This is a genomic window from Streptomyces lydicus (assembly GCF_000717345.1).
Classification (GTDB): Bacteria; Actinomycetota; Actinomycetes; order Streptomycetales; family Streptomycetaceae; genus Streptomyces; species Streptomyces lydicus.
The window spans coordinates 1-56,428 of sequence record NZ_JNZA01000026.1; the positions used below are offsets into that span (position 1 = coordinate 1).

Here is a 56,428-nt window from a genome sequence, read left to right on the forward strand (position 1 = left end):
CCCGGCCCCCGCCCCCTCCTCGGCCCCCACTCTGCTCCCGCCCCGCACCCCGGCGCTGCCGCCGCTCCCCACTCCGCCCCGGCGGCTGTTCGTCGCCCGGGCCGTGGCGGCCGGCGCGTCCCTGGCCGCCACCGCCGCCGTCGGGTACGGCACCGCGACGACCCTCCGCGGCCCCGTCGTCAAGCGCGTCACCGTCCCGCTGGCCAAGCTGCCGCGCTCCGCCCACGGTTTCCGCATCGCCGTCGTCAGCGACATCCACCTCGGCCCGATCCTGGGCCGCGCCCACACCCGCCGGGTGGTCGACACGATCAACCGGACCTCGCCCGATCTGATCGCCGTCGTCGGCGACCTGGTCGACGGCAGCGTCGCCGACCTCGCCCCGGCCGCCGAACCCCTGCGTGCGCTGCGCTCCCGGCACGGCGCGTACTTCGTGACGGGCAATCACGAGTACTACTCCGGCGCGGCCCCCTGGGTGGACCACGTAAGGGAGTTGGGGATCCAACCCCTGGAGAACGCGCGCACCGAACTGCCCGGCTTCGACCTCGCGGGGATCAACGACCTCGCCGGTGCGACCGAACACGCTGGTCCCGACTACGACTTGGCGCTGGGCGACCGCGACCCGGCCCGCGCCGTCGTCCTCATGGCGCATCAGCCGGTCACCATCCACGACACCGTGCGGTACGGGGTGGACCTCCAGCTCTCCGGGCACACCCACGGCGGCCAGATGTGGCCCTTCACCTACGTCGCCGCCGCGACCAACCCCACCGTCGCGGGCCTGGCGCGCTACGGCGACACGCAGTTGTACGTCACGCGCGGCGCGGGCGCCTGGGGTCCGCCGGTCCGGCTGGGCGCGCCCCCGGACGTAACGGTGGTCGAACTGGCGTCACTGCGGGCGTAATCGGGCCGCGAAGAGGGATCGCCGAACTGATGGCGACCATCCTGCGGACAGGTTGCGCCGGTGAGGTAACAACCCCTCTACAAACTGCGGTGCCATCCTGCGTTAAATCGGACAGATCACGACTTTCGATCTTGCAGTGAAGGGGGTCAACTCCCTAGTATTTTCTTTACTTTATGTTGCCCTTACCGTGACGGCTTCACGGGCGGTGCGAGGGGGACGAGCGGGGCACGCGGGGAACGGGGAGAGCAGTAATGAGCGAGCGCTTCAAGGTCGATCTCGACGAACTGGACAGCGTCGTACGCCAGCTCAGGCATCTTCGCGCGGATATGGACGAACCCAGCCAGAAGGTGAAATACAGCACGACGATTCCGAAATCGGCGTTCGGCGTGAATTTCCTCGAGGCCGGCAAGCTCGCCGAGGCGCATGACGACATGCAGTCCTACATGTCGCAGGTCATCAACGCGCTCCAGGACCTCATCCACAAGTTCGGCGAGAAGACCGAAGCCAGCCGTGGCGCGTACGAGGACCAGGAGCACGAGACCAAGACGTCGATGAACGGCTGAGCGGGACGCGACAGTGGGTGCACGAGAGGCGGAGATGAACGCGAAGGGGGGCCTGCATGGTTGACGCCAGGCAGGAGTACAACAGCGCCAAAGACATGGAGCGGCAGCGCAAGGAGCACGAGCGGGAAGAGCGGCTGAAGTCGTTCAAGGGGCAGCACCTCACGCCCCGGTCTCCTTCCGACTTCCACCACCACGGCATCAACGCGCTCCGGGCGATGATCGAACACGCCAGCCCGGAGACGATCGAGACCTCCGGTCAGCACTGGCGCGCCTCCGCCGACCGGCTGGGCGGGGACGACGGCCGCGGCGGCATCCGGAAATCCTTCATGGATGCCGTCGATCACGCCTCGGCCCATTGGGAAGGCACGGCGGCGCAGGCGTTCCGCAGGGAAGCCGCCAAGGTCCTCGAAAAGATCGACCGGACGTACCAGCACTCCCGGAACGTCGAAGCGGTGTTGATCGGCTCGCGCTCTTCCGGCCCGGAGAGCGGTGTCGCCTACAGCCTCCGTGAAGCCAAGAAGGCCATGTCGAAGATCCACGACCCGGGTGTCGTGGACCGCGCCACCGACGAGAAGGGCGACGACAGCCAGTTCAAGCGGGACATGGCGAATCCCAAGATGGACACCCGCATGGCGCTGGAGCTCAACAGGGACAACTTGTCCCTGACCAAGGAGCGTCAGGTCGAAGCGGTCGTCGTGATGGATGAACTGGCTGCCCACTACGAAGCCAAGGGCGGGTTCCTCAGGGAGAGCACCGACCCGTCCGGCCCCGGTGGCGGCGACTGGCCCAAGCAGCCGCCGACGTACACACCGCCGCCGCCGGTGAACATGCCTGTGACGGGCGGCAGTCATCCGCACGCCTCGTCGCAGATGCCGCACGCGCCGAAGATGCCCAACGGCGCGGGCGGCGGCGCCGTGCCGGCAGGGTTCGACGGACCGAAGATCCATCGGCCCGAGCTGCCCGTGACCACCGGGCTCGACAGCGTGCAGGGTGGCACCCTCACCCCGCCGTCGGTGGGCGGCGGTGGCCTGGGCGGCGGAACGACCGGTGGCGGTCATGGCGTGCCCGGCGGTACGGGTGGCGGCTTCCCGGGTGGCGCTGTTCCGCCCGGCGCCTTCGGCATGCCCGGTGGCGGCATGGGCGCCGGCGGGGCGCGTGGCATGGGCGGTGCCGGTGGGATGCGCGGTGGCGGCATGCCGGGTGCCGGCGCCGGAGCCGGTAAGGCGGGCGGCGCCAAGGGCGCGGCCGGTCGCGGTCCGCAGGCGCGTACCCGCGGCGGACTGGTCGGCAAGCCGGGCGGTCCGGCCGGCGGAGCCAAGCAGGGCGGTTCCGGGCTGCACCGCAGCCGCGGTGGCAAGAACGCCGCCGCCGGAGCCGCGGGTGCGGCCGGCGCGAAGGGCAAGGGCAAGGGGGACAAGGAGCGCACCACCGGACAGCGCCCCGACTACCTCGTCGAGGACGAGGAGACCTGGACCCCGCAACGTAACGTGGCCCCTCGCGTCATCGAGTGAGCCGAAGATAACGTCACCTGCGGCCTATGAGGCACGGCCCCGCACTCCCACGTGTGCGGGGCCTTTCCTCAGGCGGAACGATGCCGCCGGACAGCACAGCAAGAAGGAGCGAAGGATGAGGGTCACCCGAACACTGCGCGCGACGGTGGGTGCTGCGCTGACCGGAGCGCTGCTGCTGGCCTCGGGCGGTACCGCCTCCGCGGACCAGGTGCGGAAGGGCCAGTGGCCGTTGGAGGCGTTCGGGGCCCAGCAGCTCTGGAAGGAGGCCACCGGCAAGGGCGTGACGGTGGCCGTGCTGGACAGCGGCTTCCGTACGACGCATCAGGACCTGAAGGGGCAGTTCCTGCCCGGGCCGGACTTCGGGAAGGCAACGGAAGCCGAGGGCGCGAAGTACCTCAAGCCGAACGAGGACATCCGCGACCACGGCACCGCGATGGCCGGCATCATCGCTGGCCACGGGCACGGCCCTGGCGGAACCGAAGGCGTGAAGGGACTGGCACCCGACGCCAAGATCCTCCCTGTGCCCGAGTACAAGAACAGCGGGCAGGCCACGCGCTGGGCGGTGGAGCACGGCGCGGACGTGATCAACATGTCCTACGGCGGCGACCTGGAGGGCGATATCTGCGAGTCCATCCACTACGCGGTCGAAAAGGGCGTCGTGGTGGTAGCGGCCGTGGGCAACGACGGCTGGTCCAAGAAGACCTATCCGGTGGGGTGCCCAGGAGCCATCGGGGTCGGCTCGGTGGACCAGTACGGTGAGGCGGCCTCGGCCAACAACTACAACTCGGACACGGACCTGCTCGCCCCCGGTGAAAAGGTCTCCGTAGCCATGGGCAAGAGCGACTCCGCCTACCAGACCGAAGCGAACGGCAGCTCCGCCGCCACCGCCTACGTCTCCGCCGCCGCCGCGCTCCTCAAGCAGAAGTTCCCCGACCTCACCCCCGGCCAGATTGCCAACCGGCTGGTGAAGACGGCCGGCCTGGCGCAGGCCGAGAAGGCCAAGCACCTCAAGCTGCCGGACACGCACTACGGCTACGGCTTCATCCAGCCCGGCCCCGCCCTGCGGCGCGACATCGCGGCGGGTCCCGCGCAGGGACCCCTGCCGATGCCCAAGGGCAAGTACTCCGAGGCGAGTGCCGACAAGGGCTCCGACCCCAACCCGCCCATGGGCGGCAAGGAGAAGCTGGCCCTCTTCGGCGGTATCGGACTCGGTGTCCTGGTCGTCATCGGCATCGTCATCGGCGTCGTGGTCTCCGTCCGCCGTCGCAACTCGCGTAATCAGGCGTGGGGCTGAGCCTCCGCCGTACCACCGCCGCGGCCGTTCCGTTCCGGAACGGCCGCGGCGCATGTCTCAACCGTTCATCGCACACGCAGTAAGCCACATCCACGGGGGAATTCCGTCCATGGGAAAGCAATTCGCAACGGACGTCGATCAATTGGGGCAGTTCCTCACCACACTTGAGGGCTGTGTCCGCGAGCTCAACGAAGCGCGCTCGGCCCTGGCCCACGTGCGGGCCGACCAGATCGGAACCGGCCGGCTGGACGAAGCCTGCGACGGATTCCAGGAACGCTGGAAGTACGGGTCCGAGCAGACCAAGAAAATGATTGACGCGATCAGCGAGGGCGTGAAGGCGACCAAGCAGAACTATCAAGAGGTCGAGGACGCCTTGGAGAAGACGCTGACGCAGATAGCCAAGAAGACGTCCGGCGGGGGTGCGAAGTAATGGCGCAGAATCCCTACCCGCATCTCGGCTGGAACCCGGTTCCCGGCGTGCCCGCCGAGGTCGGCGCGCTCCAGCACAAGGTCAGCACCGCGGCGACCGCGCTGCGCAGCTGCCACCAGCAGATCCAGAAGCTCATCGGCGAGAGCAGTTACTGGCAGGGCGACGCGGCGGAAGCGTTCCGTGACGCGCTCGACGGCGAATTGCCGACGTACATCAAGAACGCGGCCCGCTCCCTGGAAAAGGCCGCCGTCCAGTTGAAGAACTGGGACGAGCACCTCACGTCCAACCGCGATCTGGCGCAGAAGTACGACGACGCTGCCGCCGAGAAGAAGACCGCGGTGGAGCACGCCAAGTCGAAGCACGCCCAGGCTGCACAGCACCCGGACCTCAAGCTCGCCGGCCAGGAATACCCCTCCCAGGCCGAGGCCGACGCGGCCACGGAACGGCTCCGGGCGGCGGAACGCGAGCTCAACGCGGCGACCACCGAGCTGAACAAGGCCAACGAGTCGTACAACGACGTCATCACCAAGGCCCAGACGCTGGAGACCACCCACGCGGACCAGGCGGGCACGGTCGCCGGCGAGCTCGACGGCGCCACGGACAAGCTGGCGCCGAAGGAGCCGGGCTGGCTGAGCAAGGCCGTCGACGCGATCTGGAACGGCATCAAGGCGGTCGGCGACTTCCTGTACGAGCACGCGGGCACCATCGGCGCCATCGCCGGCCTGCTGGCGCTGTTCCCGACCCCGCTGACCCCGCTCTTCGCCGGCATCGCGGTGGTGGCGAGCGCGGCGTCCATGACGCATAACCTCTCCGATCCCAAGTTCAGGGACGCCTTGATGTTCAAGGGGAGCGGCATGGAGATCTTCTCGGCGTACGCCTCCATGGCCGGAGACACCGTCGGCATGATCCCGGGTGGCTCGGCACTGGCCGCCGCGGGGCGGGAAGTCGCCGACGGCGTCGGGCTGGCCGGCCGGATCGGTGTCGGGGTGACCGGCGCCGAAAAGGGGGCGGCATTCTGCCGGGAAATCGTCCCGGCCTTCAAATCGAATGCCGTGAGCGAGGTCTCCGAGGCGTGGGACGCGGCTCGTACGACCGCCAGTGGCTCCGCCAAGATGATGGGTGCCATCAGCGCCGGCGGATTGAACGTCGGCGCGAACATGATGTCGTCCATGGAGAGCCTGGGCGTCCTTCCGGAGGAAGGGGCGGGCCACAACGCTGCGGAGAGCACCAAGGCCGCCGCCACCGCCCATGACATCGCCGGCCTGTTCGGCTGGCTGTGAAAAGCGTCGACGCGGCCCCGGAAAGGCGAATGCGGTAGTGACTGACATCTTGACGGAGCGGACGAGCGGCCGCGTACCTGACTACTGGTACGGACTCCCGCACGGATACCTGCCGTTGGACCTCGACCCTCCGGTCGAGAAGCTGACGGCGCTGGTGAACCACCTCCTCGGCCTGCCCGAGGAGGCCAGGAACCAGGCGGAGCGGGTGCTCCGGCTCTATGCCGGCGTGGTGACGGCGCTGAACTCCCACGACGTCCAGGGCTGCGCGATCGGCCTGCACCCCGATGACGAGGGCGGCTTCGCGCAGTCCGTTCTGACGTTCTCCACCGTGCCCGCGTCGGGCGTCAACGCGGCCCTGGCGCTGGCCGATCTGGCGGTGACGGCCGCCGAGGACCCGGAGAAGGATGTGCAGCCTCTGGAGCTGCCGTGCGGTACGGGCTTCCTCGCCGTCGAGACCCGGAGCGTCGTCGCGCCGGGCAGGCCCCCCGAGGAGGACGGCAGTCTTCCCGAGGAGCCGGTCTGGCAGGGCACGATCGCGGTGACCGGTCCGGGAATGTCCGACATCGTGGTGGTGCAGCTGGTCACGCCGGCCCTGGAGCTGGCCGACGACTACCGGGACGTGCTGCTGGGCGTCGGGCATACGGTGTCGTTCATCGACCCGTCGCTCGCCGAAAAGGCGGACGGGGCCGGGGACACGGGCCCGGGCGCCGCGGCGGACACGGCGAAGAACCCGTTCGGCTAGTCGCAGCCGAACCGGAAGGAGAAAGTCATGGCGTACGACGCGCAGACCCCGACACCGCCCGAGGCGCCGGACGTGGCGCAGGTATTGAGGGAAAACTACATTTCCCTGGCCAAATTCGTGGTTCTGCGTCTCCTGATCACCGTGGTCCTTGTGGCGATCCCGGTGGCGGCGGACCGTTTGCTGGGCGTGGACTCGTTCTTCGTCACGCTGTGCATTCCGGCCGGTGTGCTCCTGCTGATCTTCACGTTGTACCGGTTGGTATACGGGATACGCGTGTTCCAGTGCGCCCGAGTACTCCGCACCTATCCACTGGAGTTCCACCCCCGGGTGGTCAAGAAGCGCGAGCGGTGGACCCGATACGGCGACGTCCTCGAGGTCCGCGTCACCACGCGCGGGCAGCACGGGGCGCCGCTGATGCTGGCGGTCAACGCCGCCGGCCGCCGTCGCTGGCCGGAGAGTACGGAAGAGGGAGCATGGTTCGCGGGTGACCTGCCCTTTGGCGGTGTGCTGGTGCTGCCTGGGCAGCGGTCGATGCTGTTCCTGAAGCCGGCGGACTGGGACAAGACCGCACGCCGCCGTGACGAGGCCGACCCCGAGCGCCTCGCGCGCGCACAGCAGGCGAGGCTCACGCACCGGACGAAGCGCGCGGTGATGATGCGGCCGGGGGCCTGAGGGCACCTTCACCGCCGGTCGTTTCCGGGCGGCGCATAAATGGGACGACGCCTCCGCGCCCCCGCTGTTAGTTTCGTGTGCCATGGACCCCGTAGGTGAAAAAGCGATACGTGCCTCCTTCGTGAATTGCTCGAAAGGGGAGGCGAGCCGGATCAATCTGCCCGTGGGGCTGGGTGACCTTCCCTGGGAGGGGCTCGACTTCCTCGGCTGGCGGGATCCGGGTGCGCCGGACCGGGGCTATCTGGTCGCGCCGCGCGGCGACGGGCTCGTCGGGGTGACGCTGCGGGTGCCGCAGGGGGTGCGGCGGAGTTTCACCAAGACGACGGTGTGCTCGGTGTGTGTGACCGGCCACCCGGGATCCGGCGTCAGTCTGCTCGCGGCGCGCCGGGCGGGGGCCGCGGGCCGGCAGGGGAACACCGTCGGCGCGTACTTCTGCGCCGATCTGGCGTGCTCCCTCTACGTGCGGGGGCGCAAGCGCTCGCAACTCGCCGGGCGGCACGAGGAGACGCTGCCGCTGGAGGACCGGGTCGCGCGTCTCGTGCGGCATCTGGACGACTTCCTGGACAAGGTCCTGGACGGCACCCTCGTGGGGGAGCGGTAGCGGTCGGGCGTGCGGGGCTGCGGCGTCGGTGAGGACGCGGGGAGGACGCCGGGTGAGGACGTGGTGGCCCCCGGCCCCGCCGCACCGTCACGGCCGTTGGAAGAGGACCTCGGGGTTGTCCGCCGTCGGCCCGTCCAGGACGGGCTCGGGCCGGCCGCGCAGGTGCCGGTCGAAGAAGGCGCCGACGTAGTCGCGGGTGATCTCCCCGGAGCGCTTGCCGGGGAGCGGGGCGGTGGGGTCGGTGACGCCGAGCTGAGCGCCCAGGACCGGGATGTCGATGAAGGTGAAGTGGCCGGCGTCGCGGACCGTCAGCCAGCGCTTCCAGCCGTCGAGGCGGCGCCAGTCGCGCAGCCAGGTGGTGTCCTCCGCCGTGGGGGCGTGGCCGTCGAGGGAGCCGAGCATCAGGAACGGGCGGCCGTCGAGCCCGCCGGGCGGGACCGGTGCGAAGAAGGTGCCGTCCATGTTGACCCCGGCGCGGATCCGGCGGTCGGCCGCCATGGCGCTCGCCGCGCTGTTGCCGCCGATGGAGTGCCCGGCGACGCCGATCCGCCGCGGGTCGACGAGGCCCGCGTACCGGCGGGCCGGAGTGCCCTGGCCGAGCCCTGCTTCCGTGCTCGCGCCGGCTCCGCGCCCCGTCAGGGTGTCGAGGACGAAGCGGATGTCGGCGGCACGGCCGGTCGCCACCTTCGCCATCAGCTTTCTGGCGGTGCTCTCCGGGGCGCTCTCGACGGCCCGGCACGCCACACACGTCAGGGTGCGGCCCCCGGGGAACGTCGTGCCGAAGGATTCGTAGGCGTGGTCGAGCAGGGCCACGACATAGCCGCGTGAGGTGAGTTCCTCGGCGAGCAGGGACAGCGTGGCGCGGTTCAGCGTGAAGCCGGGGGAGAGCACCACCAGCGGGTGCCTGCCGCCGATCGGCCGGGCGCCGGTACGGGCATGGGTACGGGTGCCGGCGAGCACCTCGGGCGCCACCACGCCGGTGAGCTTGTCGCCCTCCAGGAGGAGCCGGGCCTCCTCGGTCGTCATGTAGGGCGCGCGGGCACCGCCCGTGCCCCGGTGCGCCGGGTAGTACAGCGACACCATCAGCTCACGGGCGCCCGCGGCGGGCACCCAGGGGTCCCGGCGCTGCGGATCGGTGAGGTGCAGGGTGTCGCGTCCGACGGCGTACGGCCCGGTGGGCGCCGGAAGGGTGAGGCGGGTGGCGGTGGCGGACACCGCGGGAGCGACGGACACCGCGGCCGCGGCGGGCGGTGCGGGGGCGGCGACGGCGGTCGCGGCGAGCGGGAGGGGGAGCGCGGCGGCGAGGAGCAATGCGGCGGTTGCACACCGGAGTTGGGATCTCTTCATGGCTCCGAGCGTAGGCAGGCGGCGGGGCCGCCCGGTACTGACGAAGGTCAGGTACGGGCACCGCCCGGCCGGCACCTTCGGCAGATACCGCCGCACCCCTCCCGCCCTCAGAGCCCGTGCTTCGCCAGGAAGGTCTCGATCAGGCCCTGCCACTCCTCCGGGCGCTCGACCATCGGCAGGTGGCCGGTGGCGGTCTCCGCGTATTCGGCGCCGGGGATGTGCTCGGCCAGATAGCGGGAGTGGTCCGGGTGCAGCAGCTCGTCCCGGGTGGTCGCGATGACCAGAGTGGGGACGGAGATGCCGGCGAGGTCGCCGGTGGTGTCCACCCTGCCGACGAGCGCGGCCTGTTCGGCGGCGCCGGCGGGCCGCCGGGCGGGGTCCGGGTCCAGTGCGGCGGCCTGCTCCGCCGGCGACATGGCGTTGAAGTACTCGGGCGAGAAGGCGCTGAGGACGCCGGCCTGGGCGAAGCCGGTGTAGTCGCCGCGGGCCAGCAGCCGCAGCCACAGGTCGAGCCAGACCCGGGTGCGGGCGTCCGCCTTGGCGAGGCCGGCGGTGAGGACCAGGCCCCGTACGCGTGCGGGGTGGCGGGCGGCGGCGCGTACGGCGACGGCGGTGCCCATGGAGTAGCCGACCACGGTGAAGGTCTCCAGGCCGGCCGAGACGGCCTCGGCGACCATGGCGTCGGTCAGCGCGTCCAGCTCCAACGGGCCGGTGGCGCGTGGGGTTTCGCCCGAGCCGGGGTAGTCGGGCGCCACCCCCCGATGGCCGGACGCCGCCAGCGCGGGCAGCAGGGCACCGTAGTTGCTCTCGACGCTGCCGGTGGCCCCGTGGGCCAGCAGCAGGCCGGGGCCCGCCGGATCACCGGCGACCGTGGTGGACAGGGGCGGGAGCGGGGCGGCAACGGGCGCGGGGCCCGCGGGAATCTGCGTCATGGGGAAGAGGTTGCAGCTTGACACCGGTGTGAAGGTCAAACCGGCCCGGGACGCGGGGCCGGGAGAGGGGTGGATGCGGATGCGGATCGGTGAGCTGGCGCGGCGTACGGGGGTCAGTACGCGGGTGTTGCGCTACTACGAGCAGCGGGGCCTGCTGGGGGCGGAGCGGGACGCGAACGGGTACCGGCGGTACGACGGCGAGGCTGCGGTCGAGGTCGTGGCGCGGATCCGGGAGCTGCTCGCCACCGGGCTGAACACCGACGACATCCGCGAGCTGCTGCCCTGCGCCCAGGGCGGGCCGGCCCTGACGCCGTGTGCGCTGTCGAGCGGCATCGTCGAACGGAAAATGGTCCAACTCGACCACGAAATGGCGGAGTTGGCCCGGCGGCGGGCCGCGCTCGGAGCGTATGTGCAGGTCATGCAGGAGCGCCGGACGCAGGACGAGGCGCTGGCGGCACTGGCGCTGCGCGCGGGCTGAGGGGGCAGCGGGCGCGTCGGGGGCGGGCCGGCCGAAAGGCAGGCAAGCTACTCGTGTGTTCCGCTTGCCACAAGCCACCCACCGGACAGATCCTCGTGTGCACGCCTCGGGGGAGGGGCGAGAGGCAGGGGGCTGATGTGCTGAGAGTGCACTTCACGGCGCGGGATCTGACGCGCACTCGGGTCGCCGACGGGGCCGACCCGCTCTGGGAGACGGTGCTGAGCCTGCACAGTCTGCGGGAGTGCCGGGCCGAGCCGGCGCTGGCGTCCTGGCGGCAGCACGCGGTACGGCACGGCCCGGGCCCGCTGCGGACCCTGCTGCCGCTGGTGCCCAAGCACGGCTACTTTCCGGATTTCCTCACCCCGTTCGCGGCGCTGGACGGTGTGGAGCCCGGCCTGGAAGCCGTCATGAGCACCCCGCGCAGCCGGCTCCGGACCGAGCTGACGCTGCTGTCGGGGCACCGGGCGCTGCCGGGCTGGGTGCGCGGGATCGGGGAGGGGGAGCCGGCCGCCCTGCGCCACCTCGCGCGGAGCCTGCGGACGTACCACCATCTGGCCATCGCGCCGAGCTGGCCGCGGATCGCCGGGCGGGTCGGCGCGGACCGGGCGTTGCGGGCGCATGCGCTCGGGCAGTCGGGGGCGGAGGCGATGCTGCGGACGTTCGGCCCGGTGATGCGGTGGCGGCCACCGGTGCTGGAGGTCGACTACCCCGTGGAGCGGGAGCTGTTCCTGCAGGGCCGGGGGCTGGTCCTGGTCCCCTCGTACTTCTGCCGGGACGAACCGGTGGCGCTGGTGGACGACGCGCTGCCGCCGGTACTGGTCTATCCGGCGGCCGGGGCGGGGAGCCCGGCCGCCGGCACGTCCCGCACCGCCACGGCCGAAGGGCCCCGCTTCCGGTTCTCCGGAAGCGAGGCCCTCAGGGACGTACCGTCGCTGATCGGTGCCCGGGCCGCGGCCCGGCCCGCCGGCAGGCGCCGGTGACGGCGGTCAGAAGCGCCGGGTGATCAGCGCTCGCTTGACCTCCTGGATCGCCTTGGTGACCTCGATACCGCGCGGGCAGGCGTCCGTGCAGTTGAACGTGGTCCGGCAGCGCCAGACGCCGTCCTTGTCGTTGAGGATCTCCAGGCGCTGCTCGCCACCCTCGTCACGGCTGTCGAAGATGAAGCGGTGCGCGTTGACGATCGCCGCCGGGCCGAAGTACTGGCCGTCGTTCCAGAACACCGGGCACGAGGACGTGCAGGCGGCGCACAGGATGCACTTGGTGGTGTCGTCGAAGCGCTCGCGGTCCTCGGCGGACTGCAGACGCTCACGGGTGGGCTCGTTGCCGGTCGTGATCAGGAACGGCATCACGTCGCGGTACGCCTGGAAGAAGGGCTCCATGTCGACGACAAGGTCCTTCATCACGGTCAGGCCCTTTATGGCCTCGACGGTGATCGGCTTCTCCGGGTTGATGTCCTTGATCAGCGTCTTGCAGGCAAGCCGGTTGCGGCCGTTGATCCGCATGGCGTCCGAGCCGCAGATGCCGTGGGCGCAGGAGCGGCGGAAGGTCAGCGAACCGTCCAGCTCCCACTTGATCTTGTGGAGGGCGTCCAGGACGCGCTCCTTGGGGTCGATCTCCAGCTGGAAGTCCTGCCAGCTGGCCTCCTCGGAGACCTCCGGGTTGAACCGGCGGATCCGGAAGGTGACCGTGATGTAGGGGGAGTCGGCGAAACCGGGCTCGGGCGCGCCGGCCTCGTCCGCCTTTTCCAGGGTCGGGGTTGCCATCAGTACTTACGCTCCATCGGCTGGTAGCGGGTCTGCACGACCGGCTTGTAGTCGAGACGGATCGACTCGGTGCCGTCTGCGCCCACCTCGCGGTACGCCATGGTGTGCCGCATGAAGTTGACGTCGTCGCGGTTGGGGTAGTCCTCGCGGTAGTGACCGCCGCGGGACTCCTTGCGGGCCAGCGCGGAGACCGCCATGACCTCGGCCAGGTCGAGCAGGTTGCCCAGCTCGATGGCCTCCAGCAGGTCGGTGTTGAACCGCTTGCCCTTGTCCTGGATGGCCACGTTCCGGTAGCGCTCGCGCAGCTCGCCGATCTTCTCGACCGCGGTCTTGATCGTCTGCTCGGTGCGGAACACCATCACGTTGGCGTCCATGCACTCCTGGAGCTCCTTGCGGATCTCGGTGACCCGCTCGCTGCCGGTGGAGTTGCGCAGCCGCTCGACCTGCTCGACGACCTGCTCCGCGGGGTTCTCGGGCAGCTCGACGAAGTCGGCCGTGGAGGAGTACTCCGCCGCCGCGATGCCGGCCCGGCGGCCGAACACGTTGATGTCCAGCAGCGAGTTGGTGCCCAGGCGGTTGGCGCCGTGCACGGAGACGCAGGCGACCTCGCCGGCCGCGTACAGGCCCGGCACGACGGTGGTGTTGTCCGCCAGGACCTCACCCTCGACGTTGGTCGGGATGCCGCCCATGGCGTAGTGCGCGGTCGGCTGGATCGGGATCGGGTCCGTGTAGGGCTCGATACCGAGGTACGTGCGCGCGAACTCGGTGATGTCCGGGAGCTTGGCGTCCAGCTGCTCCGGCGGCAGGTGGGTGAGGTCCAGGTAGACGTGGTCGCCCTCGGGACCGCAGCCGCGGCCCTCGCGGATCTCCGTGTAGATGGAGCGCGAGACGACGTCACGCGAGGCGAGGTCCTTCATGACGGGCGCGTACTTCTCCATGAAGCGCTCGCCGTCCTTGTTGCGGAGGATGCCGCCCTCACCACGGGCGCCCTCCGTCAGCAGGATGCCCATCCGCCAGATGCCGGTCGGGTGGAACTGGAAGAACTCCATGTCCTCCAGCGGCAGCCCGCGGCGGTAGGCGGCGGCCTGGCCGTCACCGGTCAGGGTGTGCGCGTTGGAGGTCACCTTGAAGAACTTGCCGGTGCCGCCGGAGGCAAAGACGATCGACTTCGCCTGGAAGACGTGCACCTCGCCGGTGGCCAGCTCGTACGCGACGACGCCCGCGGACTTCTTGACGCCGTCGACGTCCTGGAGCAGCAGGTCGAGCACGTAGAACTCGTTGAAGAACTCCACGCCCTCCTTGACGCAGTTCTGGTACAGCGTCTGGAGGATCATGTGGCCGGTGCGGTCCGAGGCGTAGCAGGACCGGCGGACCGGGGCCTCACCGTGGTTACGGGAGTGACCGCCGAAGCGGCGCTGGTCGATCTTGCCCTCGGGCGTGCGGTTGAACGGCAGGCCCATCTTCTCCAGGTCGAGGACCGAGTCGATGGCCTCCTTCGCGAGGATCTCGGCGGCGTCCTGGTCGACCAGGTAGTCACCGCCCTTGATCGTGTCGAAGGTGTGCCACTCCCAGTTGTCGTCCTCGACGTTCGCGAGGGCGGCGGCCATACCGCCCTGGGCGGCGCCGGTGTGGGAGCGGGTCGGGTAGAGCTTCGTCAGGACCGCGGTGCGGCTGCGCTTGGTCGACTCGATGGCCGCACGCATGCCCGCGCCGCCGGCGCCGACGATGACGGTGTCGTACTTGTGGATCTTCATGGTTCCAGTCAGCCCCGGCTTCAGGAGATGTTCGGGTCGAAGGTGAAGATCACCAGCGTGCCCAGAAGGACGGTGAACACCGTCGCGGTGTACAGCAGCATCTTCAGCCAGAAGCGGGTGTTGTCCCGCTGCGCGTAGTCGTTGATGACGGTGCGCAGGCCGTTGGCGCCGTGCAGCATGGCCAGCCACAGCATCGCCAGGTCCCAGACCTGCCAGAAGGGCGAGGCCCAGCGGCCGGCGACGAACGCGAAGCCGATCTTGGACACGCCGCCGTCGAGGACCAGCTGGATCAGCAGGTGACCCAGGACCAGGACGACCAGCACGATGCCGGACAGCCGCATGAACAGCCATGCCTGCATCTCGAAGTTGCCACGGGACGCGCGCCCGGACTTCGCGGTGCGCTTGCGCGGGGCCTCGATGACCGGCGCCGGGTTGTCGACGTCGTAGAGCGACACGTGGTCGGTCGCGCCCGTCGCGGTGGCTGCGGGGGTGGTTTCAGCGGACATCTTGCGTCAGCTCCCGAACAGCGTGCGCAGGGTGTGCTGCAGCACGGGGTAGAAGGCACCGGCCATCAGCACGACCCAGACACCGACAACGGTCCACAGCATCTGCTTCTGATACTTCGGGCCCTTCGCCCAGAAGTCCACGGCGACGACCCGCAGGCCGTTGAGCGCGTGGAAGAGGATGGCGGCCACCAGGCCGTACTCCATCACGTTGACGATAGGCGTCTTGTAGGTCGCAACGACGTTGTCGTACGCCTCGGGGGAGACGCGTACGAGAGCGGTGTCGAGGACGTGAACGAACAGGAAGAAGAAGATGAGGACGCCGGTGACTCGATGAGCCACCCAGGACCACATGCCTTCCCGGCCGCGGTACAGCGTTCCAGCCGGCACGGAAGAACCCTCCGGGAGCGGGGACTAGGGCCGCGCCGGCTTCTCTGTCGGTCGGGCCCGGCCGGGTACGGTCCACCGGCCGCTCGTCATCGTATCGACGAGCTGTCGGTTCCTCGCGCGGGGGTCCTTAGGTGTGATCAAACAGCCACCAACGGGCTATCACACGAGGATGAAACGGAACTGTGCGGAGCTATCGGGCAATACGGCCACCGTGCGGCCTTCGGCTCAGGGCCCCGGGGCCAGAAGCCGGGCCAGCCGGCCGCGGGCCAGCCGGCGCAGTTCGTCCGCCGCGACCGCCCGTTCCTCCTCCGGTTCGTTGCCCAGCCGGGTGCGGATGCCGGACAGCACCTGGTCGAGCAGTTCGTCGTCGCGGTAGCCGTCCAGGCAGATGACGAAGACATGGCGGAAGCGCCGCTCGTACTCGGCGTGTGCCGCGCGCAGCGCCGTGTGGGCCGCGAGCGTGGCCGGGCCGCGGGCGCCGGCCAGCGGCAGCGGGGAGAGCGACTCCCCGGCGAGCGCCTCGTCCAGCTCGGCCGCCGTCAGGTCGTAACACGCCTCGTCGGAGGCGGCGAGCAGGGAGTCCGCGTCGGGGTACGGGCGGTGCGCGGCCACCCGCTCCGCCCAGCGGGGGCTGCCGCAGCAAAGGAGGAGTGCGGAGCGCACCTCCTCGTGGCCGAGGGCGTTGAAGCGGACCAGGCCGAGGCCCTCGGGGCGGGGCCCCGGCAGGGCGGCGCCGGGGGCCTGCGAAGGTATGCCGCACCACGGGGGCTGCGGCGGACGCAGCGTCGTCGGCCTGGCGGCCGGAGTGTCACCGGACAGCGTGGGCTCCTCGGACGGATGCGAAGGGATCTTTTCGACGGGTGCGGGACGGGCGGCTGACGGAAGCTGGGGTAAGCGGACCGGACCGGGACGTGTGAGGAAGCGGCGGCGGGTGTGGCGGTGGTGCGAGTGGCACGACGGCCCGGCGGTATCCGGCGGTTCCAGGAGAGCCCTGGGAAAGGGGTGACGTACAGAGACGCCACGCTAACGACGCTTGTCGACCATTGTCCGACGGCTGCGCGAATTTCACCCGGATGAGAGAGCTTTCGCGCGGTCGGTGGACGACCGGATCCGCACACCTGGCAATGCCTTCGCCCCGAAAAGTGAGGATTGCACGATGTCGAACCCGATACGGCAGCCGCGCGCCGCGTTCCCGGCCACGGTGCTCGTCGGTGCCCTGCTGCTCGCCGGCTGCTCCCAGACCGTCGAGACCGAACCGCCCGGCAGTACCAGCGCCAAGGTGAAACCCTCGTCCCAGGCCACCCCGAGCTGGGCACCGGTGACCGGAACGCCGCAGGTCATCCCGGCCGTGCGGGACTTCCGCCGGGCCGAGGGACGCGGCTGGCGCCCGTCCAAGGGAGCCCGGGTGGTCGTTCCGGCCGGCCCGAAGAGCAATGTGGCCGACGAGGCGCAACTCATGGCCCACGATTTGGGCGGCCTGCCCGTCGTCTACGGCGGCGAGACCGTCCAGCCGGGCGACATCGAGGTGAAACTCAGCGGCAAGGGCGGCAGCACCGCCAACAACGTCCCGGTGGAGGGAAGTGCTGACCAGGCGTACACCCTCACCGCGCGCGGCACCCGGCTCACTCTGACGGCCCCCACCGACACCGGAATTTTCTACGGCACCCGCACTGTCAAGCAGGCCGTGCGCGCCGCCGGCGGGCTGCCCGAGGGCACCATCGAGGACCGGCCGGACCGTCCGCAGCGCGGCATGTCGCTGGACAACGCGCGCAAGCCCTTCACCCAGGGGTGGATCGAGGACCGGCTGCGCGAGATCGCCGACCTCAAGCTCAACCAGTTCCAGCTGCACTTCTCCGACGACCAGGGCTTCCGCATCCAGAGCGACACCCACCCCGAGGTGGTCTCCGCCGACCACCTCACCAAGGCGCAGGTCCGCCAGATCATCCAGTTGGCGCAGAGCCTGCACATCTCCGTCGTCCCGGAGCTGGACTCGCCCGGCCACCTCGGCGCCGTGCTGGCCCACCACCAGGACCTGCTGCTGCACCGGGCGTCCGGCTCGGTGGTCCCGGGCGCGATCGACATCTCCAACCCCAAGGCGGCCCCGCTGGTGGACTCGCTGCTCAAGGAGATGAGCGAGCTGTTCACCAACCCCAAGGGCGCTCCCGCCTACTGGCACCTGGGCGGTGACGAGTACCAGGCGCTGATGTCGTCCTCCCCGTCGACCACCTATCCGCAGCTCTCCCGCGCCGCTCGGCAGAAGTACGGGCCGAACGGCACCATCGAGGACCTGGCGACCGGCTGGCTGAACGACCGGCAGAAGACCGTCGAGGCCAAGGGCAAGAACCGCATCGAGGCGTGGAACGACGGCTTCTTCTCCAGCCCCAGGGCCAGCGCCGCCAAGAACCGGATGGTCGACTACTGGACCGGCAAGGAGATCGGCAAGCGCGACCCCGCGGAGTTCCTGCGCGAGGGCCGCAACGTCCTGAACTTCAACGACGAGTTCCTCTACTACGTCCTCGGCGAGCCCAACCAGTTCACCTACCCGACGGGCCAGCGGATCTACCAGAGCTGGACCCCGCAGGTGCTCCGCCACACCCAGCCGGTCGCGGTGCCCGCGAGCATGACCGGCCCGGACCGGATCCCCGGCGCGCGGTTCGCGATCTGGGCCGACCGGTCCCAGGCACAGACACAGGCGCAGGTGGCCGCCGGGATCCGGCTGCCGCTGGCGGCGCTGGCGCAGAAGACCTGGGACTCGCGGAAGCCCGCGCTGTCCTGGACGGACTTCAAGGCGCTGGCCAACCGGGTGGCAGGGCCGCCCCGGTAAGAAACGGGTGAGAGAAGCGAGGACGGCCGGGGCCGCCACCCCCCACAGGAGAGGCCCCGGCCGCCGTTCGCGAAGGGCCGTGACGGCCCCCTAATCCGTACAGCGCCAGACGGCTCGAAAGCGTCACACGCGGTGCGGGCCGGGGTACCGCCAGTGCTCTGGACGCGGGCCCGGCCCGGCCCGTAACGTGCGGATCCGCGCCGGTGGGCGCACTGGTCGCGACCCCACGGCGGCCTGCATCACGACGTTCCTCCCGGGAGTTCCAGATGGATCCGTGCGCGCGCCTCTCCGGTGCGTCGGCCGCGTGGCGCAGCCCGGGTTCCGGCCCCGGCCGGGCGGCCGGGAGCGCCCTCCCGGGTTCGGGGCGGGTGTGTCCACGGGTTACGGTCAGCAGGAACGGCCGGGTTACCGGGAGTTCCCGGTGCGTCCTGACCAGCGGTGACGGGCGCTAGCCCGGACAGCTCCCGGGCGGCAGCCGGCGACGGAGCCGGACAAGGACACAAAGCAGCAAGGACCGGGCGGCGGACATTCCACGTGCGACAGGATGGACCCGTGCGAGGGGACGACATTCAGCCGGACGACCGTCGGCTGACGGTGGCCGTGCAGGCGGCGCAGGACGGCGACGAGGCCGCGTTCCGAACCGTCTACCGCGCCGTACATCCCCGACTTCTGGGGTATGTGCGGACGTTGGTGAGCGAAGCGGACGTTGAGGACGTCACCTCCGAGACCTGGCTCCAGATAACCCGCGACCTCGCGCGCTTCACCGGCGACGCCGACCGCTTCCGCGGCTGGGCCGCCCGCATCGCCCGCAACCGCGCGCTGGACCACATCCGGATGCGCGGCCGCCGCCCGGCGATCGGCGGCGACGAGAGCGAACTGGCCGACACCCCCGCCGCGTCGGACACCGCCGGCGAGGCGCTGGAGGCCCTCGGCACCGGCCGCACCATGCGGCTGATAGCCAGGCTCCCGCAGGACCAGGCCGAGGCGGTGGTGCTGCGGGTGGTGGTGGGGCTGGACGCCAAGTCCACCGCGGAGGTGCTCGGCAAGCGCCCCGGCGCGGTGCGCACCGCCGCACACCGCGGTCTGCGCAAGCTCGCGGAGTTGATCGGAGAGCCGCCCGGCGGCGGCCCGGAGGACGCCGACGACCGCACCGACGAAGCCGACGGCGCCCCCACGGGGCGCCTCGCACCCGGTCCCCGCAAGGGCGGCGGACCGGTGAGCGGCCTGCCGCTCCAGGACCGAAGACGCCGCGACGGCGTGGCGGAATCGTACGTACCAGGTGTGACGGAAACGGCCGCCGGAACGCAGAAGGACATGTGATGGCCGACGACCGGTACAACTGGCTCGACAAGGACACCGCGGAGCGGCTGCTGCGCGGTGAACCGGTCAGTGCCCGGCGCGGCGACGGCGCGCAAGAGCTCGAACAACTGCTGAAGGCCGCCGCCGCGGTCGGCGCCGAGGCTCCCGGCACCGCGCCGCTGCCCGGTGAGGAGACCGCCCTCGCGGCGTTCCGCCAGGCCGCTCGCGCCGGTGCCCGGTCGCGGGCCCGTGGCGCCGACGCGCCGCCGGCCGCCGTCCGCTCCGGTCGCGCCACCGGCCTCACCGAACGCACCCGGCTCGCCCGCCCCTTGCGGCGCGGCTTCGCCGTGGCCCTCGCCGCCTGCGCCATCGGCGGCGTCGCCGTCGCCGCCGGCACCGGCGTCCTGACGGCCCCCTTCCAAGGCGGCGGCGACCCCGACCCGGGCTCCAGCGTGTCCGCAGCCGAGTCCCCCGGGCCGCTGGACACCCGCGAGCCGGGCGCCGAGACGGACGGCACGACGGCCCGGACCCCCGACGCCACACCGGGCGGCGGGACCTCCGCACCCGGCGGCACCCCGACCCCGGGCGCCAGCCCGGGCGCGAGCCGGACCCCCGGCACGCCCGGCGGCACCGCCGGCCGCGACGACCGGCCCGGCGGCGGGAAGGGCGACGGCGGACGCGGCACCAAGAAGCAGTTCCTGCTCGGCCTCTGCCGGAACTACGAATCCGGCAAACGGGACGGGATGGACCGCGACGGGCTGCGCCGCCTCGAAAAGCGGGCCGGCGGTGCGGAGAAGGTGCACGTCTTCTGCCGTGCCTACCTGGCGCGTTACGGCGTCGGCGGCGGCTCCGGTGACAACGATGGCTTCAGCGGTGGCCTGGGCGGCAGCGGGAGCAGCGGCGGCTCGGGGCAGAGCGGTGACCCCGGCGGCGACCAGGAGGGTGGGCCAGCGCCCTCCTCGCCCGGCGCCACCACCCCCGGTACCGCCACCCCGTCCCCTTCCCCGTCCGTGACCAGCACGGACTCCGTCAGCGCGACGCCCGGTGTGACGGTCGGCAGCTAGGTGTGACGTTTTCCGACCCGGTGACGCAGTACTGAGTGAAGCCGACTGGTCATCGGCTGCGCGACGAGCCGGGGTTCCCCCCGTACCTACGGCTCAGCGCACTCGGCGCGGGCGGGGCACGTTCCCCCGGCCCTGCCCGCGCCCCATCTCCTCCGACGCCAGGTGTCAACCGGCGCGCCACCGGCGGTGGTTTCACCGCCCTAGGGCCTGTCCGATGGGTCAGGGTCGGAAAGGCCCTAGTGGTAGACGACCACCTTCGTTCCCTTCCGCACCGCGTCGAACAGCGCGGCGACCTTCGCCTTGTCCCGTACGTTGACGCAGCCGTGCGAGGCGCCGGTGTAGCCGCGGGCGGCGAAGTCCGCCGAGTAGTGCACGGCCTGGCCGCCGCTGAAGAACATCGCGTACGGCATGGCCGTGTGGTACAGCGTCGAGACGTGCCGGCGGCTCTTGAACGTGATGGCGAAGGTGCCCTCGCGGGTCGGGGTGTACTGCGAGCCGAAGCGGACGTCCATCGCCGAGACGATCCGGCCGTCGACGACCCAGGCCAGCGTGTTGCTCCGCTTGCTGATGCAGATCACCCGGCCCGTCAGACAGCGCGGATCGGGCGTGCCGACCGGCCGGGAGGTGGCCGGGTAGAGGTCGGCCCGCGACGGCCGGTGGGTGCGGGCGCGCAGCGCGCTCCACAGGGCCGGCTGCACGGCGCCCGTACGGGGCAGGCCCTGCTGCTTCTGGAAGGCACGGACCGCGGTGGCGGTGACGGCGGCGTAGTAGCCCGTCGGGGCGCGGTCGAACAGACCCAGCTGGGTCAGCCGCGCCTGGAGTTCACGGACCTGCGCGCCGCGGGCACCGGCGGCCATGACCGGCCTGGCGGCCCGCGGGGCGGGGTGGCCGGTGCGGTGCGGGCGCGGTGCGGCGGCGCGTTCGGCCGGGGCGGCCGGCGGTGCGTGCGAGCGGAGCGGCGGCGGGGCCTGCGTCGTGGGGGCGAAGTGGACGCCCTTGCTGTCGGGAGCGCCGGTTCTGGTGACCGTCACCGGACGGCAGCCCACCGCCAGCGCCGCCACCACCAGCACCGCGGCCACCGCCGGGGCCGCCCCTCTTCCGCTGCTCCGCTTCATGCGTCAACCCCCGGATCTCGGCGGCCCGACCGGCCACCGGTGATGCTTCCCAGCGCTGCGGCGTGGCGAACCTGCGGGCATGCTGTGACCAAGGCGTAAAACGGCATAACGGTCACCGCACGGGAGGCGTACGTCCATGGCGCAGGAAGCGGACAGCGTCCGGCACAGCGAGAGCGGCCTGCCGATCGAGCCGGTGTACGGGCCGGAGGCGCTGGACGGCTGGGACCCGGTGAGCCGGCTCGGCGCCCCCGGCGGCTACCCCTTCACCCGGGGCGTGTATCCGTCGATGTACACCGGACGGCCCTGGACGATGCGGCAGTACGCCGGCTTCGGCACCGCCCGGGAGTCCAACGCCCGCTACCGCCGGCTGATCGCCCACGGCACCACGGGCCTGTCCGTCGCCTTCGACCTGCCCACGCAGATGGGCCACGACTCCGACACCCCGATCGCCTCCGGAGAGGTCGGCAAGGTCGGCGTGGCCGTCGACTCCGTCGAGGACATGCGGGTGCTGTTCGGCGGCATCCCGCTGGACCGGGTCTCCACGTCGATGACGATCAACGCCCCGGCCGCGCTGCTGCTGCTCCTCTACCAACTGGTCGGGGAGGAGGAAGGGGTGGCGCCCGGCCGGCTGACCGGCACGATCCAGAACGACGTGCTGAAGGAGTACATCGCGCGCGGCACCTACATCTTCCCGCCGCAGCCCTCGCTCCGGCTGACCGCCGACATCTTCCGCTACTGCCGGACCGAGATCCCCCGCTGGAACACCATCTCCATCTCCGGCTACCACATGGCCGAGGCCGGTGCCTCGCCCGCGCAGGAGATCGCCTTCACCCTCGCCAACGGCATCGAGTACGTCCGCACCGCGCTGGCCGCCGGCATGGACGTCGACGACTTCGCGCCCCGCCTCTCCTTCTTCTTCGTCGCGCGCACGACACTGCTCGAAGAGGTCGCCAAGTTCCGTGCCGCGCGCCGGATGTGGGCCCGCGTCATGCGGGAGGAGTTCGGCGCGCGCGACCCCAGGTCCCAGATGCTGCGGTTCCACACCCAGACGGCGGGGGTGCAGCTCACCGCCCAGCAGCCGGAGGTCAACCTCGCCCGGGTCACCGTCCAGGGGCTGGCCGCGGTCCTCGGCGGCACCCAGTCCCTGCACACCAACTCCTTCGACGAGGCCATCGCGCTGCCCACCGACAAGGCCGCCCGCCTCGCGCTGCGCACCCAGCAGGTCCTCGCCCACGAGACGGACGTGACCGCCACCGTCGACCCGTTCGCCGGTTCCTACGCCGTGGAGTCGATGACGGACGACGTGGAGGAGGAGGCGGTCGCGCTGATGCGGCGGGTCGAGGACCGGGGCGGCGCGGTGGCCGCCATCGAGCAGGGCTTCCAGAAGGACGAGATCGAACGCAACGCGTACCGCATCGCCCAGGAGACGGACAGCGGCGAGCGGGTGGTGGTCGGCCTCAACCGCTTCCGGCTCGACGAGGAGGAACCGTACGAACCGCTGCGCGTCGACCCGGCGATCGAGGCCCAGCAGACCGAACGCCTGGCGGTCCTGCGCGCCCGCCGCAACGGTCGCGCGGTCACCCGGTCCCTCGACGACCTCCGCAAGGCCGCCGAGGGCACGGACAACGTCCTCCCTCCGATGCGGGAGGCGCTCCGCGCCCGGGCCACGGTCGGCGAGGTGTGCGACGCGCTGCGGGGGGTGTGGGGCCAGTACGTGCCGACGGACGCGTTCTGAGGCTGTGCCGGGACGGAGCGGGGCGGCTCGCTCCACCCGGGCCGCGGGCTCGCGCCGCCCGGCCCCGCAGGTTCATTCCACCCGGGCCGCGAACCCGTAGAACAGGTCCTGTCCCGGGACCGGGAGGCCGGGCGGCAGTGGTTCGCCGGGCAGGGCCGGCAGGGCGCAGTCGTCCCAGACCATGCCGGTCTCGCCGAAGTGTCCGGCGAGTTCGATGACGCTCACCGGCTCGCCGTACGCATGGCCGGTGAGGGTCGCCGAGCCGCTCAGGCCGCATCCGTCGGTGAGCCGGAACCACTGGTCGCAGGCCCAGCGCAGTTCGTCGGGACGGGTCGCGACGATCGTGGTGCGGTGCACGACCGATCCGCTCCAGGCGTCGTCCTCCACCACGTAGAAGCTGTAGCCGCCGCCGTCCCGCGGGGGCGCGGAGGCGGCCTCTCCGGCTGGGGCGGGCAGTTCGAGCGCGGCGGCCAGCTCGGACAGGTCGGGGCCGGTGAGGTGCCGCTCCGTGCCGGCCGCGCGTATCCGGGTCAGCAGATCCGCCGCCTCGGCGCGCCGCCGTCCGATCGTGGTCTCGTCCTCCCCGAACTCCTCGGCGGCCGAGGGATGGAGCTCGGTCATGTTCTGCCAGTAGTCGATCTGCTGGGCCAGGCGTCCGGCCAGCAACGTCATCGCGGGGACGTCGCGAGGGCACGTGCGCAGTACGGCGCGCAGCCAGGGCTCCTCCGGCCAGGTCTGCCCCTCCGCCTCGTCCGCCGCGGGGCCGGCCGGACCGGCCACCGTCAGGCACAGCAGCCGGGCCCACCCGAGTGCGGCCCGGGTGTCGCCGGCCGTTGCCGCGGCGCGCAGCTGCGCGAGCGCCTCGTCGTTGATTGCCATGAACGGAGGCTAGCGAGAGGGACCGACAGCCGGTCCGTCAGACTGGTGCCATGTCCTCACCCCGCCGCGCGTGCCCCGTCTGCACCCGAGAGATCGCCGTCGTCGGCGGCCGCTATGCCCGTCATGACCCTCCGGGCCGCCGTACGGGTATCGAGCTGATCTCCTGTCCCGGATCGCGGCGGATGGCGCCGATGATGGCGCCGGCGGAGAAGCTGTTCGACCCGGAGGAGCCACCGATGCCGGGCCAGCAGCCGCTGTTCTGAGGGGTGGTGGGCCGGCCGGCGGGTCCGGCTACCGCACCGGACATCGCAACTACGGTGCCAGCACGTCCAGTTCGGCCATCGCGCCGGCGGTGATTTCCCGCGTCAGCGCTTCCGCCCGTTCCGCGTCGCCGGTGCGTACGGCCTCCGCCACCTGGACGTGGAGGGTGACCGCGGCGGGGTCGGGGTCGGTGAACATCACGTGGTGCTGGGTGCGGCCGGTCAGCACGGCGGCGACCACGTCGCCGAGGCGGGCGAACATCTCGTTGCCGGAGGCGGTCAGCACGATCCGGTGGAAGGCGACGTCGTGGACGAGGTAGGCGTCGAGCTGCTGGCCGCGTGAGGTGGCGACCATGCCCATCGCGTGCTCGGTGAGCGCGGCGCACTGCTCGGGGGTGGCGTGCCGGGCGGCGAGGCCCGCGGCGACCGGTTCGACGGCCGAGCGCAGCACGGTCAGCGAGCGCAGCTGCCGGGGGCGGTCCCGGCCGGCGAGCCGCCAGCCGATCACCCGGGGGTCGTAGACGTTCCACTCCTCGGTGGGGCGGACGGTCACCCCGACCCGGCGGCGGGAGGCGACCAGGCACATGGATTCCAGGACCCGGATCGCCTCGCGGATGACCGTGCGTGAGACGTCGAAGCGCTGCTCCAGCTCGTCCGTGCGCAGGATCGTGCCCGGAGGGTAGTCCCCCGCGGTGATCGCGGGTCCGAGGGACTCCAGCACACGGGCGTGCAGCCCCTTCCCCTCGTTTTCCATGGGCCAAGCCTACGTTCCCGCACTCCGGCCAATTAAGTATGACGTTTGCATCACAGGCTCTTGAATACGTCGTACCTAATGGGTTTCAGTGGGGTGCGCACGAGGTCAAGGAAGACAGCGAGGTACCACGGGATGAGCACCCCCGACGTCATCGTCGTGATGGGCGTGGCCGGCACCGGCAAGACCACGATCGGCCCGCTGGTGGCCGCCGAGCTGGGCGTTCCGTACGCCGAGGGGGACGACTTCCATCCGCCGGCCAACATCGCCAAGATGTCGGCCGGGGTCCCGCTGGACGACGCGGACCGCGGGCCGTGGCTGGACGCCATCGGCGCCTGGGCCCACGGGCGGTCCGGGCGCGGCGGTGTCGTCAGCAGCTCCGCGCTCAAGCGCTCCTACCGGGACCGTCTGCGGGCCGCGGCGCCCGGCGCCGTCTTCCTGCACCTGACCGGTGACCGCGCGCTGATCGAGGCGCGGATGGCCGAGCGCAAGGGCCACTTCATGCCGACCGCGCTGCTGGACTCCCAGTTCGCCACGCTCGAACCCCTCGGGGACGACGAGGCCGGCGTCGCGGTGGACGTCTCCGGCACCCCCCGGGAGATCGCCGCGCGCGCGGTGGCCGCACTCCGTGCGAGGACCGCCCCCACCGGATGACCCGGGGCCGCGCGCCCCGGAACGCACCACCCCCTCTTCCCCCTCCCCTCCAAGCAAGGGAATCGCCGTGACACATCTCAGCGTCGAGATGCTCGCAGCGGATGCGACCGAGCCGATCACCTCGGCCGGTCACGCCCAGCTGGGCATCGCCGTCCTGGCCGGCATAGCCGTCATCGTCCTGCTCATCACCAAGTTCAAGCTGCACGCCTTCCTGTCGCTGATCATCGGCTCGCTGGTGCTCGGCGCGGTGGCCGGTGCGCCGCTCGACAAGGCCATCACCAGCTTCTCGACGGGCCTGGGCACGACGGTCGCGGGCACGGGCGTGCTGATCGCGCTCGGTGCGATCCTCGGCAAGCTGCTCGCCGACTCCGGCGGCGCGGACCAGATCGTCGACACGATCCTGGCGAAGGCGAGCCGCCGGACCATGCCCTGGGCGATGGTGCTGATCGCCGGGATCGTCGGGCTGCCGATCTTCTTCGAGGTCGGGATCGTGCTGCTGATCCCGGTGGTGCTGCTGGTCGCCAAGCGCGGCAACTTCTCGCTGATGCGGATCGGCATCCCGGCGCTGGCCGGCCTGTCCGTCATGCACGGGCTGATCCCGCCGCACCCGGGGCCGCTGGTGGCGATCGACGCGGTCGGCGCGAACCTCGGGGTGACCCTCGCGCTCGGTGTGGTCGTCGCGATCCCGACGGCGATCATCGCCGGCCCGCTCTTCTCCCGCTACGCGGCCCGGTGGGTGGACATCCGCCCGCCGGAGAAGATGGTGCCGGAGCGCGCCTCGGACGACCTGGAGAAGCGGCCCGGCTTCGGGATCACCGTGGCCACCGTGCTGCTGCCGGTCGTGATGATGCTGGCCAAGGCGCTGGTGGACGTCGTGATCGACGATCCCGCGGCCGGCGCGCAGCGGGTCTTCGACGTCGTCGGCTCGCCGCTGATCGCGCTGCTGACCGCCGTCGTCGTCGCGATGTTCACGCTCGGCCGGGCGGCCGGCTTCACCCGCGGCCGGATCGCCGTCACCGTCGAGAAGTCGCTCGCCCCGATCGCCGGGGTGCTGCTGATCGTCGGCGCGGGCGGCGGCTTCAAGCAGACGCTGGTGGACGCCGGCGTCGGCCAGATGATCCTGGACGTCTCCAAGGGCTGGCATCTGTCCACCCTGCTGCTGGCCTGGCTGATCGCGGTCACCATCCGGCTCGCGACCGGCTCCGCGACGGTGGCCACCATCTCCGCCGCCGGGCTCGTCGCCCCGCTGGCCGCAGACATGAGCACCACGCACGGCGCGCTGCTGGTGCTGGCCATCGGCTGTGGCTCGCTGTTCTTCAGCCATGTCAACGACGCCGGGTTCTGGCTGGTCAAGGAGTACTTCGGGATGAGCGTCGGCCAGACGCTGAAGACCTGGTCGGTGATGGAGACGCTGATCTCGGTCGTCGGCATCATCTGCGTGCTGCTGCTCTCCCTGGTCCTCTGACGGACCGTCAGCGACCTTCCGGGCGGCACCGGCCGCCCCGGGCGCCGCACCCCCCTCAGGCGCCCGTTCCCGGCACGAGGCCGTACCCGCGGAATCCCGCGGGTGCGGCCTCGTGCGCATCGGATCAGCGGGTCTGCGCGGCCGGTTCACCGAGGTAGGTGGCCAGGGCGGCGCGGACCTGCTCGGTGGCGTCCTCGGCCGGTGCGGCGAGCGCGAGGTAGCCGTCGGGGCGGATGAGCAGGGCGGCGGGGCCGGCGCCGTAGGCGTCGCGGACGTGGCTGTCGGTGTCGATCAGGTCGGGCGCCGGGCCGCCGACGCGGACGACCCGCAGCAGCGCCGGGTCGGCGGGCAGCGCGGCCTCGTCCACCGCGGCACCGCCGAGGGCGAGCAGGGTGAAGTGCGGGCCCCGGTACGAGTCGAAGAGCCGGACCGGCTTGCCGTCGGGGGTGTGGCAGGGCGCGTCGGGCGCCCGGTCGCCGGCCCGCAGCGCGCCCTCGGGCAGGTCCGTCCGCAGCTCCCGGGTCAGCGGGCTGTCGGGGTAGCCGATGTCGAGCTGGTGCAGATCCCGGCCGCGGCGCAGGGAGCGGTTGGTGTGCAGCCGGGTGCTGGTCTCCAGGATGCGGGCGGCGATCGGGCGGCGCTCGGCCTCGTAGGTGTCGAGCAGGGCGTCGGGCGCGCCGTGCCGCAGCACCTGGCCGAGCTTCCAGCCGAGGTTGTAGGCGTCCTGGACGCTGGTGTTCAGGCCCTGGCCGCCGGCCGGGGAGTGGACGTGCGCGGCGTCGCCGGCCAGGAAGACCCGTCCGGTGCGGAAGGTGTCGGCCATGCCGGCGCGGGGCCGGTAGACCGAGGACCACAGGACCTCGCCGAGCTGCTCGGCGGACAGGTGGGTGTGCCGGGCGAGCGCGGCGCGGACCACCTCGGGCGTCGCGTCCGGTACGTCGGTGAACGCGACGACGAAGGTCTGGAAGTAGTCGGTGCCGGCGAGCGGGAGGGCCATCACGAAGCCGCCGTTCGGCAGCATCCAGCGGTGCCAGTGGTCGCGGTCGAGGCCCTCGATCCGGAGGTCCGCGAGCAGCGCGGCGCCCTCCGGCAGCGACGGGCCGCTCATCTTGGTGCCCAGGGCGCGGCGCACGGTGCTGCGCCCGCCGTCGGCGGCGACGAGGTAGCCGGCGCGAACGGTGTGCAGCGTGCCGCCGGGGAGCCGGAGCCGGGCGGTCACACCGTCCGCGTCCTGGCCGAACTCGGTGAGTTCGGTGCCGAGCAGCACGCTGCCGCCGAGCTGGCAGAGCCGCTCGTGCAGCAGCTGCACGGTGCGGAACTGCGGCACCATCAGGGTGTCCGACCAGGGCGCGGCGGGCGTCGGGTCGACCCGCTCGACCATGGTGTGGGTCTCGGTGATCCGCCCGTCCTTCCAGAGGGCCACCTGCGGGTAGGGCTCGCCGACCGCCCGTATGGCGTCCAGCAGGCCGAGGTCGTCGTAGACCTCCTGGGTGCGCGGCTGGAGTCCGGTGCCGCGGGCGCCGGGGGAGAGGCGGTCCTGCCGCTCGACGAGCAGGGCGCGCACGCCGCGCCGGGCGAGGTCGATGCCGAGGGCGAGGCCGGTCGGGCCCGCGCCGGCGATCAGTACGTCGACATCCGTGGGGAGAGAGCCGGTAACGCCGTCCCGCACATCCATGCCGTCCTTAACGCTGTTAAGTTCCATGGTTCAGAGAATGGCCTTAACGGTGTTAAGTTGTCAACATGGTTGCGCGCATCGATCGGAAACAGGTGGTGGACACCGCCCTGCGGCTGCTGAACGAGGTGGGTCTCGACGGGCTCGCCCTGCGCCGCATCGCCAAGGAGCTCAACGTCCAGGCCCCCGCGCTGTACTGGCACTTCAAGAACAAGCAGGAACTGCTGGACGAGATGGCCACCGAGATCTTCCGGCGGATGACGGAAACCCTGGTGCGCCCGGACTCGGTGACCCTCGGCGACACCTGGCAGGACGTCCTGTGCACCAGCTGCCGGACGCTGCGCACCGCGCTGCTCGGCTACCGCGACGGCGGCAAGGTCTTCAGCGGCACACGGATGACGGACGAGAGTTACGCGGCGCCGCTCGACCACCTGCTGAACCGGTTCGTCGCGGACGGATTCACGCTCGGCGAGGCGGCGCGGGCGTGGTGGACCGCGTACAACTTCACCATCGGCCAGGTGATCGAGGAGCAGTCCGTCCACCCGGACCCGGGCGCGCCCGGGTTCCGCGACCCGGCCTACGACCTGGAGGGCCGCGAGCAGCGGCTCGGCGAACGCTATCCGCTCGCGGCGCTGGCGGGCCGGGAGATGTTCGGCGACCTCGGGCGGAACTTCGAGGCCGGGCTGCGGACCCTCGTCGCCGGGATCGAGGCCACCGGGTCCGGCGCCGCGCCGCGCGGCGGCCGCGAGCGCGACTGAGGGCCGGTCAATCCGGGCCGTAGGACGGTGAGTTGGCGGGCGTGGCGGCGAAAATCCTTTGCCGCCCGCGATCACCCCGTCGTACGGTCCGCGCATGCTGCCGCGTGTGGAGACCGACGACGAGTGGGACGCGGTCGTCCCGGACGAAGCGGTGATGCGGCCGGGCGCCGCCGCACTGTGCGAACGGCTGGGCCTCGGCGCCGTCGCCCTCACCCGCTACCCGGCCGGCTCCCGGCCCGTCTACGCCGTCGGCACCCGCTACGTCCTCAAACTCTTCCCCGCCGCCGGCGCCGAGGACGGCATCGCCGAGGCCCGGGTGCTGGCCCACCTCCAGGGCCGGCTGCCCGTCCCCACCCCGTACGTGCACGACGCAGGGGAGTACGGGAACGGCTGGCGCTACGTCCTGATGTCGCAGCTGCGCGGCACCGACCTGGCCCTGGCCTGGCCCCGCGTCCCGCGCGCCGACCAGGAGCGGATCGCCACCGAAGCCGGCGAGGTGCTGGCCGCCCTGCACGCCCTGGACCCGGCCCCGCTCGCCGACGTCCTGGGCCCCGGTGACTGGGGCGGCTTCCTCGGCCGGCAGCGCGGGACGGCCGTCGGCCGGCAGCGGGCCCACCGGCTCCCCGAGCCCTGGCTGGAGCAGATCCCCGACTTCCTGGCGTCCGTGCCGCTGCCCGCCCGGCCGCCCGGCGTCCTGCTGCACACCGAGTTCATGCGCCAGCACCTGACCGTCGACCCGTCGGACGACTGGCGGCTGACCGGGCTCCTCGACTTCGAACCCGCCATGATCGGCCCGCGCGCCTACGACTTCGTCGCCGTCGGCCTCTTCGTCTCCCGCGGCGACCCCCGGCTGCTGTCCCGCGTCCTCGCCGCCTACGGCGAGACCTTCGCACCGCGGGAACTGCTCGCCCTCACGCTGCTGCACAGGTGCAGCAACCTGCCGTGGTACCTCCGCGAGCTGCCCGCCCCACCCGAACCGACCCTGGAGTCACTCGCGGAGACCTGGTTCGGGGTGGGATGAGCCCGCAGCGACCGGCGCCCGCGCGGGCCGCGGGTCGATCGCCTGCCTCAGCCTCGGTGTCACCGGCCGCTCCACGAAGCGGTGCAGCAGCCACGCCAGCAGCAGCATCAGGCCCACGGTCAGCGGCAGCGTCGCGTACGAGGGCAGGCCGATGCCGTGGTGCAGGGCGCGGACGACGACCCAGCCCAGGTGCTCGTGGACGAGGTAGAAGGGGTACGTCAGGGCCCCGGCGACGGTCAGCCAGCGCCAGTTCGCCCACCGCAGCTTGCCCAGCGCGACCGCCGCGACCAGTGCGAAGCCGACCGTGACGACGGCGATGATGCCGGCCGTCGAGCGGTAGGAGAAGGCGGTGGCCGAGGGCGCGTGCCACAGTCCGGCGACCGCGTAGTGCTGCCCGATCAGCCAGCTGACCAGCACTATCACCCAGGCGATCGGATCGCGGGCGCCGTAGCGGTGCAGCAGGTACAGCCCGATGCCGCCGATGAAGAACGGGGCGTACTCCGGCATCAGCACGGTGTCGAGGAACGGCTCGTGCGCCGCCTGCGCGAGCGCGGCGGCCAGCGTCCAGCCCGCGCAGAACAGCACGACCCGGCCGCGGGTGGCGCCCGGCAGGACGACGCACAGCGCGAACAGCGCGTAGAACCGCATCTCGGCCCAGAGGGTCCAGCAGACACCGAGCACGCGGTGCACGCCGAGCGGCTGCTGAAGCATGGTGAGGTTCGTCAGCACCTCGCTGGGCGGCAGCGCCTTGTAGGCGACCCAGGGGAGCGCGAAGACCGCGGTGATCAGCAGGATCGCGGCCCAGTACGCCGGATAGAGGCGGGAGACGCGGCTGGCGACGAAGGCCCGCAGCGTCCGGCCCCAGCCGCTGAGGCAGATGACGAAACCGCTGATCACGAAGAAGATCTGGACGCCCAGGCAGCCGTAGGCGAACAGCGGGGCCGCCGTGGGGAACTGGTGGGCCGGGGAGTCGCCCCAGGCCCGGGCTATCTCGCCGCCGCGCCCCCCGTAGTGGTACGCGGCGACCATCAGGGCGGCGAGCAGCCGCAGCCCGTCGAGGGCGCGCAGCCGGGAGGACGCTCCACGGCTGCGCCCCACTATGACGGGCCCGCGGGCCGGGGGGACGCGATCCGGCGCGACGGAGGGCGCGCCGGTCGTCAGCGGCGAGGCGGTCATCCGAACACGGCCCGCTTCTTCAGCCGCCGCTGCACCGCCCGCGCCTGGCGCGCGACCCGGCGGACCGTGGCGTTGCGCGGGATGAACGACAGCTGGGACGGGATCGCGCCGGGCAGCGCCAGCGCGGTCAGCCGGCGGCGCTTGAAGTAGCGCCAGGTGTACGTGTCGAGGTGCGCCGCCAGATAGCGCTCGGCGGCCGGGCGGAGCTGCGGGCAGATCTGGTGCTGCATCGCGTAGCCCACCGCCGCGACCAGGCCCTCGACGCTCTCCGGGGAGGCGAGGGCACGCGGCTGCCCGGTGGTGTCGCCCAGGTCGGGGACCAGCGCGTCCACGAGCGTGACCGGGATGCGGTTGCTGTTCTGATACGGCGTCAGGCGCTCCAGCAGCAGCCCGGTGCCGGTGCGGGCGGTCGGCAGGCCGTAGAAGGTGGACGCGGTCAGCAGTGCGGTGGAGAAGCAGCCGACGACCAGCGCGGGCCGCATCCGCTGATAGAGCACCTCGGCGAGCACCGGGGTGTCCAGCACGGTCAGTGCGAGGTCCAGCTTCTCGGCCTCCCGCTCCAGCAGCCGCGACCAGCGGGCCGGCGCGGACGGATGCGGCTTGAAGACGATCTCGCGGTGGCCGCGCTCGACGGCGCCGCGCACCATCCGCACATGCAGCTCCTCTTCCTCCTCGGGGGTGAGGATGCCGAGCGCGGAGAGGTACTGGCCGAGCAGCAGCGCGCCGCCCTCGGGGACGTCCAACGGGCCGCTCACGTCCGCGAGTTCGGCGAGCACCGCGGTGAAGGCGTCGGTCGGCACCGTCTGCGTCGCGACGTCGAACTCGGTGAGCAGCAGCGGCTCCAGGCCCGGGACCAGGTCCAGGTGCAGCAGCCGGTTGATGCGGGTGCCGATGAGCGGGTCGAGCTTGTTGCGGGTGGGGCCGTAGCTCATCAGGCCGTCGGCGTAGACGTCGATCGGCGCGTCGGGGAAGAGCTGGGCGATCGCCAGGGCCGGGTTGACCTGGATGGACTCCAGGACCAGTTCGACGTGGTCGTCGCCCAGGCCCCACAGCAGCCGCAGGTGCCGCTCCCACAGCGGGGCGTCGCCCGAGCGCGGTGACCAGCCGCCGGGGTGGAACGGGCTGATCGTCTCGTTCCAGGACAGCACCCGGTCGAAGCGGCCGCGCAGCCGGTCGAAGCCGGGCATGGTGTCCAGCGACGCGGTGGTCTCCGGGGTCGTGGCGTTGTTGCTGAGCAGCAGCAGCCGGCGGTCAGCCGGTGCGAAGCAGTCGGCGTCCAGCGCGGCGGCGAGCGTCGCCGCGCCGTAGAGCGTGGACGCCACGAAGATCTGGGTACGCGGGCGGGTGGGCATCAGGCGGCGACCTCCGCCGGGGACGGGCGGCGGCGCAGTCGCCGCAGCCGGGACGCGCGCTGCACATCCATCGAATCGAGGGCTTCCTTCAGTACGTCCTGCGGCATGCGTTTCATGGCCCCCGCACTCATCGCGCGCAATTTACGGGCGACCTGCGGTTCGAAGCGTTCGATCGAACTCAGGTGGTGGGAAATGATCGCGCAATAGGTGCGCACCGCCTTGGGCAGCAACAATGCCGCATCCTGGTCCTGTGCGGTTTCCTCGATCACCTGATCGAAGGCGCGAATGAAATCCAATTGCCGGACATCGCCGATCTGCGTCAGCGACGACGCCACTCCGCGCCGGTAGAAAACACCGAGCAGCCCGACCACCGCCATGGACCGCGCCTCGCGGTGCAGCCGCCAGATCCACGGCCGGTCCTCCGCGGTGCGCAGCCCGTCCTTGAAGCGCAGCACCCCGTCGTCCAGCAGCCGGCGGTGGTACATGCCCGCCCAGGCGTAGGCGTAGTCGACGGAGGTGGAGCGGTCGGCGGGCAGGATGACCTCGCGCGGGTTCAGCACCACCCCGCGGCGGCCGTGCGGCACCCGGTGCACGGTGCGCGCCCGTGCGGTGCACTGCACATGATCGGTGCGCACGAAGTCGCACCCCAACTCCTCGATGGAGGACAGCAGTTCGCGGTAGTAGCCGGGGGCGAGCCAGTCGTCGCCGTCCAGGAAGGTGAGGTACTCGCCGCGGGCCGCGTCCAGGCCGGTGTTGCGCGCGGTGGCCAGACCGCCGTTCTTTTCGTGCCGCAGCACTCTGGCGCCCGGCAGCTCGCGTTCGGCCCGCGCGAGGATCTCCGGGGTCTCGTCGCGCGAACAGTCGTCGACGAGCAGGAATTCAAAGTCCTCGCGGGCGTTTGCCGCCAGGCTTTTCAGGGTGTCGGGCGCGTATGTCTGCACGTTGTAGAACGGCACGATGACGGAGAGCTTAACCACCCGGGTGACGTTAGGGGCGGAGCCGGCATTCGTCTTTACGCGATGCGGGCGCCGAGGTGAACGAAGAATGGCGGGATGGTTAACCAGGCCGGTTATCGGGCCGGTTCGCCATTCGTCGACCCGCTGTTAACCCTTTGTTGCGGCCCAGTTGGCCCGCCAAACGGAATGCCTTCCTAGCGTCTTCGACGTGCCATCACGTACCACTTCCTCGCCGCGGGTCGCCGTACTCGCCGACTCGGATACCCGGTGGAAATGGGGCGCTTTGACAGCGTACCGAATCCAACCGGACATCCGCCTCGACGGGTATCTGCTCCGCGGCCGCGCCACGCCCACGGTCCGCCAGCTCGACGAGGTCGGCGCCCGTGCGGACGCGCTGCGCGAAATCAGGGGCGTCGACTTCGTCCGGTCGATCGACCGCACGCGGTACGACGTCGTCGTGCTGGCCTGTGTCGGCGGCGCGGTGCAGGCGATGCTGCACGGCCTCGCCCACGCCTGGAGCACCGGGGCCGCCGCGGGCGGCCGCCGCCCCGTCGTCGTCACCGGCTACGTCGGCGTGGTCTACGAGAAGCTCGCCGACGGGCTGCTGCTGCGGCACGGCGCCGACGTCGTCCTCGCCAACTCCCGGCACGACGCGGACCGCTTCCGCGCCGTCTACCGGGGCGTCGGCGCCGACGGCGACAGCGTCGTCGAATGCGCCCTGCCGTTCCTCGGCGGCGCCCCGTACCAGGGCGGGAACGACCCCTGCACCGTGGTGTTCGCCGCCCAGCCCTCCGTCCCGGAGAGCCGCGCGGACCGGATGTACCTGCTCCGGCGCGCGGTCGAGCACGCCCGCAAGCACCCCGACCGCGAGGTGCTGATCAAGCTCCGCAGCAAGCCGGGCGAGCACACCACGCACATCGAGGAACTGCCCTACCAGAAGCTCGCCACCAAGATCCCCGGCGGACTGCCCGCCAACTGCCGTGCCGTGTACGGCAACATGGGCGAGGTCCTGGACCGCACCGACCTGCTGGTGACGGTCAGCTCGACCGCCGCCCTGGAGTCGCTGCACCGCGGCATCCCCACCGCCGTCCTCACCGACCTCGGCGTCCGCGAAACCCTGGGCAACCACCACTTCCTCGGCTCCGGCTGCCTGGCCTCCTGGGACGAGCTGGACGCCGGACACCGCCCGGACCCCGACCCGGACTGGCTCGCCCGGCAGGGCGTCGCCGCCGAAGGGGACTACGAGCGGGCCTTCGACGCGGCCCGCGACCGGGTCACCGCGCTGCGCGAGGCCCCGGCCCTGCCGCCGCTCACCCCCTACTACACACCCCGCACCGCCCCCGGCTACCTCCCCGGCATCCTCGCCCGGCACGGCCTGGACCCGCAGGGCGAGCCGCTGCCCGGCCACGCCGACGCCCCCGAGGAGACCGGCGGACTGCGCCGGATCGCCCGGGAGACCGTCCGCGAGGCCGCCCGCGGCGCCTACCGGCACGGCGTCCAGCGCGTCGCCCCCGCCATCCGCCGCTGGGGCCAGCTGTGACCCCGCCCGTTCCCGCTGCCCCCGGCCCGACGAAGGAGCCCGCTATGCCACCCACCGTTGTGGCCGTCATCCCCGCCCGCGGCGGATCCAAGGGCGTGCCCGCCAAGAACCTCGCCGCCGTCGGGGGCGTACCCCTGGTGGCCCGCGCGGTCCGTGAGTGCCGCGCCGCCCGCCTCGTCACCGACGTGGTGGTCTCCACCGACGACGCCGGGATCGCGGCCGCCGCCCGCGGCGCCGGAGCCGTCGTGGTCCGCCGCCCCGGTGACATCGCCGGCGACACCGCCACCAGCGAGGCCGCCGTCCTGCACGCCATGGACGCCTACGAGGCCCAGCAGGGCACCCCCGTCGACGCGGTGCTGCTGGTCCAGTGCACCAGCCCGTTCCTCACCTCCGAGGACATCGACGGGGTGGCCGCCGCGGTCGTCGAGGACGGCGCCGACAGCGCGCTGACCGTGGCCCCCTTCCACGGCTTCGTCTGGCGAGACGCCGACACGGCCGTCACCGACACGGCCACCGCCGCGGACGACGGCGGCTACGGCGTCAACCACGACAAGTCCTTCCGGCCGCGCCGCCAGGACCGCCCCCAGGACCTGCTGGAGACCGGCGCCGCCTACGCCATGGACGCGGCCGGCTTCCGCACCAACGGCCACCGCTTCTTCGGCCGCACCGAACTCGTCCGCACCGACCCGGCCCGGGTGCTGGAGATCGACGACCCGCACGATCTCGCCCGCGCCCGTGCCCTCGCGCCGCTGCTGGACGCCACCCGCCCCGGCGCGCTGCCCACCCGCGACGACATCGACGCGGTGGTGCTCGACTTCGACGGCACCCAGACCGACGACCGGGTGCTGGTCGACTCCGACGGACGGGAGATCGTCGCGGTGCACCGCGGCGACGGCCTCGGCATCGCCGCGCTGCGCAAGGCGGAGCTGAAGCTGCTGATCCTCTCCACGGAGACCAACCCGGTCGTCGCCGCACGGGCCCGCAAGCTGCGGGTGCCCGTCCTGCACGGCATCGACCGCAAGGACCTCGCCCTCAAGCAGTGGTGCGAGGAAGCGGGCATCGCGCCCGAGCGCGTGCTCTACGTCGGCAACGACGTCAACGACCTGCCGTGCTTCGACCTCGTCGGCTGGCCCGTGGCGGTCGCCGGGGCGCACGACGTGGTGCGCGGCGCGGCCCGCGCGGTCACCGCGACACCCGGAGGCAGCGGCGCGATCCGCGAGATCGCGGCCTGGCTCCTGGGCCCGTCCCTGTAACCCCCACCCGCCCGTCCCTGTAACGCCCACCCCGAATCCCCCCCGCACACCCCTTGTCAACACGAAGGAACCTCCCCATGAGCAGCAACTTCCGTCTCCGCAAGCTCGGCGACCGCGAGGCCGGCCCCGGCCGCCCCGTCTACGTCACCGGTGAGATCGGCATCAACCACAACGGTGACCTGGAGAACGCCTTCGCGCTGATCGACGCCGCCGCCGACGCCGGCTGCGACGCGGTGAAGTTCCAGAAGCGGACCCCGGAGATCTGCACCCCGCGCGACCAGTGGGACATCGAGCGCGACACCCCCTGGGGCCGGATGACCTACATCGACTACCGCCACCGCGTGGAGTTCGACGAGGACGGCTACCGCGCCATCGACGAGTACTGCAAGAAGCGCGGCATCGCGTGGTTCGCCTCCCCCTGGGACGTCGAGTCCGTCGCCTTCCTGGAGAAGTTCGACGTGCCCTGCTACAAGGTCGCCTCCGCCTCGCTCACCGACGACGAGCTGCTGCGTGCGATGCGCGCCACCGGCCGCACCGTCATCCTCTCCACCGGCATGTCGACGCCGAAGCAGATCCGCCACGCGGTCGAGGTCCTGGGCAGCGAGAACATCCTGCTGTGCCACGCGACCAGCACCTACCCGGCCAAGGCCGAGGAGCTCAACCTGCGCATGATCAACACCCTGCAGGACGAGTACCCGAACGTCCCGATCGGCTACAGCGGCCACGAGACCGGCCTGCAGACCACCCTCGCCGCGGTCGCCCTCGGCGCCACCTTCATCGAGCGCCACATCACCCTCGACCGCGCCATGTGGGGCTCCGACCAGGCCGCCTCCGTCGAGCCCGGCGGCCTGTCCCGCCTGGTCCGCGACATCCGCACCATCGAGGAGTCCCTCGGTGACGGCGTCAAGAAGGTCTACGAGTCCGAGCTCGGCCCGATGAAGAAGCTCCGCCGGGTCGCCGGTGTGGTCGCCGAGGCCGAGGCCACGGGCGCCGAGCCGGCCACCGTCTGAGACCGGCCCACGAGCCGACGGGAGCCAAGGTGAGCTCACCCGAGGGGACCCGCGCCGAGCCCGTCACGCCCGGCGCCGGGGTCCCGCCCCAGGAGACGACGGGTACTCCCGCCCGTCGTCTCCTGGGGGTGCCGCGGCAGCGCAACCGCACCGCACCCGCCGGGGGCCGGCCCGCCGCCCCGGGCACCGGCACCCTCGCCTTCGTCGAGAGCCCGGTGCAGCTGCTGAACGTCCTGGAATGGGCGCACTCGGCGGACCTGGGCCACGGCCCCGAGTCCGCCGGCCGCGGCGAACCGGCACCCAGCTCGCTCACCGTCGTCGTGCTCTCCCCGCACGACCCGATGACCCGCGGCCAGTTGCGCCGGATGGCGGAACTCGCCCGCGACGAGGGCCACACGGTGCGCTGGGAGGAGGCCCGGGGCGGCCCGACCGCCCCGATGCGCACCGTCGGCGGCCTCACCCCGCTGCTGCGCCGGGCCCGCCGGATCGTCATCGGCGACCCGTTCTCCCGCTACGTCCAGCTGCTGCTGACCCTCACCCGGGCGCGCGACCTGGTCGTGGTCGACGACGGCACCGCCACCATGGAGTTCATCTCCCAACTCGCCCGCGGGGAGCGGCTGGTGCGCTGGCACCGGCACGGCAGCGGGCGCGGCGCCCGGGACCTGGTCTTCGCACCGTTCTCGGCCACCGCCCGCCGCCGGCTCACCCCCGCGCCCGAAGGCGGCCGGCGCACCGTCGGGCTGTTCAGCTCGATGCCCGTCGACGCCCCGCCGGGCGTACGGGTCACCACCAACGACTTCGCGTGGACCCGGACCCGCTTCGGTCCGCCCCGCGTGATGGGCGCCGCCGACATCGTCGGCACCTCGCTGGTCGAGACCGGCGTGGTGGACCCCGACCGCTACCTGGACGCGGTCCTCGCCCTGGCCCGTACGCACGGCGCCACCCGCTACTTCGCGCACCGCCGGGAGAGCACCGAGAAGCTGCACCGGCTCGCCGCGGAGACCGGCCTGGAGATCGTCCGGCCCGACCTGCCGCTCGAACTGATCGCCCGGCGCGGCCCGATCGGCCGGCTGATCGTCAGCTTCCCCTCCACCGTCGTGCACACCCTGCCGCTCGCCCTGCTGGGTACAGGGGTGAGGGTCGCGGTCTGTGACATCGATCCGCAGTGGCTGACGGCCCATGCCTCCCCGCGCGCCCAGGGCTTCCTCGACGGGGTCACCGGCACCGCCCGTGACGTGCAACGACTGCCGTTCACCCAGCGGATGGCGGCCGGTTGACCGCTGCGCAAAGCTCTACTTCATACCCCTCCCATAAACCGTCCATGCGCCGAGCGGCCTAGATGTTCTTCCCCTAACGGGCTGAACTTTTGTTGATCGAGGGACAGTTGCCCCTTCGGTGGCCGTAACCTTCAACAGGTGAACCAACTGATGTCCCGCGATACCGGCGCCGCTCGCACCCCCGCCGGGGACCAGCTCCCCGGCACGCTCCCCGAGGCGCTGCGCGCCGAACTCAGCCTCTTCCGGCGCGACTTGCACATGCACCCCGAGCTGGGCAACCAGGAGTTCCGGACCACCGCGGCGCTCAAGGAACGGCTGGAGCAGGCGGGTCTGCACCCGCGCGTACTGTCCACCGGCACGGGCCTGATGTGCGACATCGGTACGGACGACGCGGCGACCGGCGGCCCGGGCGTCGCCCTCGACCCCACCCGCCCGCTGCTGGCGCTGCGCGCGGACATCGACGGCCTGCCCATCCCGGACACCAAGACCGTCCCCTACCGCTCCCAGGTCCCCGGCCGCGCCCACGCCTGCGGCCACGACGTGCACACCACCGTCGTCCTCGGCGCCGGCCTGGTCCTCGCCGAGCTGGCCCGCGCCGGCGCCCTGCCCGGCCCGGTGCGGCTGCTCTTCCAGCCCGCCGAGGAGGTCCTGCCCGGCGGCGCCGCCGACGCGATCGAGTCGGGCGTCCTGGAGGGCGTCGGCCGGATCCTCGCGGTGCACTGCGACCCGCGGGTCGACGCCGGCCGGATCGGGCTGCGTACCGGAGCGATCACCTCCGCCTGCGACCGGCTGGAGGTCGGCCTGGACGGGGCCGGCGGCCACACCGCGCGCCCGCACCTGACCACCGACATGGTCACCGCCGCCTCCCGGGTCGCCCTGGACGTCCCGGCGCTGCTGTCCCGCCGGGTCGACGCCCGGGCCGGCCTCGCCGTCACCTGGGGCCGGCTGGAGACCGGCCACGCCTGCAACGTCATCCCGCAGCACGCCGAGCTGTCCGGCACCGTCCGCTGCCTCGACATCGCCGCCTGGCGCCAGGCCCCCGACCTGGTGCACGCCGCGATCGACGAGATCGCCACCCTGCACGGCGCCAAGTCGCAGATCAACTACGTCCGCGGGGTGCCCCCGGTGGTCAACGAGGCGGGCTCGGTCCAGCTCCTGCACTCCGCGATGGCCGCCCGCCGCGGCGAGGGCGCCGTCGAGAGCACCGAACAGTCCCTCGGCGGCGAGGACTTTTCCTGGTACCTGGAACACGTCCCCGGCGCCATGGCCCGCCTCGGCGTCCACCCGCCCGCCGACCCGGTCCGCCGCGACCTGCACCGCGGCGACTTCGACGTCGACGAGCAGGCGATCAAGGTCGGCGTCGAACTCTTCACCGCGGCGGCGCTGCTCTCCGGAGACCTTCTCCCGTAGGGGCACGCGGGGCCCGGGCCCCGCGGGCGGCCCGACCCCGGCGCGCGAGCGCCGGCGAGCTTCCCGGGTGCCGCGATTTCCGGCCACGTACCCGGCTGCCGGCTCACCGCCGGAGCCGCCGGGTGCCGTCTCACCGGCCGCCCGGGCCTCCTCGGTGCGATCTTGAACGTCGCACCGGAGGCCGGGGCGCCGGCCGCATCACGATCAAGGCCCTGAGAGACAAATCGATAACGTCCACACAGTGGAGGGTTTTCCGCCAGGTCTACGCGCGTTAATCTCCGACAAGTCAGCGCCAAAGGTGGCGCTACGAGTCGAAGGGGCCCTCGTGCACCGGGTATCCAAGATCGTTGCCGCGGGCATTGCCACCGCGGCCCTCACACTCTCCCTGAGCGCCTGTGGCGAGTCGTCCACCGAGTCCGGCGGCAAGGACAAGGGCGTCGGCCTCGCCTTTGACGTCGGCGGCCGGGACGACCACTCGTTCAACGAGGCGGCGGCTCGTGGCGTGGACAAGGCCCAGAAGGACTTCGGTGTGAAGTCCAAGATGATGACCGCCAAGAACGGCGAGACCGAGGCGGACCGCGAGCAGCGCCTGTCCTCGCTGGCCGAGGCGGGATACAACCCCGTCATCGGTGTCGGCTTCAACTACGGCAAGTCCGTCAACAAGGTCGCCAAGCAGTTCCCGAAGACCACCTTCGGCGTCGTTGACTCCCCCTCCCAGGCCAAGAACGTCTACGGCATGGTCTTCGCCGAGAACGAGGCTTCCTACCTCGCCGGTGTCGCCGCCACGCTGAAGAGCAAGACCCACAAGGTCGGCTTCATCGGCGGTGTGAACAACGCGCTGATCCAGAAGTTCCAGGCCGGCTTCGAGCAGGGCGTCAAGGACACCGACCCGAAGACGAAGGTCACCTCCGAGTACCTCTACGCCAACGACGACAAGGGCTTCAACGACCCGGCCGCCGCGAAGGGCAAGGCCAAGGGCATGCTCGACGCCGGCATCGACGTGATCTACACCGCGGCCGGCCAGTCCGGCAACGGCTCGATCGAGACCGTCGCCGGCAAGAAGGGCACCTGGGCGATCGGCGTCGACTCCGACCAGTACCTGCAGCCGGGCCTGGCCCAGTACAAGAACTCGATCCTCACGTCGGTCATGAAGAACGTCGACGTGGCGGTGTACGACCTGGTCAAGAGCGTGCACGACAAGAAGCCGCTGACCGGCAACAAGAGCTACACGCTCAAGGACGACGGTGTGCGGCTGTCCACGTCGGGCGGCTTCATCAAGGACATCCAGGCCAAGATCGACGCGGCCAAGAAGAAGATCGCGTCGGGCCAGGTGAAGGTCAGCGACACCCCCGCCAAGCAGTAGGGTCTCCCCAGCCCGGCGCGACGGCCACCCGCCGCCGCGCCGGGCCGTTCGCCGGATCGCCCCGGCAGGTTTTCGGCTTTTTTCGGCGTCAACACTACGCGCGTAGCGCGGAGTTGGCGCGATATCTTCACCTCCCCGCTCCTTCGTACCACTCCCTGTCCCCCGAGGAGAGTGCGCCATCAAAGCGTCCAGCAGCCCCCAGGCAGACAGCGCCCCCGCCGCGGCACCGGCGGTGGAACTCCGCGGGATCACCAAGCGGTTCCCGGGAGTCGTCGCCAACCACGACATCGACATCACCATCCACCGCGGCACCGTGCACGCGCTGGTCGGCGAGAACGGCGCGGGCAAGTCCACGCTGATGAAGATCCTCTACGGCATGCAGAAGCCGGACGAGGGCACCATCGGCATCGACGGCGACCAGGTCAGCTTCCACAGCCCGGCCGACGCCATCGCCCGCGGCATCGGCATGGTGCACCAGCACTTCATGCTCGCCGAGAACCTCACCGTCCTGGAGAACGTCGTTCTCGGCGGTGAGAAACTGCACGGCATCGGCGCCAAGGCCCGCGCCGAGATCCTCAAGATCTCCGACCGCTACGGCCTCGGTGTCCGCCCCGACGTCCTCGTCGAGGACCTCGGCGTCGCCGACCGCCAGCGCGTGGAGATCCTCAAGGTCCTCTACCGCGGCGCCCGCACGCTCATCCTCGACGAGCCGACCGCGGTGCTGGTCCCGCAGGAGGTCGACGCGCTCTTCGACAACCTGCGCGAACTCAAGGCCGAGGGCCTGACCGTCATCTTCATCTCCCACAAGCTGGGCGAGGTGCTCTCGGTCGCCGACGACATCACCGTCATCCGGCGCGGCACCACCGTGGCCTCCGTCGTTCCCGGCGAGACCACGCCCAAGCAGCTCGCCGAGCTGATGGTCGGCAGCGAGCTGCCGTCGCCGCAGACCCGCGAGTCCACCGTCACGGACGTGGAGATGCTGAAGGTCGAAGGGCTGAGGCTGACCACCGCCGATGCGGAGGGGGTGGAGCGCACCGTCCTGGAGGACGTGTCGCTGACCATCCACAAGGGCGAGGTCCTGGGCATCGCGGGGGTGGAGGGCAACGGCCAGGCCGAACTGGTCGAGGCGATCATGGGGATGCGCGACCCCGACAGCGGCATCATCACGCTGGACGGCACCGACATCAGCCACCTGCCCACCCGCACCCGGCGCGAGGACGGCATCGGCTACATCCCCGAGGACCGCCACCGGCACGGCCTGCTGCTGGAGGCCCCCCTGTGGGAGAACCGCATCCTGGGCCACGTCACCCAGAAGCCCAACGCCAAGGGCCGGCTGCTCGACCTGAAGGCCGCCCGCGCGGACACCGAGCGGATCGTCGCCGAGTACGACGTCCGCACCCCCGGCATCGAGGTCACCGCGGCCTCGCTCTCCGGCGGCAACCAGCAGAAGCTGATCTTCGGCCGTGAGATGAGCCACCACCCCAAACTGCTGATCGCCGCGCACCCCACCCGGGGCGTGGACGTCGGCGCCCAGGCGCAGATCTGGGACCAGATCCGTACCGCCCGCCACGAGGGTCTCGCCGTACTGCTGATCTCCGCCGACCTGGACGAGCTGATCGGCCTGTCCGATTGCCTGCGGGTGATGTACCGCGGCCGGCTCGTCGCGGACGCGGACCCCGCCACCATCACCCCTGAGGAGCTGGGCTCGGCCATGACCGGCGCCGCCAGCGGCCATCTCACGCATTCCGACAACGACTCCGCCGCGGAGCAGGAGCCGCGCTCGTCCCAGGAGGGGGAGTCCGAGTGAAGAAGATCGACAAGAACAAGCTGATCCTGGGCATCGCCGCGCCCGTCCTGGCGATCGTCGCGGCGCTGGCCATCACCTCGGTGATCATCCTGGCCACCGGCAAGGACCCGATCCACGCCTACCTGGTGATGGCCGACTTCGGCTCCAAGAGCGACAGCCAGGTCTGGATCATCAACAAGGCGGTCCCCTACTACCTGTCCGCGCTGGCCGTCGCCATCGGCTTCCGGATGAACCTCTTCAACATCGGCGTCGACGGCCAGTACCGCATCGCGGCGTTCTTCGCCGCGGTGGTCGGCGGTGCGCTGACCCTCCCCGGCTTCCTCCAGATCCCGGTCATCATCATCGTCGCGATGCTGGTCGGCTCGGTCTGGGCAGGCATCGCGGGTCTGCTGAAGACCACCCGCGGCGTCAGCGAGGTGATCACCACGATCATGCTGAACGCCATCGCGGCCGCGGTCATCGGCTACTTCCTCCAGGACGGCCGGCTCGCGGTCAAGGACGGCAACCTCTTCCACACGCCGAACCTCCCGGCCTCCAGCCACTTCTTCACCATCCCCACCCAGCCCGCTCCCCTCGACGGCTTCCTCGTCATCGCCGTGGTCGTCGGCTTCGTGTACTGGTTCGTGCTCAACCGCACCCGCTTCGGCTTCGACCTCCGCACGGTCGGCCAGTCCGAGTCCGCGGCCGAGGCGGGCGGCGTCAGCGTCAAGCGGATGATCGTCACCTCGATGCTGCTGTCCGGCGCCGCGGCGGGCCTGATCGGCATGCCCACGCTGCTCGGCTCCTCGTACAACTACGGCACCGACTTCCCCATCGGCATCGGCTTCACCGGCATCGCCATCGCGCTGCTGGGCCGGAACCACCCGCTCGGGATGGCCGCCGCCGCGCTGCTGTGGGGCTTCCTCGAGCGCACCGGCACCCAGCTCGAATTCGAGGACTACCAGCAGGAGATCGTCGGCGTGATGCAGGGCGTCATCGTGCTGTGCGTCGTCGTCGCCTACGAACTCGTACGGCGCTACGGCCTCAGACTCCAGCAGCGGCAGGTCGGCGCGGAGCTCGCCGCCCAGGCCCGTAAGACCGAGAAGGCGGAGGTGTCCTCGTGAGTACGAACCTCACGGCTCCGGTCGACCAGAGCCCCCACCACCACAAGCCCAAGGCATCCCGGGCCAAGCTCAGCTACCCCAAGGTCCTGCTGATCATCTCGGGCAGCCTGATCCTGCTGTCCCTGCTGCGGGTGATCACCGGCGCCAACAACCTGACCGAATCCGGCCAGTACACCGCCGCGCTCAACGCCGCCGTGCCGATCGGCCTGGCCGGCCTCGGCGGTCTGTGGTCCGAGCGCTCCGGCGTCATCAACATCGGCCTCGAAGGCATGATGATGCTGGGCGCCTTCTCCGCGGGCGCGGTCGGCTGGCAGCACGGCCCCTGGGCCGCGGCGGCGGCCGGAATCGTCGGCGGCGCGCTCGGCGGACTGCTGCACGCCGTCGTCACCGTCACCTTCGGCGTCGACCACATCATCTCCGGCGTCGCCATCAACATCATGGCGCTCGGCCTGACCCAGTTCCTCGCCAAGCTGTGGTTCGGCGCGGACGGCAGCGCGGCGGCGGCCGCCGGCGGCAACGACAAGCAGTCGCCACCGATGCCCGACATGCCGACGTTCACCGTGCCCGGTCTGTCCGACTGGCTCTACTCCGTCGAGCAGCACCACTGGTTCCTGGTCTCCGACGTGGCCGGCATCCTCGGCTCCCTGGTCACCAACGTCTCCTGGCTGACCCTGCTGACCGCCGTCGTCTTCGTGCTCAGCTTCTTCGTCCTGTGGCGTTCCGCCTTCGGCCTGCGGCTGCGCTCCTGCGGCGAGGGCCCGATCGCGGCCGAGTCGCTGGGCGTCAACGTCTACCGCTACAAGTACGCGGCGGTGATCGTCTCCGGCGCGCTGGCCGGCCTCGGCGGCGCGTTCCTCGCGATCTACGTGCACATCTACCAGGACGGCCAGACCGGCGGCCGCGGCTACATCGGCCTCGCCACCATGATCTTCGGCAACTGGCGGCCGGGCGGCGTCGCCATGGGCGCCGGCTTGTTCGGCTTCATGGACGCGCTCCAGCTGCGCGGCGGCGGCCCCACCGTCCACGCGCTGCTGCTCCTGCTCGCCGTGCTGCTGGTCGGCCTGGCGGTGTGGAAGCTGCGCGCCGGGCAGCGCCCCCAGGCCGTGATCAGCCTGGTCGTCGCCGTGCTGCTCGCCGCCTGGTACGCCACCACCGACACGGTCCCGCTGGAGATCGTCGGTGTCGCCCCGTACATCGCCACGCTGCTGGTGCTCTCGCTGGCTTCGCAACGACTGCGGCCCCCGAAGGCCATCGGCAAGATCTACCGGAGAGGCCAGGGCAAGTGAGCACCACTCCCGACTGGGAGTCGCTGCGGGCGCAGGCCCGGGACGCGATGTCCCGGGCCTACGCCCCGTACTCCGGCTACCCCGTCGGGGCCGCCGCCCTCGTGGACGACGGCCGCACGGTCACCGGCTGCAACGTGGAGAACGCCTCGTACGGCCTCGCCCTGTGCGCCGAATGCGGCCTGATCTCCGCCCTGTTCGCCACCGGCGGCGGCCGCCTCACGGCCTTCACCTGCGTCGACGGCGCCGGCGACCTGCTGGTCCCCTGCGGCCGCTGCCGCCAACTCCTGCACGAGCACGGCGGCCCGGACCTCCTGGTCGACACGAGTGCCGGCGTCCGCCCGCTCTCCGAGCTGCTGCCGGACGCCTTCGGCCCCCACCACCTCACCCGCTGACCACGGGCGGCGCCCGCTGCCGCTGACCACGCGCGGTGCCTGCCGCCGCTGACCGCCGGCGGCGCCTGCCGTCGGCGGCCTCCGGTGGCGCCTGCCGCCGGCGGCCCCCGGAACGCCCTGGCCTCCCCTCACGTTGTGGTCTGCAAGGGGCGTTCGCGTCCCCTACGGGATGCGAACGCCCGCCCCTTACGTGCCGTGCCTGCCGTCTGCCGGCCCGCCCTGGCCACCCCGGCGTCTATGCGTGTAGAACGGACCTACCCGTTCGAAAGGAACCGTCCATGGACGCCATCTCCGTCATCCGTACCAAGCGCGACCGCGGCGAACTGACCCCCGATCAGATCGACTGGGTCATCGACGCCTACACCCGCGGCGAGGTCGCCCACGAGCAGATGTCGTCCCTGGCGATGGCCATCTTCCTCAACGGGATGAACCGCAAGGAGATCGCCCGCTGGACCGCGGCCATGATCGCCTCCGGTGAGCGCATGGACTTCTCCTCGCTGCCCCGCCCCACCGCCGACAAGCACTCCACCGGCGGCGTCGGCGACAAGATCACCCTGCCGCTCGCCCCGCTCGTCGCCGCCTGCGGCGCCGCCGTCCCGCAGCTCTCCGGCCGGGGCCTGGGCCACACCGGCGGCACCCTCGACAAGCTGGAGTCCATCCCCGGCTGGCGCGCGACCCTCTCCAACGCCGAGATGCTGGACGTGCTGCGCGACGTCGGCTCCGTCATCTGCGCCGCCGGCGACGGCCTCGCCCCCGCCGACAAGAAGCTCTACGCCCTCCGCGACGTCACCGCCACCGTCGAGTCCATCCCGCTCATCGCCTCCTCGATCATGTCCAAGAAGATCGCCGAGGGCACCGGCTCCCTCGTCCTGGACGTCAAGGTCGGCTCCGGCGCCTTCATGAAGCACCTCGACGACGCCCGCGAACTCGCCTCCACCATGGTCGGGTTGGGCACCGACCACGGCGTCCGCACGGTCGCCCTGCTCACCGACATGGCCACCCCCCTCGGCCGGACCGCGGGCAACGCCCTCGAAGTACGGGAATCCGTCGAGGTGCTGGCCGGCGGCGGCCCCCAGGACGTCATCGACCTCACCCTCGCGCTGGCCCGCGAAATGCTTGACGCGGCCGGCCTCAAGGACGCCGACCCGGCCAAGGCGCTCGCCGACGGCTCCGCCATGGACCACTGGCGCCGCATGATCACCGCGCAGGGCGGCGACCCCGACGCGGCCCTCCCCGTCGCCCGTGAGCAGCACACCGTCACCGCCTCCGCCACCGGCACCCTCACCACCCTCGATGCCTACGCCGTCGGCCTCGCCGCCTGGCGTCTGGGCGCCGGCCGGGCCCGCAAGGAGGACCCGGTCCAGGCCGCCGCCGGCATCGAACTCCACGCCAAGCCCGGCGACCGCGTCACCGCCGGCCAGCCCCTGCTCACCCTGCACACCGACACCCCCGAGAAGCTCCCCTACGCCCTCCAGGCCCTCGACGGCGGCGTCCTCGTCGGCCCCGCCGACGCCACCTTCGTGGCGGGCCCCGTGGTGCTGGAACGTATCGGCTGACCTGCGGTTTCCTCGTACGGGTGAACGGGACCGGCGGATTGCCGCCGGTCCCGTTCGGGCATGGTGGGACCGGTCCCGCACGGACGACGAAGGGCCCGCCCCACCAGGACAGGTGGCGGGGCGGGCCCTTCGCGCTGAGGGGGTGTTACGCGGCCCTCTCCAGGTGGAGCAGCCGGCGTTCGGTCATCGCCTTGCGGGTGGCGTACAGGGTGATCGACGCGGCGCCGAGCATCGCCGCGAGGCCGAGCAGCACGGTGCCCTCCCAGCCGACCGCGTGGAAGGCCGCGGCGCCCAGTGCACCACCCAGGCTGCTGCCGACGTAGTACGCGCACTGGTAGAGCGCCGACGCCTGGGCGCGGGCCGTCTTGGCGGTGCGGCTGACCGAGGACGAGGCGACCGCGTGGCCCGCGAAGAAGCCGGCGGTGATCAGGACGAGGCCCGCCAGCACCGCGCCCACCGAGTCGGCCAGGCTCAGCAGCAGGCCCGTCGAGGTGGTGCCCACGGCCAGGTAGAGGGCGCCCCGGCGGCCCACCCGGGCCACCAGCTTGCCGGCCGCGGCCGAGGAGACCGTACCGACCAGGTAGATCACGAAGATCGAACCGACGATGCCCTGCGGCAGGTTGAACGGCTCGGCGACCAGGCGGTAGCCGATGACCGTGTAGACCGCGCCGAAGACCGTCATGAACAGCGCGCCGATGCCGTACAGCCGGCGCAGCAGCGGGTCGGCGAGGTGGCCGCCGAGCGTACGGGCCAGCGCCCGCGGGCCCACCGCACGCGGGGCGAAGTGCCGGGCCCTGGGCACCAGCAGCCGGAACGTCACCGCGCACACCACGGCCAGCATGCCGACCGCGCCCAGCGCGGCCCGCCAGCCCCATGCCTGGGCGACCCAGCCGGTCACGATCCGGCCGGACATGCCGCCGATGCTGTTGCCCGCCACGAACAGTCCGATGGCCGCCACCAGCGCCTTGGCGCGTACCTCCTCGGCCAGGAACGCCATCGCCGAGGCCGGCAGCCCGGCCAGCGCGACACCCTGGACGGCGCGCAGCGCGATCAGTACGCCGAGGGACGGCGCGAACGGCACCACCAGCGCGATCAGCGCGGCCACCGAGAGGGACGCCGTCATCAGCGCGCGCCGCCCGAACCGCTCGGAGACCGCGCTCAGCGGGATCACCCCGAGCGCCAGCCCGAAGGTCGCCGCCGACACCGTCCAGCTGGCCTGGTCCGGGCTCACCCGGAGGTCGGTGGAGATCGCCGGCAGCAGTGCCTGCGTCGAGTACAGCAGGGCGAAGGTGGCCACTCCGGCGGCGAAGAGGGCGAAGCTCATCCGGCGGTAACCGGGCCCGCCGGGCCGCAGCTTGCCGGCCTCGGGATCGGGCGCGGCGGCGGAGGAAGAAGAGTCTGTGGACGACGAGGGAGAGGCGGCCGCACGGTCGGTGACGGACGCCCCGGTATCAGCGGGAGGCATGCTTCGAAGGTAGAGCGCCGGTTTTCATGCGTCCAATGCATGGAAACTGCATAATCAATGCTGTGATGCATGATCGCAGGTCGCCGGGGTCCCTGTTGCAGCTTCGCAACAGAAAAGACATGTCGGAATCTTCCTGGGCGCTGACGCTGGCACCGCGGCTGGCCCAGTTCGAGGCCGTGGCCCGCCACGAGCACGTGACCCGCGCCGCGCAGGAGCTGGGGATGCCCCAGTCGACGCTGAGCCGCGCCATCGTCCGGCTGGAGGAGGACCTCGGCGTCGCCCTCTTCGCCCGGCACGGCCGGACCCTCTCCCTCAGCCCCGCCGGCCGCACCTTCCTCTCCTCCGTCGAACGCGCGCTGGCAGACGTCGAACGCGCCACCGAGTCCGTCCGCGCGGACGTCGACCCGGAGGCCGGCAAGGTCGCCTTCGGATTCCTGCACACGCTCGGATCGGAGACCGTACCGGGCCTGCTGCGCACCTTCCGTGCCGACCACCCCAAGGTCCGCTTCCAGCTCGTCCAGAACTACGGCGAGGCAATGATCGAACGGCTCCGCGCCGGCGACCTCGACCTGTGCCTGACCTCCCCCGTCCCGGACTACCCCGACCTGGTCGCCCGCCGGCTCGACGAACAGAAACTCCGCCTGGTCGTACCGGAGGACCACCGGCTGGCCACCCGCAAACGGATCCGCCTCGTCGAGGCCGCCGACGAACTGTTCGTCACCCTCGAACCGGGCTACGGCCTGCGTCGCATCACCGACGCCCTGTGCACCGAGGCGGGGTTCACCCCGAAGGTCGCGTTCGAGGGCGAGGAGGCCGAGACCCTCCGCGGCCTGGTCGCCGCCGGCCTGGGCGTCGCCCTCCTGCCCCCACCCGCCGTACCCCGCCCCGGCGTCGTGGAACTGACCGTCACCGCCCCCCGCGCCGTCCGCGAGATCGGCGTCGCCTGGCTCGACGGCCACGTGGACACACCCCCGGTGGCCGCCTTCAAAAAATTCCTCCTGAGCCGCCGCGGCGAACTGCTGTCCTGAGGGCCCGCCTTGGCCGCCCGTCGCTGCGGTCGGTGCCGGCGGGAAGGGCCGCGCTCAGCGCCGCAGCGAAGTGCCGAAGCCCGCGGCCAGGGGCATGCGGAGGCCGAGGGGTGGGGGTGCGGCGAGGGCGTCTGCCACGGGGCGGGCGTAGTCGCGGGCGAAGAGCGAGCCGAGCAGGAAGTCCGTTGCCAGGGCGTGCACTTCGGCGCGGTGCTGGTGCAGGGAGTGGCCGTCGGAGTGGACCTCGAAGCGGCAGGTGTCGCGGTTGACCTTCTTCGCGCGCTCGGCGTAGCGGTAGGACAGATCGGGGTCGTGGCGCTCGTCGTTGGTGCCGTGGACGAGCAGGACCCGGCGGCCGATGAGCTGCTTCACCGGATCGGGGTGCTCGCCGTCTGCGCACGGGGCCGGCAGCCAGGGGGCCAGCGCGAGCACCGAGTTGACGGCGGGGTGGCCCGCGGCGTGCAGGGCGGCGCGGGCGCCCATGCCCGTGCCGACGAGGCAGACCGGGACGTCGCCGTAGCGGCGGACCACCTCCTCCAGCGCCCAGGCGGCGTCGCGCGCCGGATGGGCCGCGGCGCCGTTCCAGCCGCGGCAGCGGTAGTGCACGACATGCGTCGCCAGCCCCTCGGCGCGGCCCGCCCTCGCCAGCCGGGCCGCGAGCGGGCGCACCGCCAGCGCGGTCACCGGGGACGGGCGCCGTGTCCCGGTCGGGCCGCCGCCCGGCAGCAGGAGGGCGACCCCGGTCACCGCCCGCTCCGTACCGCCCGATCCCAGCGGTCTTCCGAGCCGGGCCTCACGCTCCGGCAGCGCTTGCTGAGCCATGACCAGAACGATGGCAGAAGGAGAGGTGCCCGCCACCCTGTGGACGGGTCACTGTTACGTATCGTTCGGTGATATCTACGCGCGTAGGGGCTAGAGTGCCGCAATGACGAGCGAGACCACCCTTCCGACCAGTGAACAGATCCGCCGCGCCCCCAAGGTGCTGCTCCACGACCACCTCGACGGCGGACTGCGCCCCGCCACGGTCGTCGACCTGGCCCGCGCCACCGGCTACGACGGCCTGCCCGAGACCGACCCCGAAAAGCTCGGGATCTGGTTCCGCGAGGCCGCCGACTCCGGCTCGCTCGAGCGCTACCTGGAGACCTTCGCGCACACCTGCGCCGTCATGCAGACCCGCGACGCACTGGCCCGGGTGGCCGCCGAGTGCGCCGAGGACCTGGCCGCCGACGGCGTCGTCTACGCCGAGGTCCGGTACGCGCCCGAGCAGCACCTGGAGCAGGGGCTGACCCTCGAAGAGGTCGTCGAGGCGGTCAACGAGGGCTTCCGCGAGGGTGAGCGCCGGGCCCGCGAGAACGGCCACCGCATCCGTGTCGGCGCCCTGCTGACCGCCATGCGGCACGCCGCCCGCGCCCTGGAGATCGCCGAACTCGCCAACCGCTACCGCGACACCGGCGTCGTCGGCTTCGACATCGCCGGCGCCGAGGCCGGCTACCCGCCCACCCGCCACCTCGACGCCTTCGAGTACCTCAAGCGGGAGAACAACCACTTCACCATCCACGCCGGTGAAGCCTTCGGCCTGCCGTCCATCTGGCAGGCGCTCCAGTGGTGCGGCGCCGACCGGCTGGGCCACGGCGTCCGGATCATCGACGACATCGAGGTCGCCGACGACGGCTCGGTGATCCTCGGCCGGCTCGCCTCGTACGTGCGTGACAAGCGCATCCCGCTGGAGATGTGCCCCACCTCCAACCTCCAGACCGGCGCGGCGCCCTCCTACGCGGAGCACCCCATCGGCCTGCTGCGCCGGCTCCAGTTCAGGCTCACCGTCAACACGGACAACCGGCTGATGAGCGGCACGAACATGTCGCTGGAATTCGAGCACCTGGTCAAGACATTCCGGTACACGCTCGATGACATGCAGTGGTTTACAGTCAATGCGATGAAATCAGCGTTCATTCCTTTCGATGAACGTCTGGCCATGATCAATGACGTCATCAAGCCCGGATATGCCGAACTGCGGGCCGAATGGCTGTTCCGCCCGGCGGCGACAACGACCCCGCTGAGCAGTGAGTCTGACCGTGCGTAAGGGGTAGCGCGAGCATATAGCGCAACGGCCGGTGGAATGTCCACCGGCCGTTTTTTCATTCCTCGTGGCTGTTTGCGGCGCCGGTTGCCGCATCACTAGGTTGATTGGCCGGTCAAGCCCCCATCAATGAGGACGTAATTCGATGAAGCAGGGAACCATCAAGACTCTCGGTGCCGCCGCCCTCGGTGCCGCCATCGCCGTCACCGCCGCGGGCGCCGCCAGCGCCGCCTCGCTGAGCGGTGCCGACACCACCGGCGTGCTCAAGAACCTGCCGGTCAAGAACCTGCCGGTCAAGGACGCCACCAAGACCCTCTCCGGGGCCACCCAGTCCAAGCCGGTCGGCGGCGACATCAAGACGCCGCTGAACTCCAAGGGCAACAGCCTCCTGGGCGGTCTGCCGACCAACGCGCTTGGCAAGACCCTGGGCTGATCCGCGCCGTCCCCTCGGGGGGACGCGCACCCGCCGTGCCCCGGCCGTACGCCTCCGCGCTGACGGCCGGGGCGTCGCCGTGTCCGGGCCGGGCCGGTTACCAGGCGGTGGCGGCGGCCTTGTCCTCCGAGGGCAGGAGTATCCACAGCGCCAGGTAGACCAGGAACTGCGGGCCGGGCAGCAGACACGACACCACGAAGATCACGCGCATCGTCGCCGGGGTCATACCGAAGCGACGGGCCAGGCCCGCGCACACTCCGGCGATCATTCGGTTGTTGCGGGGGCGGACCAGTGCGGCGGCCATGACGATCTTCTCCTTCTCGGCTTCGGTGGGGCGGCTGCCCCGATGCCTCAAAGGTAGGTCCGGCTGCCCGTCAGCACGTCAGCCTGCCGGGCTACTCCGACCCTGGGGATCCTCGGGGTCGTATCCCCGAGACGCTCGTACCGGCGGCGGAGCCGGGACCGGGCCCCGGGTACCACCGCGAGGTGCACCAGTGCCACCCCGAGGGCGCCCAGCAGCACCGAGTCGATGTCCGGGACCCGGCCGGGCACCCCTGACTGCAGCAGCTCGATGGCCAGCGCGATCATTGCGCCGGCGAAGACGGTCCGGGTCAGCGACACCAGCGGCGAAACGTTCAGGCGCCCGGCCGAGAGCGGCAGCAGCACCCCCAGCGGCGCCAGCAGCAGCACCGAGCCGCCCAGGTGCTGCACGGCGTCCCACGACAGCCCGTGCGCCAGCTCCGCCCGGATCGTCGCCAGCGGTTCGAGATTCGCCGCGGGCACCCACGGCACCGTACGAGGTCGCAGCGTGAGCCAGCTGACGATCAGCAGATGCGCCACGAGGAGGAGGAGTCCGGTGACGCGCATACGGGGGGCGGCGGTGCTGCCGGGGCCATGACGCTGCACACAGGCCAGGACGCCGGTAGCGGTGGCAACGGTTCCGCCGGCGTGCGCCGGGTTTGCCCGCGGCCCCGGGCGGCGGCCCGCTCCGGCCCGCGGCGCTCCCCGGGCCGCCCGTGCGCGCGACGGCCCCGCGCGCCGCCACCGCTCCGGCTACCCCTCTTCCGAGAGCGGGTCCCCCCACCCGGCGTTCTGCGCGATGTCCGGGTTGGCCAGGACGTCGGCGGAGCAGTCGTAGCGGTGCGCGGAGTCGTGGCCGGGACCGGCCAGCACCGCGGCGTGCGTGCGGCCCAGAGCCGGGCTCGCGCCGTAGGTGCACACCAGCTGTGCCAGTGCGAACGACGGCAGGTCGTCCGGCCGGACGGTCAGCCGCAGGGCGTCCGGCGGATCGCCCTGGCGCGGCCCGGCGACCTTCAGGTCCACCGGCACGGCGGTGCTGAACCCGGCCTTGTCCTCGTCGGACGACGGCCGGCGCTGCAACTCGCCCAGCAGGGCGCGGGCGGCCTGCAGACGCGGATCGGTGCCGGCCGTGCCCTTCGCCACCGGGACCGCCCGCTCGACCTGCGCCAGCGCCGAACCGCACACCAGATAGACGGTGGCCTGGGTACCGTCGGACGCGCCCGGCGCCGTCTCGCTCGCCGGAGCCTTGCAGCTCACCCGCGACGGCGCGCCGCCCGCGTCGACCGGCACGGACGTGCCCCGGATCCCGCAGCCCGCGGCGGCCAGCGCCAGCGCCGCCACCGCGGCCGTACGCCGCCACCCGCGCCCGGTCGCTGTCATCGCCCGCCCTCCGGGCCCTCGCCGGCGGCCCCGCCGCGGCCGCCGTCCCGCCCGCCGCCGTCCGTCAGCGGGGAGGCGTCCATCGGCAGCCGCAGGGTGAAGACCGCGCCGCCCTCGGGGTGGTTGGCCGCGGTGATCTCACCGCCGTGGATGTGCGCGTTCTCCAGGGCGATGGACAGGCCCAGCCCGCTGCCCTCCGAACGGGGGCGCGAGGCGCTGGCCTTGTAGAAACGGTCGAAGACATGCGGAAGGACTTCTTCCGGGATGCCGGGGCCGTGATCGCGTACCCGGATCACCAGCTCACCGCCCCCGGCCCGGCCCTCGTCCGCGGTCTCCTCACCGGGCTCGGCGGCCGCGTCGACCGGCGCGCCCTCGGCACCCGCCCCGGCCGCACCGCCGCCGTCCTCGCCGGCACCGGCCGCCTCACCGGCGCCCGCGTCCGCCCCCCGGCCCTCCTCCGTCCGCACCGACACCCGCACCGGCGACCCGCCGTGCTTGAGGGCGTTGCCGATCAGATTCGCCAGGATGACGTCGAGCCGGCGGGGGTCCAGCCGCGCCACGATGCCGCGGTCCGCGTCCAGGTCCACCGCGTCCAGCCAGGCCCGGGCGTCGATGCAGGCGGTCACCTGGTCCGCCACGTCGACGTCGTCCAGCACCAGCCGGGCCGTGCCCGCGTCGAAGCGGGTCACCTCCATCAGGTTCTCCACCAGGTCGTTCAGCCGACGGGTCTCGCTCACCACCAGCTGGACGGCGGGCGCGATCATCGGGTCGAGGGAGTCGGCCTCCTCCTCCAGCACCTCCGAGACCGCGGTGATCGCCGTCAGCGGCGTCCGCAGCTCGTGCGACATGTCCGCGACGAAGCGACGCGACGCCGCCTCCCGCCCGCTCAGCTCCTCCACCCGCTGCTGCAGCCGCTCCGCCGTACGGTTGAACGTCCGCGACAGATCGGCGAGTTCATCGGTACCGGTCACCCGCAGCCGGGTGTCCAGCCGCCCCTCGCCCAGCTGCCGCGCCGCGTGCCCCAGCCGCTGCACGGGCCGCAGCACCGTCGTCGCGGCGGCCTGCGCCAGCAGCGCCGACCCGACCAGCGCCAGCGCCGTGGCGATGCCCAGCGACCAGGCCAGCGAGTTGAGGTCCTGCCGCTCGGCGGCCAGCGACTTGATCATGTAGCCGGTCGGCCCGCCGCCGATCACCTTCGCGCCGGCGACCAGGTACGGGGCGTCCCCGAGCTCCTTGCGCTGCCAGTACAGGTGGTGGGAGTAGCGGTTGGACTCGTCGACCGGGCGGACCTGCTCGACCGCGCTGCGCAGCGACGCGGGCACGTTCCTGAGCGTCAGCAGGTTCTTGTCCGTCGTGGCCGCACAGTCCTTGCCCTCACGGTCCACACCGATCAGCAGCACCGCGTAGTTCTGCGGCCCGGCGGCCATCTGCCGCGCCGCGTCCTGAAGTTCGGAGCACCGCGGACGCAGCGGCAGCGACCGCGTGCTGTCCTCCAGCGACTTGCGGAAGTCGTTCAGGACCGCGTTCTGGGTGCGGTCCAGCACCGTGTTGCGGTTGAGCCAGTACGCGATGCCGGACGCCGAGACCGCCGCCGTCAGCGCCACCA

54 protein-coding genes (1 of these 54 cut by a window edge) are annotated in these 56,428 nt (G+C 71.8%); 34 read left to right on the plus strand and 20 right to left on the minus strand.

Going from position 1 to position 56,428, the window contains the following annotated elements:
• From OO62_RS23375 to OO62_RS23415, 9 genes are all read left to right on the plus strand, one after another.
• Positions 1-898, plus strand: an 898-nt coding sequence (locus OO62_RS23375) for a metallophosphoesterase (protein WP_033269523.1), incomplete at its 5' end; no start/stop codon positions are given.
• Between the two features lie 251 nt (positions 899-1,149).
• Complete coding sequence (locus OO62_RS23380; protein ID WP_033269524.1) at positions 1,150-1,461, plus strand: hypothetical protein; 312 nt, start codon at positions 1,150-1,152, stop codon at positions 1,459-1,461.
• Positions 1,462-1,517: 56 nt separating this feature from the next.
• The gene (locus tag OO62_RS23385) at positions 1,518-2,972 is read left to right on the plus strand and encodes a hypothetical protein (protein WP_033269525.1); all 1,455 of its coding nucleotides are present in this window, start codon (positions 1,518-1,520) and stop codon (positions 2,970-2,972) included.
• Between the two features lie 115 nt (positions 2,973-3,087).
• Positions 3,088-4,266: a S8 family peptidase gene (locus tag OO62_RS23390; protein WP_033269526.1), complete on the plus strand. Its 1,179-nt coding sequence runs from the start codon at positions 3,088-3,090 to the stop codon at positions 4,264-4,266.
• Positions 4,267-4,375: 109 nt separating this feature from the next.
• Positions 4,376-4,696, plus strand: coding sequence for a hypothetical protein (locus OO62_RS23395; RefSeq protein ID WP_033269527.1), 321 nt, complete (start codon positions 4,376-4,378; stop codon positions 4,694-4,696).
• Positions 4,696-5,976, plus strand: coding sequence for a putative T7SS-secreted protein (locus tag OO62_RS23400; protein WP_228332517.1), 1,281 nt, complete (start codon positions 4,696-4,698; stop codon positions 5,974-5,976). Before OO62_RS23395 ends, OO62_RS23400 begins: the two co-directional genes overlap by 1 nt.
• 37 nt (positions 5,977-6,013) lie before the next feature.
• Entirely contained in the window at positions 6,014-6,718 is a 705-nt protein-coding gene (locus OO62_RS23405; RefSeq protein WP_063739047.1) for a hypothetical protein, read from the plus strand.
• A 27-nt stretch (positions 6,719-6,745) separates the two neighbouring features.
• Complete coding sequence (locus OO62_RS23410; RefSeq protein ID WP_033269528.1) at positions 6,746-7,390, plus strand: hypothetical protein; 645 nt, start codon at positions 6,746-6,748, stop codon at positions 7,388-7,390.
• A gap of 82 nt (positions 7,391-7,472) precedes the next feature.
• Positions 7,473-7,991 (plus strand): FBP domain-containing protein, encoded by a 519-nt coding sequence (locus tag OO62_RS23415; RefSeq protein ID WP_033269529.1) that lies wholly within the window; start codon positions 7,473-7,475, stop codon positions 7,989-7,991.
• An 87-nt stretch (positions 7,992-8,078) separates the two neighbouring features.
• Here OO62_RS23415 and OO62_RS23420 read toward each other — a convergent pair whose 3' ends face one another.
• Both OO62_RS23420 and OO62_RS23425 read right to left on the minus strand, forming a co-directional pair.
• Positions 8,079-9,338 carry an alpha/beta hydrolase family protein gene (locus tag OO62_RS23420; RefSeq protein ID WP_033269605.1) on the minus strand — a complete coding sequence of 420 codons (1,260 nt, stop codon included), beginning with the start codon at positions 9,336-9,338 and terminating at the stop codon, positions 8,079-8,081.
• Between the two features lie 107 nt (positions 9,339-9,445).
• A complete protein-coding gene (locus OO62_RS23425) occupies positions 9,446-10,270 on the minus strand; it encodes an alpha/beta fold hydrolase (protein ID WP_078617326.1) in 825 nt (274 codons plus the stop codon).
• A 10-nt stretch (positions 10,271-10,280) separates the two neighbouring features.
• On the opposite strand from OO62_RS23425, the gene OO62_RS23430 reads away from it, so the two are divergent.
• A complete protein-coding gene (locus OO62_RS23430; RefSeq protein ID WP_323135812.1) occupies positions 10,281-10,748 on the plus strand; it encodes a MerR family transcriptional regulator in 468 nt (155 codons plus the stop codon).
• A 137-nt stretch (positions 10,749-10,885) separates the two neighbouring features.
• The gene (locus OO62_RS23435) at positions 10,886-11,728 is read left to right on the plus strand and encodes a hypothetical protein (protein WP_228332518.1); all 843 of its coding nucleotides are present in this window, start codon (positions 10,886-10,888) and stop codon (positions 11,726-11,728) included.
• A gap of 6 nt (positions 11,729-11,734) precedes the next feature.
• Here OO62_RS23435 and OO62_RS23440 read toward each other — a convergent pair whose 3' ends face one another.
• The 5 genes from OO62_RS23440 to OO62_RS23460 form a co-directional block, all read right to left on the minus strand.
• A complete protein-coding gene (locus OO62_RS23440; protein WP_033269530.1) occupies positions 11,735-12,511 on the minus strand; it encodes a succinate dehydrogenase iron-sulfur subunit in 777 nt (258 codons plus the stop codon).
• Positions 12,511-14,265 carry a succinate dehydrogenase flavoprotein subunit gene (gene sdhA, locus OO62_RS23445; RefSeq protein ID WP_033269531.1) on the minus strand — a complete coding sequence of 585 codons (1,755 nt, stop codon included), beginning with the start codon at positions 14,263-14,265 and terminating at the stop codon, positions 12,511-12,513. The genes OO62_RS23440 and sdhA overlap by 1 nt, the downstream gene beginning before the upstream one ends.
• Before the next feature lie 20 nt (positions 14,266-14,285).
• Positions 14,286-14,771 (minus strand): succinate dehydrogenase hydrophobic membrane anchor subunit, encoded by a 486-nt coding sequence (locus OO62_RS23450; RefSeq protein ID WP_033269532.1) that lies wholly within the window; start codon positions 14,769-14,771, stop codon positions 14,286-14,288.
• 6 nt (positions 14,772-14,777) lie between these two features.
• A complete protein-coding gene (gene sdhC / locus OO62_RS23455; protein WP_033269533.1) occupies positions 14,778-15,158 on the minus strand; it encodes a succinate dehydrogenase, cytochrome b556 subunit in 381 nt (126 codons plus the stop codon).
• Between the two features lie 225 nt (positions 15,159-15,383).
• Positions 15,384-15,941 carry a 2-oxo-4-hydroxy-4-carboxy-5-ureidoimidazoline decarboxylase gene (locus tag OO62_RS23460; protein ID WP_404828002.1) on the minus strand — a complete coding sequence of 186 codons (558 nt, stop codon included), beginning with the start codon at positions 15,939-15,941 and terminating at the stop codon, positions 15,384-15,386.
• Between the two features lie 373 nt (positions 15,942-16,314).
• On the opposite strand from OO62_RS23460, the gene OO62_RS23465 reads away from it, so the two are divergent.
• The 3 genes from OO62_RS23465 (at position 16,315) to OO62_RS23475 (ending at position 20,345) form a co-directional block, all read left to right on the plus strand.
• Entirely contained in the window at positions 16,315-17,982 is a 1,668-nt protein-coding gene (locus tag OO62_RS23465; protein ID WP_033269535.1) for a family 20 glycosylhydrolase, read from the plus strand.
• Between the two features lie 567 nt (positions 17,983-18,549).
• The gene (locus tag OO62_RS23470; RefSeq protein ID WP_106974891.1) at positions 18,550-19,302 is read left to right on the plus strand and encodes an RNA polymerase sigma factor; all 753 of its coding nucleotides are present in this window, start codon (positions 18,550-18,552) and stop codon (positions 19,300-19,302) included.
• Positions 19,302-20,345 (plus strand): hypothetical protein, encoded by a 1,044-nt coding sequence (locus OO62_RS23475; RefSeq protein WP_033269537.1) that lies wholly within the window; start codon positions 19,302-19,304, stop codon positions 20,343-20,345. Before OO62_RS23470 ends, OO62_RS23475 begins: the two co-directional genes overlap by 1 nt.
• A 236-nt stretch (positions 20,346-20,581) precedes the next feature.
• On the opposite strand, the gene OO62_RS23480 is transcribed toward OO62_RS23475, so the two are convergent.
• Positions 20,582-21,460 carry a L,D-transpeptidase family protein gene (locus tag OO62_RS23480; protein ID WP_033269538.1) on the minus strand — a complete coding sequence of 293 codons (879 nt, stop codon included), beginning with the start codon at positions 21,458-21,460 and terminating at the stop codon, positions 20,582-20,584.
• Positions 21,461-21,596: 136 nt separating this feature from the next.
• Between OO62_RS23480 and OO62_RS23485 the strand changes: the two genes are divergently transcribed.
• Positions 21,597-23,195 (plus strand): acyl-CoA mutase large subunit family protein, encoded by a 1,599-nt coding sequence (locus OO62_RS23485; RefSeq protein ID WP_033269539.1) that lies wholly within the window; start codon positions 21,597-21,599, stop codon positions 23,193-23,195.
• A 72-nt stretch (positions 23,196-23,267) separates the two neighbouring features.
• Here OO62_RS23485 and OO62_RS23490 read toward each other — a convergent pair whose 3' ends face one another.
• Positions 23,268-24,074 (minus strand): hypothetical protein, encoded by an 807-nt coding sequence (locus tag OO62_RS23490; protein WP_033269540.1) that lies wholly within the window; start codon positions 24,072-24,074, stop codon positions 23,268-23,270.
• Positions 24,075-24,124: 50 nt separating this feature from the next.
• Between OO62_RS23490 and OO62_RS38280 the strand changes: the two genes are divergently transcribed.
• On the plus strand, positions 24,125-24,337 hold the full coding sequence (locus OO62_RS38280; protein ID WP_033269541.1) for a hypothetical protein: 213 nt from the start codon (positions 24,125-24,127) through the stop codon (positions 24,335-24,337).
• Between the two features lie 49 nt (positions 24,338-24,386).
• On the opposite strand, the gene OO62_RS23500 is transcribed toward OO62_RS38280, so the two are convergent.
• A complete protein-coding gene (locus tag OO62_RS23500) occupies positions 24,387-25,088 on the minus strand; it encodes a FadR/GntR family transcriptional regulator (protein WP_033269542.1) in 702 nt (233 codons plus the stop codon).
• A 132-nt stretch (positions 25,089-25,220) separates the two neighbouring features.
• On the opposite strand from OO62_RS23500, the gene OO62_RS23505 reads away from it, so the two are divergent.
• Together OO62_RS23505 and OO62_RS23510 are read left to right on the plus strand one after the other, a co-directional pair.
• Positions 25,221-25,739, plus strand: coding sequence for a gluconokinase (locus tag OO62_RS23505; RefSeq protein WP_033269543.1), 519 nt, complete (start codon positions 25,221-25,223; stop codon positions 25,737-25,739).
• Between the two features lie 67 nt (positions 25,740-25,806).
• Complete coding sequence (locus OO62_RS23510) at positions 25,807-27,204, plus strand: GntT/GntP/DsdX family permease (RefSeq protein ID WP_033269544.1); 1,398 nt, start codon at positions 25,807-25,809, stop codon at positions 27,202-27,204.
• A gap of 124 nt (positions 27,205-27,328) precedes the next feature.
• Here OO62_RS23510 and OO62_RS23515 read toward each other — a convergent pair whose 3' ends face one another.
• The gene (locus OO62_RS23515; protein ID WP_063739048.1) at positions 27,329-28,906 is read right to left on the minus strand and encodes an FAD-dependent monooxygenase; all 1,578 of its coding nucleotides are present in this window, start codon (positions 28,904-28,906) and stop codon (positions 27,329-27,331) included.
• Between the two features lie 38 nt (positions 28,907-28,944).
• Here OO62_RS23515 and OO62_RS23520 point away from each other — a divergent pair, with 38 nt between their 5' ends.
• Together OO62_RS23520 and OO62_RS23525 are read left to right on the plus strand one after the other, a co-directional pair.
• Positions 28,945-29,634, plus strand: a complete 690-nt coding sequence (locus OO62_RS23520; RefSeq protein ID WP_033269546.1) for a TetR/AcrR family transcriptional regulator C-terminal domain-containing protein — start codon at positions 28,945-28,947, stop codon at positions 29,632-29,634.
• Positions 29,635-29,728: 94 nt separating this feature from the next.
• Positions 29,729-30,655: an aminoglycoside phosphotransferase family protein gene (locus OO62_RS23525; RefSeq protein WP_033269609.1), complete on the plus strand. Its 927-nt coding sequence runs from the start codon at positions 29,729-29,731 to the stop codon at positions 30,653-30,655.
• Here OO62_RS23525 and OO62_RS23530 read toward each other — a convergent pair.
• Genes OO62_RS23530 through OO62_RS23540 form a run of 3 tightly spaced genes read right to left on the minus strand, consistent with a single transcriptional unit; the run spans position 30,623 to position 34,160 of the window.
• Positions 30,623-31,831, minus strand: a complete 1,209-nt coding sequence (locus OO62_RS23530) for an acyltransferase family protein (protein WP_051733543.1) — start codon at positions 31,829-31,831, stop codon at positions 30,623-30,625. The genes OO62_RS23525 and OO62_RS23530 overlap by 33 nt on opposite strands.
• On the minus strand, positions 31,828-33,183 hold the full coding sequence (locus OO62_RS23535; RefSeq protein ID WP_033269547.1) for a polysialyltransferase family glycosyltransferase: 1,356 nt from the start codon (positions 33,181-33,183) through the stop codon (positions 31,828-31,830). The genes OO62_RS23530 and OO62_RS23535 overlap by 4 nt, the downstream gene beginning before the upstream one ends.
• The gene (locus OO62_RS23540; protein WP_033269548.1) at positions 33,183-34,160 is read right to left on the minus strand and encodes a glycosyltransferase family 2 protein; all 978 of its coding nucleotides are present in this window, start codon (positions 34,158-34,160) and stop codon (positions 33,183-33,185) included. Before OO62_RS23540 ends, OO62_RS23535 begins: the two co-directional genes overlap by 1 nt.
• Before the next feature lie 187 nt (positions 34,161-34,347).
• Between OO62_RS23540 and OO62_RS23545 the strand changes: the two genes are divergently transcribed.
• The 11 genes from OO62_RS23545 (at position 34,348) to OO62_RS23595 (ending at position 48,136) form a co-directional block, all read left to right on the plus strand.
• On the plus strand, positions 34,348-35,679 hold the full coding sequence (locus OO62_RS23545; protein WP_078617328.1) for a DUF6716 putative glycosyltransferase: 1,332 nt from the start codon (positions 34,348-34,350) through the stop codon (positions 35,677-35,679).
• A gap of 44 nt (positions 35,680-35,723) precedes the next feature.
• Positions 35,724-36,932: an acylneuraminate cytidylyltransferase gene (locus OO62_RS23550; protein WP_033269550.1), complete on the plus strand. Its 1,209-nt coding sequence runs from the start codon at positions 35,724-35,726 to the stop codon at positions 36,930-36,932.
• A 77-nt stretch (positions 36,933-37,009) separates the two neighbouring features.
• Positions 37,010-37,942 carry an N-acetylneuraminate synthase family protein gene (locus tag OO62_RS23555; protein ID WP_033269551.1) on the plus strand — a complete coding sequence of 311 codons (933 nt, stop codon included), beginning with the start codon at positions 37,010-37,012 and terminating at the stop codon, positions 37,940-37,942.
• Positions 37,943-38,070: 128 nt separating this feature from the next.
• Positions 38,071-39,219, plus strand: coding sequence for a hypothetical protein (locus OO62_RS23560; RefSeq protein WP_381567509.1), 1,149 nt, complete (start codon positions 38,071-38,073; stop codon positions 39,217-39,219).
• Positions 39,220-39,369: 150 nt separating this feature from the next.
• On the plus strand, positions 39,370-40,629 hold the full coding sequence (locus tag OO62_RS23565; RefSeq protein WP_033269553.1) for an amidohydrolase: 1,260 nt from the start codon (positions 39,370-39,372) through the stop codon (positions 40,627-40,629).
• Between the two features lie 325 nt (positions 40,630-40,954).
• Positions 40,955-41,992 carry a BMP family lipoprotein gene (locus tag OO62_RS23570; protein ID WP_033269554.1) on the plus strand — a complete coding sequence of 346 codons (1,038 nt, stop codon included), beginning with the start codon at positions 40,955-40,957 and terminating at the stop codon, positions 41,990-41,992.
• A gap of 178 nt (positions 41,993-42,170) precedes the next feature.
• Entirely contained in the window at positions 42,171-43,799 is a 1,629-nt protein-coding gene (locus tag OO62_RS23575; RefSeq protein WP_228332661.1) for an ABC transporter ATP-binding protein, read from the plus strand.
• On the plus strand, positions 43,796-44,902 hold the full coding sequence (locus OO62_RS23580; RefSeq protein ID WP_033269556.1) for an ABC transporter permease: 1,107 nt from the start codon (positions 43,796-43,798) through the stop codon (positions 44,900-44,902). The genes OO62_RS23575 and OO62_RS23580 overlap by 4 nt, the downstream gene beginning before the upstream one ends.
• Entirely contained in the window at positions 44,899-46,188 is a 1,290-nt protein-coding gene (locus OO62_RS23585; protein ID WP_033269557.1) for an ABC transporter permease, read from the plus strand. The genes OO62_RS23580 and OO62_RS23585 overlap by 4 nt, the downstream gene beginning before the upstream one ends.
• Positions 46,185-46,580 (plus strand): cytidine deaminase, encoded by a 396-nt coding sequence (locus OO62_RS23590; RefSeq protein WP_033269558.1) that lies wholly within the window; start codon positions 46,185-46,187, stop codon positions 46,578-46,580. The genes OO62_RS23585 and OO62_RS23590 overlap by 4 nt, the downstream gene beginning before the upstream one ends.
• A gap of 278 nt (positions 46,581-46,858) precedes the next feature.
• The gene (locus OO62_RS23595) at positions 46,859-48,136 is read left to right on the plus strand and encodes a thymidine phosphorylase (RefSeq protein ID WP_033269559.1); all 1,278 of its coding nucleotides are present in this window, start codon (positions 46,859-46,861) and stop codon (positions 48,134-48,136) included.
• Positions 48,137-48,281: 145 nt separating this feature from the next.
• Here the strand turns inward: OO62_RS23595 and OO62_RS23600 are convergent, their stop codons facing one another.
• The gene (locus tag OO62_RS23600; RefSeq protein WP_033269560.1) at positions 48,282-49,601 is read right to left on the minus strand and encodes an MFS transporter; all 1,320 of its coding nucleotides are present in this window, start codon (positions 49,599-49,601) and stop codon (positions 48,282-48,284) included.
• A gap of 119 nt (positions 49,602-49,720) precedes the next feature.
• Here OO62_RS23600 and OO62_RS23605 point away from each other — a divergent pair, with 119 nt between their 5' ends.
• Complete coding sequence (locus tag OO62_RS23605; protein ID WP_033269561.1) at positions 49,721-50,629, plus strand: LysR family transcriptional regulator; 909 nt, start codon at positions 49,721-49,723, stop codon at positions 50,627-50,629.
• A 54-nt stretch (positions 50,630-50,683) separates the two neighbouring features.
• Here the strand turns inward: OO62_RS23605 and OO62_RS23610 are convergent, their stop codons facing one another.
• Entirely contained in the window at positions 50,684-51,451 is a 768-nt protein-coding gene (locus OO62_RS23610) for an alpha/beta hydrolase (RefSeq protein ID WP_078617329.1), read from the minus strand.
• Between the two features lie 103 nt (positions 51,452-51,554).
• Here OO62_RS23610 and OO62_RS23615 point away from each other — a divergent pair, with 103 nt between their 5' ends.
• Both OO62_RS23615 and OO62_RS23620 read left to right on the plus strand, forming a co-directional pair.
• On the plus strand, positions 51,555-52,712 hold the full coding sequence (locus OO62_RS23615) for an adenosine deaminase (protein WP_033269563.1): 1,158 nt from the start codon (positions 51,555-51,557) through the stop codon (positions 52,710-52,712).
• A 142-nt stretch (positions 52,713-52,854) separates the two neighbouring features.
• Entirely contained in the window at positions 52,855-53,142 is a 288-nt protein-coding gene (locus OO62_RS23620) for a hypothetical protein (protein WP_033269564.1), read from the plus strand.
• A 97-nt stretch (positions 53,143-53,239) separates the two neighbouring features.
• Here OO62_RS23620 and OO62_RS23625 read toward each other — a convergent pair whose 3' ends face one another.
• From OO62_RS23625 to OO62_RS23640, 4 genes are all read right to left on the minus strand, one after another.
• A complete protein-coding gene (locus tag OO62_RS23625) occupies positions 53,240-53,446 on the minus strand; it encodes a PspC domain-containing protein (protein ID WP_033269565.1) in 207 nt (68 codons plus the stop codon).
• 47 nt (positions 53,447-53,493) lie between these two features.
• Complete coding sequence (locus tag OO62_RS23630) at positions 53,494-54,048, minus strand: VanZ family protein (RefSeq protein WP_033269566.1); 555 nt, start codon at positions 54,046-54,048, stop codon at positions 53,494-53,496.
• Positions 54,049-54,195: 147 nt separating this feature from the next.
• Positions 54,196-54,822: a hypothetical protein gene (locus OO62_RS23635; protein WP_033269567.1), complete on the minus strand. Its 627-nt coding sequence runs from the start codon at positions 54,820-54,822 to the stop codon at positions 54,196-54,198.
• A protein-coding gene (locus OO62_RS23640; RefSeq protein WP_410177144.1) for an ATP-binding protein crosses the window boundary here: on the minus strand, positions 54,819-56,428 show its 3' portion. Its footprint extends 268 nt past the window's final position; the window shows 1,610 of its 1,878 coding nt (coding positions 269-1,878); its start codon lies off the right edge, out of view — the gene reads right to left on this strand; its stop codon occupies positions 54,819-54,821. Before OO62_RS23640 ends, OO62_RS23635 begins: the two co-directional genes overlap by 4 nt.

Excerpts from the sequence above, each read along its gene's own strand:
- OO62_RS23380 (WP_033269524.1), top strand. The coding sequence starts at position 1,150 with ATGAGCGAGCGCTTCAAGGTCGATCTCGACGAACTGGACAGCGTCGTA.
- OO62_RS23385 (WP_033269525.1), top strand. The coding sequence starts at position 1,518 with ATGGTTGACGCCAGGCAGGAGTACAACAGCGCCAAAGACATGGAGCGG.
- OO62_RS23390 (WP_033269526.1), top strand. The coding sequence starts at position 3,088 with ATGAGGGTCACCCGAACACTGCGCGCGACGGTGGGTGCTGCGCTGACC.
- OO62_RS23395 (WP_033269527.1), top strand. The coding sequence starts at position 4,376 with ATGGGAAAGCAATTCGCAACGGACGTCGATCAATTGGGGCAGTTCCTC.
- OO62_RS23400 (WP_228332517.1), top strand. The coding sequence starts at position 4,696 with ATGGCGCAGAATCCCTACCCGCATCTCGGCTGGAACCCGGTTCCCGGC.
- OO62_RS23410 (WP_033269528.1), top strand. The coding sequence starts at position 6,746 with ATGGCGTACGACGCGCAGACCCCGACACCGCCCGAGGCGCCGGACGTG.
- OO62_RS23415 (WP_033269529.1), top strand. The coding sequence starts at position 7,473 with ATGGACCCCGTAGGTGAAAAAGCGATACGTGCCTCCTTCGTGAATTGC.
- OO62_RS23420 (WP_033269605.1), bottom strand. The coding sequence starts at position 9,338 with ATGAAGAGATCCCAACTCCGGTGTGCAACCGCCGCATTGCTCCTCGCC.
- OO62_RS23425 (WP_078617326.1), bottom strand. The coding sequence starts at position 10,270 with ATGACGCAGATTCCCGCGGGCCCCGCGCCCGTTGCCGCCCCGCTCCCG.
- OO62_RS23440 (WP_033269530.1), bottom strand. The coding sequence starts at position 12,511 with ATGGCAACCCCGACCCTGGAAAAGGCGGACGAGGCCGGCGCGCCCGAG.
- sdhA (WP_033269531.1), bottom strand. The coding sequence starts at position 14,265 with ATGAAGATCCACAAGTACGACACCGTCATCGTCGGCGCCGGCGGCGCG.
- OO62_RS23450 (WP_033269532.1), bottom strand. The coding sequence starts at position 14,771 with ATGTCCGCTGAAACCACCCCCGCAGCCACCGCGACGGGCGCGACCGAC.
- OO62_RS23465 (WP_033269535.1), top strand. The coding sequence starts at position 16,315 with ATGTCGAACCCGATACGGCAGCCGCGCGCCGCGTTCCCGGCCACGGTG.
- OO62_RS23475 (WP_033269537.1), top strand. The coding sequence starts at position 19,302 with ATGGCCGACGACCGGTACAACTGGCTCGACAAGGACACCGCGGAGCGG.
- OO62_RS23480 (WP_033269538.1), bottom strand. The coding sequence starts at position 21,460 with ATGAAGCGGAGCAGCGGAAGAGGGGCGGCCCCGGCGGTGGCCGCGGTG.
- OO62_RS23485 (WP_033269539.1), top strand. The coding sequence starts at position 21,597 with ATGGCGCAGGAAGCGGACAGCGTCCGGCACAGCGAGAGCGGCCTGCCG.
- OO62_RS23490 (WP_033269540.1), bottom strand. The coding sequence starts at position 24,074 with ATGGCAATCAACGACGAGGCGCTCGCGCAGCTGCGCGCCGCGGCAACG.
- OO62_RS38280 (WP_033269541.1), top strand. The coding sequence starts at position 24,125 with ATGTCCTCACCCCGCCGCGCGTGCCCCGTCTGCACCCGAGAGATCGCC.
- OO62_RS23500 (WP_033269542.1), bottom strand. The coding sequence starts at position 25,088 with ATGGAAAACGAGGGGAAGGGGCTGCACGCCCGTGTGCTGGAGTCCCTC.
- OO62_RS23505 (WP_033269543.1), top strand. The coding sequence starts at position 25,221 with ATGAGCACCCCCGACGTCATCGTCGTGATGGGCGTGGCCGGCACCGGC.
- OO62_RS23515 (WP_063739048.1), bottom strand. The coding sequence starts at position 28,906 with ATGGAACTTAACAGCGTTAAGGACGGCATGGATGTGCGGGACGGCGTT.
- OO62_RS23520 (WP_033269546.1), top strand. The coding sequence starts at position 28,945 with ATGGTTGCGCGCATCGATCGGAAACAGGTGGTGGACACCGCCCTGCGG.
- OO62_RS23525 (WP_033269609.1), top strand. The coding sequence starts at position 29,729 with ATGCTGCCGCGTGTGGAGACCGACGACGAGTGGGACGCGGTCGTCCCG.
- OO62_RS23530 (WP_051733543.1), bottom strand. The coding sequence starts at position 31,831 with ATGACCGCCTCGCCGCTGACGACCGGCGCGCCCTCCGTCGCGCCGGAT.
- OO62_RS23535 (WP_033269547.1), bottom strand. The coding sequence starts at position 33,183 with ATGCCCACCCGCCCGCGTACCCAGATCTTCGTGGCGTCCACGCTCTAC.
- OO62_RS23550 (WP_033269550.1), top strand. The coding sequence starts at position 35,724 with ATGCCACCCACCGTTGTGGCCGTCATCCCCGCCCGCGGCGGATCCAAG.
- OO62_RS23555 (WP_033269551.1), top strand. The coding sequence starts at position 37,010 with ATGAGCAGCAACTTCCGTCTCCGCAAGCTCGGCGACCGCGAGGCCGGC.
- OO62_RS23565 (WP_033269553.1), top strand. The coding sequence starts at position 39,370 with ATGTCCCGCGATACCGGCGCCGCTCGCACCCCCGCCGGGGACCAGCTC.
- OO62_RS23595 (WP_033269559.1), top strand. The coding sequence starts at position 46,859 with ATGGACGCCATCTCCGTCATCCGTACCAAGCGCGACCGCGGCGAACTG.
- OO62_RS23600 (WP_033269560.1), bottom strand. The coding sequence starts at position 49,601 with ATGCCTCCCGCTGATACCGGGGCGTCCGTCACCGACCGTGCGGCCGCC.
- OO62_RS23605 (WP_033269561.1), top strand. The coding sequence starts at position 49,721 with ATGTCGGAATCTTCCTGGGCGCTGACGCTGGCACCGCGGCTGGCCCAG.
- OO62_RS23610 (WP_078617329.1), bottom strand. The coding sequence starts at position 51,451 with ATGGCTCAGCAAGCGCTGCCGGAGCGTGAGGCCCGGCTCGGAAGACCG.
- OO62_RS23615 (WP_033269563.1), top strand. The coding sequence starts at position 51,555 with ATGACGAGCGAGACCACCCTTCCGACCAGTGAACAGATCCGCCGCGCC.
- OO62_RS23620 (WP_033269564.1), top strand. The coding sequence starts at position 52,855 with ATGAAGCAGGGAACCATCAAGACTCTCGGTGCCGCCGCCCTCGGTGCC.
- OO62_RS23625 (WP_033269565.1), bottom strand. The coding sequence starts at position 53,446 with ATGGCCGCCGCACTGGTCCGCCCCCGCAACAACCGAATGATCGCCGGA.
- OO62_RS23635 (WP_033269567.1), bottom strand. The coding sequence starts at position 54,822 with ATGACAGCGACCGGGCGCGGGTGGCGGCGTACGGCCGCGGTGGCGGCG.